This is a genomic window from Kocuria gwangalliensis (genome assembly GCF_039544365.1).
In the GTDB taxonomy this organism is placed as follows: Bacteria; Actinomycetota; Actinomycetes; order Actinomycetales; family Micrococcaceae; genus Kocuria; species Kocuria gwangalliensis.
Window position 1 is genome coordinate 114,430 of sequence record NZ_BAABLN010000034.1, and the last position, 57,671, is coordinate 172,100.

Genomic DNA, 57,671 nt, shown 5'->3' on the forward strand with positions numbered 1-57,671 from the left:
TCAACGATTTCATGGGCTCCTCGTTCTTCCTGGCCATGGACGACCGATTCGACATTGCGGCCACCTTCGAACGAACCGTGGGGTCATGGCAAACCCAATTGGCCACCAATCAGGATGTGCTGGGTGGAATGTTCGGTTCCGTGGTGAGCGTGGGTGGGGTGGTGATCAATGCGGTCACGGGCACCATCATTGTCATGGCACTCACGTTGTACTTCTTGTTCTCCCTTCCCATGGCCAAGGCCTGGGGATACCGCCTGGCTCCGGCCAGTCGACGCGCCGGGGTTCAGAAGCTCGGCGACCAAATGGTCAACGGGGTGGGTAACTACGTGGTCGGCCAGGCCTGCGTCGCACTCATTAACGCCTCCGTGGCGTTCGTCCTGATGAACATCACCGGTGTCCCGTACGCGACCCTGCTCGTCCTGTTCGTGGCGGTGCTCGCGTTCATTCCTCTGGTCGGCGGTGTCCTGGCGGGCATCCTCATGACGTTGTTCGCCATTCTCGGTGGCTGGGACTCGGTCGTGCCCTTCGCCGTGTGCTATTTCGCCTACCTCCAGGTCGAGGCGTACTTCGTGTCACCCCGCATCATGAAACGCGCGGTGGCCGTGCCCGGCGCGGTGGCCGTGATCGCCGTGGCAGCGGGCGGTGCGCTGTGGGGAATCCTCGGCGCAGTGATTGCCATTCCCACGGCCGCCGCCGGTCTCCTCCTGGTGCGGGAGGTCTTTGTGCCCCGTCAGGATGCTCGCTGACCGCCGCCGACGACGCTCGGTCCGGTCCGCGAGGTGCCGCAGCCATGCGCTGACGGCCGGGTGCGCGCCGTCGTCGACGGGGCGATAGGCTTGCCCGGTGCGATTGGTAATAGCTGACTGTTCCGTGCGTTACGAAGGCCGCCTCAATGCCTTCCTGCCCCTGGCCCGACGCCTGCTCATGCTCAAGGCGGACGGGTCCGTGCTGGTGCATTCCGACGGCGGGTCGTACAAACCCCTGAACTGGATGAGCCCTCCGGCCAAACTCCACGTGGCTGAGCCGAGTGCCGAGCAGGTCGGCGAAGGCGTACGGGAGGCCTGGGTGGTCCAGGCCGCCAAGACCGATGATCGACTGTTGATCGATATTTACGAGATCCACGACGACATCGGCCACGACCTGGGTGTTGACCCGGGTCTAGTCAAAGACGGTGTGGAAGCGGACCTGCAGCGTTTGCTGGCCGAACAAATCACGCTGCTCGGGAACGACTTCTCCCTGGTGCGCCGGGAGTACCCCACGGCCATCGGCCCGGTGGACATCCTGGCCCGTGACGGATCCGGTGCCAGTGTGGCGGTGGAACTGAAGCGCCGCGGCGACATCGACGGTGTGGAGCAGCTGACCCGCTATCTCGAACTCCTCAACCGCGATCCCCTATTGCGGCCCGTTCGAGGTGTCTTTGCGGCCCAGCAGATCAAGCCGCAAGCCCGAACCCTGGCCCACGACCGCGGCATTGAATGCGTGACCCTGGATTATGAGGAAATGCGGGGCAATGTGGACACCCAGTCACGGCTGTTCTAGAAGCGCCGGAGCCGCTCTGAGACGAACGTCACGTGAACGCACGGCGACTTTCTCATCAGTAGGCTGATAGCTGTTGACCTTGGACTTGCAATGTGTGAAGCTAGTACCGTTCTTCGCTTCATGTTTTACATGCTCGCAGGAATGGTAGCGAGCGTGAAGTTCTGACTGGCGCTGTGGCGCAACATTTAGTGAGCCGCATCCACAGCCTTCTCGCGGTACCTGTTCAGGTGTACGAAAACAAGTACACGCATTTATTTACTCCAGAAGGAGCGCCCCATTATGGCTCAGGGCACCGTTAAGTGGTTCAACGCAGAAAAAGGCTTCGGCTTCATCACCCCGGACGACGCTGAGGGTGACGTTTTCGTTCACTACAGTGAAATCCAGACCGGTGGATTCCGCACTCTCGAAGAGAACCAGCGCGTCGAGTTCGAAATCGGTCAGGGCCAGAAGGGCCCCCAGGCAACCGGCGTGACTGTCATCTGATAGTTTCACCCCACACAAAACCCCGCAGCCAGGTGGCTGCGGGGTTTTGTTCATCTCCGTAACGAATACGGAGGTGGGCAGGTCCCCGGCGTCAGTGCGAACCCGGGTGGATGCGGCCCAGCACGGCTTAGAACAAACCGCCCACAATGCGTCGTTCAACGCTGGCGCCGGCAGCGGAGAGTCGCTCCACGAAATGCTCATAGCCGCGGTCGATGTGCGCCACCCCGGATACTTCCGTCACACCGGTGGCCGCCATACCCACGATGGCCAGGGCGGCACCCGCGCGAATGTCCTTGGCCTCGACCGGCGCCCCCGACAACTGGTGCGCGGGAAGACCGTCCACGCGTGCGTGATGACCGTCCAGTCGGACGCGGGCACCCAGTCGCTCCAGTTCCGCGGTGAAACCCCAGCGAGCCTCGAACACGTTCTCCGTGACCATGCCCGACCCCTGCGCCACGGCGTTCAATGCCACCACGAACGGTTGCAGATCCGTGGGGAAACCGGGGTAGGGCAACGTCGAGACATTGATCGCGTGAGGTCGCTCCGGGCCTTCAACGATGAACCGGCCACGGGAGGTGTCAATGGTGCAGCCGGCGGCGCGGAGCTTTTCAAGGACCATGGTCAGGTGCGCGGGTTCCGCCCCCTGAATCTCCACCCGGCCGCCCGTGACGGCGGCGGCAAAGGCCCACGTGCCGGCCACAATCCGATCGGGAACGGTTCGATGGGTCACGGGGTGCAGCTTTCGAGCCCCCTCCACGGTGATCGTGCTGGTCCCCAGGCCATCGATGTGGGCGCCCATGGCCTGTATCATGCGGCCGATATCCACGATTTCGGGTTCCCGTGCGGCGTTCTCCAGCACCGTGGTCCCGTTGGCCAGTGCGGCGGCCATCATGAGGTTCTCGGTGGCACCCACGGACGGGTAGTCCAGGTGATAGGTGGTGCCACGCAAGTTCCCCGCCACGGAGGCCCTCAAGAACCCCTTCTCAATACTCAGCTCCGCACCCATTGCTTCGAGACCCGCACGATGCATGTCCAGTCCCCGGGAGCCAATCGCATCGCCACCGGGCAGGGCAACCTCCGCGCGGTGACAGCGGGCGACCAGCGGACCCAGCACGGAGATGGATGCGCGCATCGCCCGCACCAGATCGTAGTCAGCCTGGTGTCCCAGCACCTCGGGCACATCGATATCCACGGTCTGCTGCGCAGGGTCGTAGCGCACCGTGCACCCCAGCCGGCGCAACAGCTCCGCCATGATGGTGACGTCCTGAATCTCAGGGACGTTGGTGATGGTCGACTCCCCCGCCGCCAACAACGCTGCCGCCATCAACTTGAGCACACTGTTCTTGGCCCCCGACACGGGAAGCACCCCGGACACCTTGGTGGGTCCGTGAACTTCGATCTTTTCTTCCATGGGTCCTCCAGATCACGTGGCTTCGCCGCACCCGCAGACTGCACGGGCCCCCGTACCAGACGGTACGGGGGCCACGATGCGCGATTCTAGCTGCGAATTACTTACTCGGACTGTCCGTCGAAATCGACCTCGTCGGCAACGACCGTCACGCGGTTACTGTCGACCGAGATGAATCCCGAGTCAATATGACCGCTCAGACGGCCGCCGTCCACACGCTCGACGGCGAACTCGCCCGGCTTGAGCAGCCCGGCAACCGACTCGTGTCCGGGGAGGATGCCGATGTCACCCTCGGTGGTGCGAACACGAACCATTTTGGCGGTACCTGCCCAGATCTTACGGTCCAGGGCAACAACCTCAACAATGAGCTCAGCCATGATTACTTCTCGCCAGTCTGGGACTTGATTTCGTCCCAGCGCTGCATGACATCGTCCAGGCCACCCACGTTGTAGAACGCCTGTTCCGGAACGTGGTCCAGCTCGCCGTCGCAGATCTTGGCGAAGGCCTCAACGGTTTCCGTGAGCGGAACCGTGGAACCCTCGACACCGGTGAACTGCTTTGCCGTGTAGGTGTTCTGCGACAGGAACTGCTCGATGCGGCGGGCGCGGGAGACCACGACCTTCTGCTCCTCGGAGAGCTCCTCGACACCCAGAATCGCGATGATGTCCTGCAGTTCCTTGTTCTCTTGCAAGATGCCCTTGACGCGGGTTGCCACGTCGTAGTGCGCCTGACCCACGTACTGCGGGTCGAGGATGCGGGAGGTGGAGGACAGCGGATCAATGGCCGGGTACAGACCACGCGACGCGATGTCACGAGACAGCTCGGTGGTGGCGTCCAAGTGCGCGAAGGTCGTGGCCGGGGCCGGGTCGGTGTAGTCGTCCGCGGGCACGTAAATGGCCTGCATCGACGTAATCGAGTGACCGCGGGTCGAGGTGATGCGCTCCTGGAGCACACCCATCTCGTCCGACAGGGTCGGCTGATAGCCCACGGCAGAGGGGATACGACCCAGCAGGGTCGAGACCTCGGAACCGGCCTGTGTGAAGCGGAAGATGTTGTCGATGAACAACAACACGTCCTGGTTCTGAACATCGCGGAAGTACTCCGCCATGGTCAGGCCCGACAGGGCCACGCGCAAACGCGTTCCGGGCGGCTCATCCATCTGGCCGAACACCAAGGCGGTGTCCTTGAGCACGCCGGCTTCTTCCATCTCGACCCACAGGTCGTTACCTTCACGGGTACGCTCACCCACACCGGCGAACACGGAGGTACCGCCGAAGTTACGGGCCACACGGGTGATCATTTCCTGGATCAGCACGGTCTTGCCCACGCCGGCGCCGCCGAACAGACCGATCTTACCGCCCTTGATGTAGGGGGTCAGGAGGTCAATGGACTTGATGCCGGTTTCCATCATTTCGGTGGAGCCCTCGAGCTCCGCGAAGGACGGAGCCTTGCGGTGGATGGGCCAGCGTTCCCGAACGTCCAGCTCCGCAATGGGCAGGTCCAGCGAATCACCGAGCACGTTGAAAATGTGGCCCTTGACCACGTCACCCACGGGCACGGAGATCGGAGCACCGGAGTCCTTGACCTGGGTGCCGCGCACCAGACCGTCGGTCTGCTGCAGCGAGATGGCGCGCACCATGTTGTCGCCCAGGTGCTGTGCGACCTCGAAGGTGATCTTGCGCGGTTCACCGTTGAACTCGTAATCGGCGGTCAAAGCGTTGTAGACGGCGGGCACCTGGTTCTCAGGGAACTCGACGTCGACCACAGGGCCGATCACTCGGGCGACACGGCCGGTCGCGCCGCCCGAGACCGGCTGAGCGGCCTGTTCATTGATGGTGGCAGTCATTTCTCTCACTTCATTTCGGCGGTGGGTAGTGGCGGAGCCCCGGTTAGAGGGCTTCTGCGCCACTGACGATTTCGGTCAGCTCGGTGGTGATCTCGGCCTGACGGGCATTGTTCATCAAGCGGGTGTACTTCTTGATGAGCTCGTCCGCGTTGTCGCCGGCGGCCTTCATGGCGCGCTGACGCGAGGCCAGCTCGCTCGACGCGGCATGACACAGGCTCGAGTAGATACGAGACTTGATGTAACGCGGCAGCACCTCGTTGAGGAACTCCTCCGGGTTCGGTTCGAACTCGAAGTTGTTCTGCGTTTCCTCGAGATCCTGGTAGTTCTCGGCCACTTCATCGCCGAGGTTGTTGGCGTCAACCACCTCGAGGGGAAGCAGGCGCAGCACACGCGGCTCCTGGGTCACCATGGACTTGAAGGCCGTGTAGACCAGGTGGATCTCGTCCACGCCACCGTTTTCGTAGCTTTCGCTGATGTCACCGAGCAGGCGCTCGGTCAATTCCTCGGCTCGCTTGGGGTTTGCGTTGTCGGTATCGCCGGTCCAGAACTCGTCGTAATCGCGGTGACGAAAATCGAAGTACGCCTTAGCTTTACGACCCACCAGGTAGACCCGGACTTCCTTGCCCTCCGAGTCCAGCATCCCCAACAGTTCCTCGGCGCGCTTGAGCACGTTCGAGGAGTAGGAACCGGCCAGACCACGATCGGACGTGAAAATCACGACTGCGGAACGACGAACGTCGTCTGCAGTGGAGGTCAGCGGGTGGGTAATATTGTGCTGAGACGCGATCTGTGAAACCGCACGGGTCAGCGCGTTGGCGTACGGGTACGCCGCTTCGAGGCTCTGACGGGATTTGTTGATGCGCGAAGTCGCGATCATCTCCATCGCCTTGAAGATCTTCTTCATTGACGAGGTGGACGTGATCTTCTGTCGGTAGACCCGAATCTGCGCTCCCATGAAACTTCCTTTCGGCACCGTAGCGGTGTGCCGTTACCGGCACACCGCTGACTCGGTTACTTCCTGACGATCTTTTCCTGGTTGACGTCCTGGGTCTCCAGGGATCCGTGTTCCTCGTGCCCGGGCTCAATCCCGTGCTTGGAACCGCGGAAGTCGCGCTTGACCTCGGCCACAGCCGTTTTTAGCGCCTCGACGGCGTCGTCCTCGAGCTTGCCCGTGGACTCAATCGAGTCCATCACGTTGGTGGTTCGGCGGACCTGTTCGATCAGGGCCTGCTCGAAATCGATCACGTTGGCGACCTCGACGTCGTCCAGCTGGCCGGTGGTGCCCGCCCAGATGGAAACGACCTGATCCGCAACCGGGTACGGCGTGTACTGAGGCTGCTTGAGAAGCTCCATCAGACGCTCACCGCGGGTGAGCTGCTGACGGGACGCCGCATCCAGGTCGGATGCGAACATCGCGAAGGCCTGCATCGACCGGTAGGAGGCCAGATCAAGCTTCAAGGTACCGGAGACCTTCTTCATGGCCTTCACCTGAGCGGCACCACCCACGCGGGACACGGAGATACCCACGTCCACTGCGGGGCGCTGGTTCGCGTTGAACAGGTCCGACTGCAGGAAGATCTGACCGTCGGTAATCGAAATCACGTTGGTCGGGATGAACGCGGAGACGTCGTTCGCCTTGGTCTCGATGATCGGCAGTCCGGTCATCGAACCGGCACCGAGCTCGTCCGAGAGCTTGGCGCAGCGCTCCAGCAGACGGGAGTGCAGGTAGAACACGTCACCCGGGTACGCTTCACGTCCCGGCGGGCGGCGCAGCAGCAGGGACACGGCACGGTAGGCCTCGGCCTGCTTGGACAGATCGTCGAACACGATCAGAACGTGCTTGCCGTTGTACATCCAGTGCTGACCGATCGCGGAGCCCGCGTACGGAGCCAGGTACTTCAGACCGGCGGACTCGGACGCCGGGGCGGCCACGATGGTGGTGTACTCCAGAGCCCCGTTGTCCTCGAGGGTCTGACGCACGGACGCAATGGTGGATGCCTTCTGGCCGATGGCCACGTAAATGCAACGCACCTGCTTGTCGACGTCGCCGGACTCCCAGTTGGAGCGCTGGTTCAGGATGGCGTCCACCGCAATAGCGGTCTTACCGGTCTGACGGTCACCAATGATCAGCTGGCGCTGGCCACGGCCGATCGGAATCATGGCGTCGATGGCCTTCATGCCGGTCTGCAAGGGTTCGTGAACCGACTTACGCATGGTCACGCCAGGAGCTTGTAGCTCCAGCTCGCGTCGACCGTCCGTTGCCACCGGTCCCAGATCGTCCAGCGGCTCGCCCAACGGGTCCACCACGCGGCCGAGGTATCCCTCGCCGACGGGTACGGACAGAACCTCACCGGTACGGTGAACTTCCTGGCCCTCTTCGATGCCCTGGAAGTCACCCAACACCACGACACCGATGTCGCGAGTGTCCAGGTTCAAGGCCAGGCCGAGAACACCGTTCTCGAACTTCAGGAGCTCGTTGGCCATGACCGAGGGAAGACCCTCGACACGGGCGATACCGTCAGCGGCGCTGGCGACACGTCCGACTTCTACTCGTTCTGCATTGCCGGGTTCGTAGGACGCCGCGAACTCGTTCAGCGCACTACGGACTTCGTCGGCATTGATGGTCACATCGGCCATCTGCTGTCCCTGCTCTCTACGTTTCGTGATCATCGCCCGCGCAATGACCTCACTTCTTTTTGTCGCGATGCGTTGCCCCATCGCCTGCTGACCGTGTCAACGGCCGGTGGAGGCAACGCGACGAGATGCCGGCATCGACCGACTCCCCGCGATCCCCGCTCCACCAGGGGATCAGGCTCCGATTCGCTGCCGCAACTGGCCCAAACGATGGGTCACGGACCCGTCGATGACTTCCTCACCGACCTGGACTCGCAAGCCGCCGATCAATGACGGGTCCACCTCCACGGCAAGCTTGAGATCCCGCGTGTACAGAGAGTTCAAGCTCTGACGCAGTTTCTCCAGTTGCTCGTGGTTCAGGGGACGGGATGTCACGATGCGGGCGATCCAACGCTGCTGGCGATCTGCAACAACTTCTGCGAAGCGCTCGATCAACCGACCGGGCAACGCTCCACGGGGCTCGCTGACGGCGCGCTGGGTCAACAGGGCGCCCTCCTCAGATGCATTGGGCATCAATCGGGAAGCGAGCCGCGCCTTGGCGTCCGCGCTGGCACGCGAATCGGCGAAGGCACCCTGGATCTCCTCGGAATGATCCACGGTGTTCTTGAACTGAATCAGTTCGTCCACCAGGGATTCCATGGCGTCGAGTCCACCGCGGTGCTCGGCAGACGCTGCTGCCATTGTCACTGCGGCTCGTTCAATGCCGTCACCGAGTTGCCGCTCATTGGCGGAGCGCTGCTTCACAAGCTCGGACACGATCTCGATAGCGGGATCGTGTTCCTCGTTGCCCAACAGTCGGTGCACGAAACCGGACACAGCCTCAACGGTGTCGGACTTGTGGGTCCGCTCCCCGAAGAGCTTGCGTACGAGTTTCACGCGATCGTCGGCGGCGCGTGACGGATCCGTCAGCGCTCGGCGCAGAGCGCCGTTGCCGTCGATGACGTCGAGCATGCCGAACAGCTGTTTGGCCGTTTCGACGTGTGCTTCCGAAGCCCAGCGATCAATGTCCACTGTGAGGGGACGGTAGGGTTCGTTCGATGCTTCTGCCATTACCGTGCAGCTCCTGTGCGACCCTGCTCGGTCTCAAGATCTTCAAGGAAGCGATCGACAACGCGGTTTGCACGAGCGTCGTCGTTCAGGGATTCCCCGACGATCTTTGAAGCGAGCTGCGTAGCCAAGGTACCGACCTCGTCGCGCAAGGAAACCACTGCGGCTGCACGCTCGGCCTCAATGGCCTTGTGTGCGTTCTCGGTGATCCGGGCGGATTCCACGTTGGCGCGGTCCTTGAAGTCCGCGAGGATCTTCTCGCCCTCATTGCGGGCTTCCTCACGAATCTTCTGGGCTTCGAGGCGGGCGCTCTCAAGCTGCTGGTTGTACTCGTCGCGAGCTGCCTTGGCCTCTGCCTGAGCGGCCTTTGCCTTGGCAAGTCCACCTTCAATGGCCTCGGTGCGGTCACGGTAGACCTTCTCGAATGCCGGAACGATGAACTTGATCGCGATGAAAAGCAGAATCACGAACCCAATGGCGGTGATCAGCATTTCCCAGACATTGGGGAGGAGGGGGCTGGCCCCTTCTTCTGCTGCCAACAACATTGCGGTCATGTGCGCGATTCCTGTTCTCTAGTTAAGGACTAAGTGCGGACGAGCCGCTCTTAGAGGAGTGCGAGCACGAAGCCCAGGATGGCCAGAGCCTCGACCACGGCGAAGCCCATGAACAGCATGGGCTGGATCACGCGCTGGGACTCGGGCTGGCGAGCAACTGCCTGCATGTACGCAGCGAAGATCAAACCCACACCGATGCCACCACCGATGGCAGCGAGACCGTAGCCAATGACGCTAAGCGAACCTTCCATTATGGATATTTCCTTTCTGGGTGCCCGTGTCGGGCAGTGATGCCATTACTGGAATCGTAAATGGACGATGGTCACATCAGCAGCCCGGTCGGACCGCTGCTTCGTGGGGTCAGTGCCCCTCCTGCAGTGAGCCCTGTACATACACGGCAAACAGCAGGGTGAAGATGTAGGCCTGCAGGATCTGAATCAGAACCTCCAGGAAGTAAATGAAGAGGCCCAGGATCACGCCGAAGACGGATCCGCCGATCCCGAGCGCACCACCCACACCGGTGGCGAGGTACGCGGTGAAGCCCGCGGCCACCATGATGGCCATGTGGCCGGCAAACATCGTGGCGAACACACGCAGTGCGTGCGTGACGGGGCGAATGATCATGTTCGAGAGGAACTCGAGGGGGATCAACACGATGTACAGGACCTTGGGAACGTCCGGCGGCATGGTCATTTTGACGAAGAAGCCGCCGAAACCGTGGCGCTTGATGCCTACGAAAACCCACACGAAGTAGGCGATGGCCGCGAAGACGTACGCGGTGCCGGGGTGGGAGAAGGTCGGAAGTTGCAAGACCGGGATGGAACCGAACAGGTTGTTCACCAGGATGAAGAAGAAGAAGGTGAACAGCAGCGGAATGTACGGGCGGAATTCTTTCTCACCGATGATGTCGCGGCCCAAGTGGTTACGCACAAAGCCGTAACCCATTTCGCCCAGGTACTGACCCTTGGAGGGGACCAGGGCGCGGCGGCGAACGACGTACATGAAGAACCCAGCGATGAGAACCACCGACAACAGGATCAACAAAGAATGCTTGCCGACTTCAAATGTGCCCACGGTGAAGAGGGGAGGCAGGTGCGCGTCCTCAACTGACGGGGCCACGAATTCGGCCGGAATCCTCAAGGCGGGGTTCAATACGGGTCCTTTCTGCGGTATCCAGACCGGTCACACTCGGGGCGAGGGGCCCTGATCAGACGACGATGTCTTTGTCGGGTACTCCATCTGGGTCGAACTGGAGTTCAGGCCCTCCCGCATGTGGAGGTAGCCAAGATAGATCCCGGCAGCCGCACCTATGACGGCTCCCACGATCACCAACCACCCTGTTCCCAGCAGGTGATCCGCGCCCCAGCCTACCAAACTCCAGAAGCCCCCACCGACCACGATGTACAGCAACAAGGTCAGCCCTCCGGCCAGTCCCCCTCGCTGTACGAGCTCGCCCGCGGTGCTGAGCGTGTCCTCGGATTCGGCCGCACTGTGCGCAGCTTGGCCACGCCTGCGCTCATGGTGCGTCGAGTTGGCAAAATCGGGTTCATGCTCGGCCATGCTCTGCCCCATCGGTCGGTTCGGACACGTGTCCGTCCAGGATAGGTGCCGACTCTGCTTCGGCGGTGGCTTGCTCTTGCCTGGCGCGCACCACCGCTGCGTATTCCCTGGCCAAAACCGCGCTGGCTCGCATCGCCAAGGGTGCCAGGGCCAGCCAGGACAGCGTGAGACCGACGGCAACGGTGATGGCGAACCCCAAGGAGTGCAGCCATGCGGGTGCTCCCACGAAAAGCAGGTACCACCCCATGACCACGACTTTCATCAGGTAGAGCACAGCGAGCGCAGGAGCCGTGGCTGCCGGTGCAATGCGATACATGAGGGTCGAGACGAACACGGTGAGCCCCGTGCTCAGAACCACCAGTCCGGCCCCCGCCACGATGGATCGCCACAGCGGGTCGAACTCGATCGCGACAGCGCACGTGATGAGAATCACAGCCAGCAAACTGGATGTGACGCCGAGAACGAGTACCGGGCGGCCGTAAACATCACGGGTATCCCCGGCGGCCCGGTTCTGGACCGGGTGCCTCGCATGGTCCGCGGGCTGCGCCGGGGTCATGACGCCTCGCTCCGGCGTCGACGCGCGAGCGGGCGGAGGAAGCGAGGCAGGCACAGGTACAGCACCACCACGGCGACGGCGGCCAATCCGGCGAGAACCGAACCTGCGCCGTCGGCGCGTAGTCCCCACAGCGAGATGAGGCTGACCAGGACCGTGGCGAGAGTGACGACCAGCGAGGACTGGACATGTGACAACCCCGCGTCCGTGAGTCGCTGGTAGACGTGCTCCCGGTGGGGTTTGTACCAGATTTCACCGCGCTGAACGCGCTTGACGAGCGTCACGGTGGTGTCGGCCACGTAAATCAGCAGGGGCGGCAGTAGATACTCCACGTAGACACCGGACAGGAACGCCCCGATGGCGATGGCCACCAGGCTTCCGCCCAGGACGTACGAGCCGACGTCGCCCAGGAAGACCGTGCCCCGGCTCAGGTTCCAGGGCAGGAATCCCGCGAAGGCACCGGCCACCACTAGGCCGGCGCACATCATCCAGGTCATGTTGTTGGCGGCACCGGCCCAGGCGTAGAGGAGCCCCACCACGGTTCCGTGCATTCCGGAGATCCCGTTGATGCCGTCCATGAAGTTGGCGATGTTGATGTAGGCGACCGTGGCAATCACTCCCACCGGCCACCACCACACGGCGATCCCCAGCGTGAGGATCAGGGCGCCGGTGCCCAGTGCACCGATGAGCACCTGCCCTCCGAGCCGAGCTCCCACGGACGCACCACGGTAATCCTCGAACCAGCCCAGCGCGGCACCGGCCACGGTCATGGCCAGCACGATGAGCGAGACGGAGCGGTCCACCTCGACCACGCCCGCGAGCATGGCGATGGAATACATCACCGCAATGGCGATCGCCACGGCCAGTCCCATGCCGCGGACGACCGGGCGGTCGTGGGAGGACCTGTCGGAAGGGATGTCGATGACGCCCCACCGCTGCAGTAGCGGTTTAATGACGAACGGCAGGAGGACGGAAAGAAGGAGAGCTCCCCCGCCCAGCCAGAGGGCCAGGGTCGTTAGCTCTTGGAGCGTCTCGGCCTGCGGAATGGCGCCCGGGCCGGCGTCGCGGGACAACACTGTTGCCGTGGTGGTGATGATGGGCCCCGTCATGATTGCTCTCCCCCGTGGCGGTCTGCAGGGGGGGATGACTCGCGGTGTTCCCTGGCCCGGGGAACATGGAAATCGGTGATGCGGGGTTGGGTGCTGGCGGTCACCACGGGAATCGAGCCGGTGAACAACATACCCCCGCGCACCTTCCACACGTGCCGGTCCAGGTGCGCCGGATCCAATCGCTCCGCCTTGGCGTGGGAGATCTTGGGGTGCAGTGGCCGTTCGTCGCTCTCGCCCGCACCGATCAGATCCTCGTGCAGCTTTTCACCGTGACGCAGACCGGTGATCACGATCTCCACGTCCTCACGGCCCGACATGGCGCGCAATCGTTCAGCGATGTCCAGGATCCGCACCGGTTCGCCCATGTCAAGAATGAGGACCTCTCCCCCGCTGGCGATGGCACCGGCCTGAATCACCAGTTGGCAGGCCTCGGGAATGGTCATGAAGTACCGGGTGGCCTCCGTGTGGGTCACCGTGATGGGCCCGCCCTGCCGAATTTGTTCGGCGAACAACGGGAGCATGGAACCCCGTGAGCCGAACACATTGCCGAAACGGACGGACGCGTACCGGTTGTCGGTCTCACCGGCCATCCACGCCGTGAGTTTTTCCGCCACACGTTTGGAGTGCCCCAGGGCGGTGGTGGGGTTGGCGGCCTTGTCGGTGGAGACGTTGACGAACACCTCCACGCCCACGTTGGCCGCGGCATTGAGCACATTGAGGGTGCCCATCACGTTGGTCTTCCACGCCTCATCCGGGAACTGCTCGAGCAGCGAGACGTGCTTGAGCGCGGCCGCATGGAAGACAACTTCCGGTTGTCTCTGTTCGAAAATGTGCTCCAACGATTCGGTGTCCCGGATATCCGCGAGCACGGTGTCGTTGCCGTCCAGGAGTCCGCGGCCGGTGATCGAGATCTGGGTGGATTGCAGGCCGGTTTCGTCACGATCCAGCATGATCAGCTCGTCGGGTTCGAACCCGACGAGCTGACGGCACAGCTCGGAGCCGATCGATCCCCCCGCGCCCGTGACAAGCACTCTCTTTCCGGTGATGTAACCGGCGATCGCATCCACATGGATGTCCACGGGACGCCGCCCGATGAGATCTTCCATGGCAATATCGCGCAGATCCACGCTCTGCTGGTTGGCGGTCAACATGTCGGTGATCGGCGGAACCGTCATCACGCGCGTATTGGTGCCCGCCACGGCGTCGGAGACGCGGCGCATCAGGCGCGGTTCGACGTCGGAAATGGCCACAATCAGAACGGCCGAGCGTGTGGTCTCCAGGACCTGAGCGACGTCGTGCAGGGTTCCCATCACCGGGACGGATGAGATGCGCAGGTGTTTCTTGGCCGGATCGTCGTCGATGAGAGCGACCGGCAGGTACTCCGAGGAGGGGTCCTGCATCATGCGGTGCACCAGGAAGGTGCCCAGATATCCCGCCCCGAACACCACCACGTGTTGCGCTCCGGCCCCGGGTTTGGCCGTGGACTCCTGGTACATGCGCTTGAGGTAGCGGAACGCGGCCATGAACAAGCACGCGAACGGGAACGCAATGAACCCGATGGAACGCGGAATTCCCATGGCCACACCGAAGACCAGGAGCACGACCTCCACAATGGCGATGACGATCACCGTCACCACGACCAGGAGCTTGGCTTCTTCGAAACTGCCGAACGAATACCGCCCCTTGTAAAGGGCGAACGAGAAACCCACCACCATCTGACACGCGACCGCCACGGCGCACGTGATGATCAGCCCGCCCGTGGACACGAACTGCACGTTCATTTCGTAACGCAGCAGCACCGCCACGCACATGGCGACGATCCACGCGGCGGAATCCAGAATCATCTGGATCCATAACCACGCGACCGGCTTCTCCGCCGAGGGGGTGTTCGTCTGGGGGTTCCCCATGCGTGTTGATGTCCTTTCGAGCACGCGAATCAGTTACTGCGGTGGCCCACCATGAACCGGTAGGCCGTTTCCCGCACCCTGAGCGGTACAAATCTGTAGCCGCCCCGCACGATCACGTTCGTGGCCCATTGTATGAACCCGATGTACCCTAAACGGCGCAATTTCCATTGCAACGCCAATTCCGCCCGAAACACGCGGGGTCCCCCGCGCCTCTCGTACGAACCGGCGGAGACTCGGTAGCCGACCAGCGGTTCGGGAATGTTGCGCACGTCCGCCCCGGCGCGGAGCATGCGGGCCCACAGCCAGTAGTCCTCGGCCATGGGTACGTGCTGGTACCCACCCACCGCCTCCACGGCGCTGCGGCGGAAAACCACGGACGGGTGGGAGATCGGGTTCCGACGTTTACCCACCCGCGCGATCTCCGCATACCCCACGGGTGCCCGGCGCAGCGCCACCGGATCCGATTCGTCGTCGCCGATTTCATGCATGGAGGCGCCCACCAGATCCGCGCCGTCCTCGATGAGTGGCAGTTGCCGTTCGAACCGGTCCGGATAGGAAATATCGTCCGCGTCCGCGCGGGCCACGATGTCGTGATCACACCACAGCAGGCCCGTGTTCAGGGCATCGGTCAGGCCCGCGTTACGTTCCAGATCCACGCGCACCACGGGCACGGACGACGCCGCGCTGATCCGGTCGAGTTCATCGGTGATTTCCTGGGGCACCGGCCCATCGCGGACAATCACGACCTGGGCGGGAGGCCGTGTTTGCTCCGCCGTGTTCGACTCGACGGCCCGGCGCACCCGGGACGCGGAGTCCCCCCGGTACACGGGCATCAACAGCGAGAAGTCGGCGGGGAGTTCTGCGGCACCCATGGGCTCAGCGAGGGCCACCGAAACCACGTCCCCGCATTCCATTGACGTATCGGGTGGCCCATGTGCGCAGCCCCTTGAGGTCTCCGCGCTGCAGGTAGTACGCCGGATAGCCGATCGCGTCAGCAGCCAGTTGCACCACGCGTTTGTAGTGCCACGAGACGTAGCCGCGGTTACGGAAGAAGTGCTGCTGCTTGAACTGCCCCGGGGGAATCAGCACCTGGAGTTTGCCGGGAATCACCACGTGCTCCTCGTCCCACCCCGGGGGGTGGGCCACGGCGGTGGTGGTCACGGTGCCGAAGGGCAACCCGGACTTGCGCAGCCGCACCAGAAAGTCCACTTCGTCACCGCGCAGGAAGAGTTTGAGATCCGGCAGCCCCACGGTGAAGAACACCGATTCGGCCATGAGCGCACCATTGAAAAAGGCCGCGTACGAGGGAATGAACCCTAAAGGTTCAACGTCATCTCGAGAATGCGTGATGACTCCTTCGAGGCGGAACGGAAAGGACAACGAGCCGTGGTCCTGAGGTGCCACAATCAGGGGTGAGACCACCGCCAGGTCGCGTTCCGCGGCGGCGCGGCGCAAGGTCCGAAGGCAGTGCTCATCCTCCGGATGGGCGTCGTCATCCATGAGCCACACCTGGTCCGCGCCGGCGGACAGAGCTGTGAGGATGGCCAGGGAGAAACCACCCGCGCCGCCCAGATTGGCCTCCGAGCGCATGTATCGGAGTTCGAATGTCCCGTCGATCAGATCGAGGAGATGAGTGCGGTCCAGGGCAGTCCTGCCCGCGTCCACCAGGCACAGGCTGTGGATCGGATCCGACTGGCGCCTGAGCCCCGCAATCAACTCCGCAACGTCGCGGGGGCGGTCTTGCGTTACGCATGCAACGCTGACGCGCCGGCTCCGCGCCGGGTCGGAACTGGCTCGAGTCATGGTTGCTCCCGCGGAAAGTTCTGTGTGGGACCTACAAACTCGGGCCCCGCTGGACTCACGGATTCTATCAACGCGCAGCTGACAATCCCCCAGACACGGTGAGCGCGGGATTGCTGTCGTACGATGAGGAAACCAATGTCGGGAGGAGATTCACCGTGACAGCTAGTAGCTGGCGAGTACTCGGAGCCACAGGTTTTGTGGGGTCGGCCATCACCACTGCCCTGCAGACCAAGAACATTGCCGTGACCCCCGTGTCCACGCCCCGGTTGGCCTCCCCGGCCACCACCGTGCACCACGTGATCGAGCACGCTCATCGGTTGGAGTCGGTGATCGATTACCTGGCGGATTCGTTTGCCGGCGCGGACATCGTGGTCAATGCCGCGGGGTTGGCGGCCCCCGATCAAACCCATCAGCAGTCCTTGACCGGTGCGAATGCGCTGCTACCCGTCCTGGTGGCCCTGGCCGCGCACCGCACGGGTGTCCGCCGGGTCATTCACATCAGCTCGGCATCGGTGCAGGCGAACGCCCCCGTGCTGGACGAATCCATCCGCACCGCACCCTTCTCCGCCTACTCATTGTCCAAGGCTCTGGGCGAGTCCGCGCTGTACCGGTTGCGGTCGCAGTGGGAATCGGAATCAAACGCCCCGCAGCTCACGGTGCTGCGCGCCACCTCGGTCATGGGCAGTGGGCGACGCACCACGCGTTTGCTCGCCAAGTTCGCGTCCTCGGTCTTTTCCTCGGTGGCCGGGGACGGCACGGCCCCCACACCGGTCACCTCCGTCAAGGCACTCGCGCAGTTCGCGGTGGCCGTGGGTGAGTATCCCGAGCCCCTGCCCGCCGTGATCCTCCAGCCCTGGGAGGGTGCCACGAACGGTTCCGTCCTGCGCGATGCCGGGAGGCGCCATCCGCTGCAATTGCCGCCGTTACTGTGCCGCGCCGTGATCGACGCCGGTAACTGGGTGTCGGGGTTGGCCAATAATCGCTTCAACGGGGCCATCCGACGCCTTGAGGTCACGTGGTTCGGTCAACGTCAGGTACCGGGTTGGGCGCACGAGAACGGTGTGATACCCGAGCCCAACGTGCAAGAAGTTCTGCGTCAGGCGCATTTGTCCCTGGGTAAATAGCGCCTGGTCCGCACGGGGCGGGGGCCGCAACCGTCCTGGTTGCGGCCCCCGCCCCGTCTCACCCCGTTTGGCTGCCCGACATCAACCGCCGTTGACGAGCCGGCTGGCTTCGTCCATGCTCAATGCCGCGGTGCCACCCCAGCCCGGCTGGGATGCGTTCGGGCGGTGCCGATTCTGGTCCACGCGCGCGCCGGGCCCCGCAGCCGCATGCTGCACGAGTGCCCTGGCCACCTCGGCCTCGGAAGCCCCCGGCTCGACCAGCGGCTCGGCCGTTGAGCGGCGTGTCGACCGGCCGCCGACGTCGTTGTGTGGCCGCGAGCGGTCGACGGTGCGTTCCGCCGGGGCCTCCTCCGGCTCCGCGGGTGACGAGCCCGCGTCGGTCGCCCCCGCGGGACGTGTCGCTCCCGCGCTCTGCTCGTCCTCGTGTGCGTTGTGGTCGCCGGTCTGGTTGGTCGGTGCGAAGTCCCCGGCGTCCACGCCGGGTACGACGGCTCGCAGTTCGGCGAGTCCGATGGCGCCCAGGCGCAGCACAACGGGCACCTCACCGGTGCAGTCGACAATGGTCGAGGGAAGCCCGCTGGGATTGTCCGCCTCGTGCTCGGCCGTGGGCCGGGCGCCGTCGTCGAGGTAGAGCGCCACACGGTCCCGGAGCATCTCTTGGGCATCCTGGGCCGTGAGTGCCGCCGACATCCCGGTGAGGTTCGCCGAAGACACCGCCATGGGCCCCACGCGTTCGAGCAACTGGCGAGCCACGCGGTCGTCGGGCACCCGCAGCGCCACCGTGCCGTGCGTTTCGCCCAGATCCCACCCCAGGGTCGGCTGGGCCCAGCACACGAGGGTGAGCGCGCCGGGCCAGAAGGTTTCGGCGAGGGTCCGGGCGGCGCCGGAAATCTGGTCGGCGAGACCGGCCATGACACCGGGGTTCGCTATCAGTACGGGTGGTGGCATCTGACGGGTGCGGCCCTTGGCGCCCAGGAGGGTTTGGACACCGATGGGGGAAAACGCGTCACACCCAATGCCGTACACGGTGTCCGTGGGCATGACGATGCATTCACCGTCCGCCAAGACACGCGCCGCGTGATCGATCGCGGCGCTCATGCCGTCCTGGTCTGCGCACTTGTACGTTGCACTCACGAGCAGCTCCTTAGCTCAATGTCCGGTGCGGATCTGTGGGGTCATCGGCGGCCACCGCGGGGCGGCGCGCTCCCGTGGCGCGGGGCTTGCCCGCGAGATCACGATGCAAATGGATCTCCATGAAACCGCGGGCCGCAAGTTCACGCTCCATGGCCTGCACCTGGGACTCCGCGTGTTCCATGAACACTGCGCCTCCGGGCCGGAGCAGCCGAACGGCTGTGTCCATGGCCGCGCACGGCAATGCCATCCCGTGGCCCGCTCCCCCGTACAGAGCGGTGGGGGGATCGAAGTCCCGGACTTCCGGTGCGGCGGGGATCTCCTCGGGAGGGACGTAGGGCGGGTTGGTCACCACCACGCAGAACGTCCCGGCATTCTCAGGAGAGTAGTCACGGAAGTCGGCTTGCGTGAGGGTGACCTTGGAACCGCGGAGGTTCTGCTGCGCCCAGGCGAATGCTTGGTCCTCCTTCTCGACCGCGGACACGCGCGTGGTGGGATCCTCGGTGGCTATGGCCAGCGCGATGGCGCCGGTGCCCGTTCCCAGATCCACGATGCGCGGGTGGGGCACACCGGCCTCGCGCCACAACCGGGCCTCGTCCAGACTCAGCTGGACCAGTAATTCGGTTTCCGGGCGGGGAACGAAAACTCCCGGCCCCACCGACAGTTCGAGCTGCCGGAACGGGGCCTTGCCCGTCAAATGCTGCAGGGGAATGCGCGTGGCCCGCCGGGCCACCAGGTCACGGTAACCGGCAGGTTCGGCGGCCCCCAGAATGGCTTTGGCCTCGACCTCTCCCCTGCTCAGCCCCATGAGGTGTGCTGCCAGTAGCACGGCGTCCGTGTCGGGCGAGGCAACGCCCGCCTCCGCAAGCTCACCGCGCGCCCAGCGCAGTGCCTGAGCCAGGGTAGCTCCCACCGGAGGTCAGTCTCGCTTTCCGGCCGGGTCTTGACCGAGCTGTTCCAGCCGGGTCTTCTCGTCGAGCTCGATCGCGGAGTTCACGACCGGTTCGAGGGCGCCGTCCAGAACCTGGTCCAGGTTGTAGGACTTGTACCCCGTGCGGTGATCCGCAATCCGGTTCTCGGGGTAGTTGTAGGTGCGGATGCGTTCGGAACGGTCCACGGTGCGCACCTGGGACTTCCGCACGGCCGCATTATCGGCATCGATCTGCTCTTGCTGATGCGCGAGGATACGTGCCCGCAGCACGCGCATTGCCGCTTCGCGGTTCTGCAGTTGAGACTTCTCGTTCTGCATGGCCACCACGATGCCCGTGGGAAGGTGAGTGATGCGCACAGCGGAGTCCGTGGTGTTCACGGACTGGCCACCGGGACCGGAGGACCGGTAGACATCGATCTTCAGGTCGTTCTGGCTGATCTCGATCTCGTCCGGCTCGTCGACCTCCGGGAACACCAACACGCCGGCGGCGGAGGTGTGCACGCGGCCCTGGGATTCCGTGGCGGGCACGCGCTGCACGCGATGCACGCCGCCTTCATATTTCAGCCGCGCCCAGGCCCCGTGTGCGGGATCGTTGGAGCTGGATTTCACCGCGAGCTGGACATCCTTGTAACCGCCCAACTCGGTGGGCGTGGAGGAGAGCACCTCGGTCTTGAACTTGAGTGACTCCGCGTAGCGCATGTACATGCGCAGCAGATCCCCGGCGAACAATGCGGACTCGTCCCCGCCTTCGCCGGCCTTGATCTCCAGGATCACGTTGCGCCCGTCATCCGGGTCTCTGGGGATCAGTTTGCGGCGCAGCGCTTCCTGCGCGGATTCCAATGCGGCCTCGAGCGGTTCGATTTCCGCCGCGAGTTCGGGATCCATGCTGCCGAGCTCGCGGGTCGCCTCCAGATCCTCGGAAAGTTGTTCCACCCGTCGATGGGCTTCCACAATGCCGTTGAGTTCGGAGTACCGCCGGCCCAGCTTGCGGGCCTTACCCGCGTCTGCGTGCACGGCGGGATCCGCCAGTTCGCGCTGCAGCTGAGCGTGCTCATCCAGCAGCGGTTGAACGGGATCGGACATTGAAGGGTCTCCTATCGACGGGTGGAACGGGACAGCGAGGGCTTCTCGCTAGTCCTTTCCGTTGGCCAGCGTGGTCTTCTGGACCTGCAGCAGGAACTCCGTGTTGGACTGCGTGTCACGCAACTTGTTGGTGAGCAGTTCCAGGGCCTGCTGCTGTTCCAGACCGGACAGCACACGGCGCAGCTTCCACATGATCTTGATCTCGTCCGCGGACAGCAAGTTCTCCTCGCGGCGGGTGCCGGAAGAGTTGACGTCCACGGCCGGGAAGATCCGGCGGTCCGCGAGCTGGCGGGACAGGCGCAGTTCCATGTTGCCGGTGCCCTTGAACTCTTCGAAGATGACCTCGTCCATCTTGGAGCCGGTCTCCACGAGAGCGGTGGCCAGGATGGTGAGTGAGCCACCGTTCTCAATATTGCGTGCGGCACCGAAGAACTTCTTGGGCGGGTACAGCGCGGCCGAGTCCACACCACCGGACAGGATGCGTCCGGACGCGGGTGCGGACAGGTTGTAGGCACGGCCCAGGCGGGTCATGGAATCCAGCAGGACCACCACGTCCATACCCATTTCCACCAGACGCTTGGCACGCTCGATGGCCAGTTCGGCCACGGTCGTGTGATCGTCCGCGGGACGGTCGAAGGTCGAGGCAATGACCTCACCCTTGACCGTGCGCTGCATGTCCGTGACCTCTTCGGGGCGCTCGTCCACAAGCACCATCATGAGGTGGACCTCCGGGTTGTTGGTGGTGATCGCGTTGGCAATCGCCTGCAACATGAGGGTCTTACCGGCCTTGGGCGGGGACACGATCAGGCCTCGCTGGCCCTTACCGATCGGAGCCACGAGGTCGACCACTCGGGGGCCGATCTTCTTGGCCTCGGTCTCCAGTCGCAGGCGTTCCTGCGGGTACAGCGGAACCAGCTTGGAGAACTCCACGCGGTCCTTGTTCTCTTCCGGCTTACGTCCGTTGACCGAGGTCAACTGCACGAGCGCCGAGAACTTCTGACGCGAGCTGTTGTGCTGTTCGCCGTCGCGGGGTGCGCGGATGGCACCCACAATGGCGTCGCCCTTGCGCAGGTTGTTCTTCTTGACCTGGGACAAGCTCACGTACACGTCCGACGGGCCCGGGAGGTATCCCGAAGTGCGCACGAACGCGTAGTTGTCCAGCACGTCCAAGATGCCCGCGACGGGCAGCAGGACGTCGTCCTCGGTGATCTCGATGTCGTCCACGTCAGGGCCGTTGCTGCGGCTACGGCGGTTACGACGTTCGTTGCGATCATTGCGGTCATTGCGGTCGTTGCGATTGCGGTTGCGGCGGTTACGGCGCGAGTTGCCGTCACGATCGTTGCCGTCGTTGGTGCGCTCATTGCGGTTGCGGTTGCCGCGCTCGTTACGGTCGTTGCCGTCCTGGCGGTTCTGACCGTCCTGCGAGGACTCCTTGCGGGGGGAATCCTGCTTGTCCTCGCGGGAGCCGTTGTCCTGGTCGGTGGACCCGGACTTCTCGTTGCGTGAAGCGTTGCCGTCCTTGCGCTCAGCACGATCGTTGCGGTTGGCGCGCGAACGCTGGTTGCGGTTGCCGCGGTTGGCGGACTCCTTGGAATCCTCGCCCTGCTCGTTCTGAGCGTTATCGGTTTGCTCGCCCTGGTTCTCCTGGCCGGAGTCCTTGGACTGCTGATCCTGCTTGTCCTGCTGTTCCGCATCCTGGTTGCGGGACCGGTCCCCGCGTCCGGAGTCGGAGGCACGGCGAGAACGGCGGGAGCCGGACTGGCGTTCGTGCTGGCTGGGACGGCTCTCCCCCTGGGACTCGTTCTTCTGGTCCTCGCCCTGGTTCGCGGAACCCGAGGCGGCGTCGGCGGGCTTCTCGCCCTGGTCCGAGGCTGCGCTGTCCTGGGATGCGTCCTTGGACGGTGCGGAATCCGACGACGACGCGCGGCGCGTGGACGCCTTGCGTGCGGTTTCCGAGATCTTCTCCTCCACGGCCTTGTCGCGTTCGGCAACGGCACCGCCGCGCTGGTGGGCCTCAATGGCCTCAACGAGCAGTGATTTGCGCATGCGACGCGCGCCGGTGATGCCGAGCTGCGAGGCGAGCGCCTGCAGCTGAGCAAGTTTCAGCCCGGACAAACCAGTGTTCTGGGGCTTGGAATTTTCCGTTCCCTGTTCGGGGGCGGTGGTTTCTGTCACGAAGGTTCCTTCTGACTCGATGGGGGCCGTGGCGATGACATCGCGCACTGACCCGACGTTATTTTGTGGGCCACCAACTGCGGGCCACGTTGAATGCGCGCAGAGTGCGCGCCAGAAAATCAGCAATGAGGTCCTCTGATCCCTGTGATCCACCGGCCGCGGTCACATCACAGGGGTGACCTGGTCATCATGAAAAGGGATCGCACTGAGGTGACGCATTGAAACAACTGTGACGCTCGGTCACGATTGTCGATTCGAATGCGGGACTCCGCTTGAACCGCGTGGGCGAACCCAGGGCCTATTGCGTGGATACGCCCACTTTAGCACCCTCGGCCGGTACGCGTAGCGACATAACACGCCACGACACGTCCTCGCTGTTGTGGGTGTGCGCCGCGGAGTCCGGATCCGCGGTGATGCGCTCGATCGCGGCAACCGCCCGCTCGGCGGCGTCGGCGCCGTTGGCCAGGGTGAGGACCGTGGGCCCGGCGCCGGAGATCACCGCGGCGAATCCGAGGTCGCGCAACTGTGTCATGAGCTCGAAACTCGGTCCCATGGCCTGGGCCCGGAATGGCTGGTGCAGCAAATCGAACGTGGCCGGGAGCAGGTACTCGGGGCGGTTGCTCATGGCCTCGACCAGCAACGCCGCGCGCCCGGCGGTCACCGCGGCGGTGCGGTGGGCCACCGTATCGGGCAGTAGGCCGCGGGCGAGAGAGGTGGCCACCTCGAAGTCCGGGATGGCGACGACCGGGATGATGTCGCGGTGCACGCGCACGGGGACACTGACGTATGTTCCGTCCTGTTCGAAAGAGACGGTGAGACCCCCGTACAGAGTGGGTGCCACGTTGTCCGGGTGCCCTTCCAAGTGCGAGCACACCTGCAGTACGGCGTTCGGATCCAACCGCAGGTCCTTGGCGAGCAATGCGTTGGCGGCCAGTACGCCGGCCACCACGGCGGACGCCGATGAGCCCATGCCGCGCCCGTGCGGGATCCGGTTGTGGGCCTCCAACCGCAGGCCCGGCAGGGAGCCGGCGCCGGCGGCGTCGAAAACCGCTTGCATCGCGCGGACCACCAAATGATCTGCGGTGTGGGGAACGTGTTCCGATCCCTCGCCCGAGAGCTCGAATTCGAGACCGGAATCGATGCGGGTGACCGTGAGCTCGTCGTAGTAACCCAGAGCCAACCCGAGGGTGTCGAAACCGGGCCCCACGTTGCCCGTGGATCCGGGGACCCGCACCGAAACACTCGTGCCCGGCGCGGCTACGGCCTGTTCGTTCACGACGTCGGTCACTCCAACCCCAGCGCTGCGGCCACGGGGACCACGTCGAAGGGCACGCGCTTGGGTTCCACGGCGCCGGCATCCTCGGCCTCGGCACCCTTGATGGCCCATTGCGGGTCTTTCAGTCCGTGGCCGGTCACGGTGATCACAATGGTCTTGCCGCTGGGCACTTCGCCCGCGCGCTGCTTCTTGAGCACACCGGCGACCCCCGAGGCAGAGCCGGGCTCCACGAACACGCCCTCGCGTGAGGACAGCCACCGGTGGGCTTCGATGATTTGCTCGTCGGTCACGGAGTCGATCAGGCCACCGGATTCATCACGCGCGGCAATGGCGGTGTCCCAGGAGGCGGGGTTGCCGATCCGGATGGCGGTGGCAATCGTCTCGGGCTCGGTGACCGGGTGGCCCAGCACGAGCGGCGCGGCACCGGCGGCCTGGAAACCCCACATGGTGGGCGTGTGCGTGGACACGGGCGCCAACGTCTGGCCGGTGGTCGCCGGGGTCTCGGCGGCGTACTCCTTGTACCCCTTCCAGTACGCCGTGATGTTGCCCGCGTTACCCACCGGCAGAACGTGGATGTCCGGGGCGTCCCCCAGGGTGTCCACCACCTCGAACGCCGCCGTTTTCTGGCCCTCGATGCGATAGGGATTGACCGAGTTCACCAGGAACACGGGGTAGGACTCGGAGAGTTTGCGAGCCACTTCCAGGCAGTTGTCGAAGTTGCCGTCGATCTGGATGATGTCGGCTCCGTGCGCCACGGCCTGGGACATCTTGCCCAGGGAGATCTTGCCATCGGGAACGAGCACGGCGCAGCGCATGCCCGCTTGCTTGGCGTAGGCAGCGGCGGCGGCGGACGTGTTACCGGTCGAGGCGCACACCACAGCCTCCGCGCCCTCTTCCTTGGCCTTGGTGATGGCCATGGTCATGCCGCGGTCCTTGAAGGAACCGGTGGGGTTCATGCCCTCGAACTTGAGCCACACCGAGCTGCCGGTCAGTTCGGACAGGGCACGAGCCTGAATCAGCGGAGTGCCACCCTCACCCATGGTGATGACCTCGGTGGTCTCGGTGACCGGCAAGCGGTCCTTGTACTCGTTGATGACGCCCTGCCAGACGTGTGCCATACCGGTTCTCCTCGACGCTGTGTGACGGTGGGTGTGGTTTACCCACCCATGGGTGTTCTTGACCGCCCCGCGGGGCGGTGGGCTTATTCGCCGGTCTCCACGGGGATCACCGACAGCACCCCGGCCACCACGGGCAATTCGCGCAATGCGGCCACGGTGTCCATGAGATCACGGTGGCGCCCGGTGTGGGTGACCAGGTGCAGCACCGAAATGGCCTGGTCGTTGGGGTCTTCGGTCTGATGCATGGTGGAGATCGACACCCCGTGGTCCGCGAAGACCTGGGCGATCTGTGCCAGCACACCCAGGCGGTCCTTGACGGTCACGGTGATGGCCATGCGGGTGCTCACGTTGTCCATGGACACGGCGGGCAGCTTGGCGTGGTCGCTCAGCGGGATACCCTCGGCCCCGCGGGCGATCGCGCGTGCGGCCGAGACGAGGTCGCCCAGAACCGCCGACGCCGTGGGCTCGCCTCCTGCGCCCTGCCCGTAGAACATGAGCGAGCCGGCATTCTCGGCTTCGACGAACACGGCGTTGTACGCACCGCGCACTCCCCCGAGCACATGGCTGCGGGGAATCATCACGGGGTTCACCCGCAGGTTCACGCCCTCCTCGGTGCGTTCGCCCACGGACAGCAGCTTGATCACGTAGCCGGCCTCGGCGGCGGTGGCGACGTCCTCCGCGGTCACCGAGGTGATGCCCTGGCAATGGACATCATCCAGGGTGAAGGTCGAATGGAAGGCGAGGGAGGCGAGCACGGCGGCCTTGGCGGCGGCGTCGTGACCCTCCACATCGGCGGTGGGGTCGGCCTCGGCGTAGCCCAACTCCTGGGCCTCGGCCAGGGCGTCGTCGAACGCGGCACCCGTGGTGTCCATCTGGTCCAGGATGAAGTTGGTGGTGCCGTTCATGATGCCCAGGAAACGGGTGACGTGGTCCCCGGCGAGCGAATCACGCATGGGGCGAACGATAGGGATGGCCCCGGCCACGGCGGCCTCGTAGGACAGCTGCGAGCCCGACGCCGCCGCGGCGTCGTGGAGCTCACGGCCGTGGGCCGCTATCAGCGCCTTGTTGCCGGTCACCACGGTGGTGCCGGCGTTGAGCGCGCGCAGAATCCGGGTGCGCGCGGGCTCGATGCCGCCGGTCAACTCCACCACGATGTCCGCCGCGTCGATCACGGAGTCCGCATCCGTGGTGAGCAGCTCGCTCGGGATCTCCACGTCGCGCTTGGCGCTCACGTCGCGTACGGCCACGCCCACGAGGTCGAGAATCACACCCGTGCGCATGGCCAGCTCGTCCTTTTCGGCGAGAAGAACGCGGGCCACCTGGGAACCCACGGTTCCGGCTCCCAGCAGGGCAACCTTCAAGTGGGGGCTCGCTTGGTGAGTTGTCGCTGAAGTAGTCATGGCTCCTGTTATTCCTTGGGGGGCTTATTCGGCGCTCGCACCGGTGTCCCGGGCCAGCAAGTCGTTGACGGTTTCGGCTCGGATCAGCTCCTTGACCTGTCCCTGGGCGTCCACACTGATCATTCCGGGTCGGGTGAGCCAGTTGTAGTTGCTGGACAGCGCCCAGCAGTACGCGCCGGTCACGGGCACTACCAGCAGGTCACCGGCCGTGACGTCCGAGGGGAGGTAGACGTCACGCACCACGATGTCGCCGGATTCGCAGTGTTTACCGACCACGCGGCTGAGCACGGGATCCGCATCGGAGACGCGATTGGCGAGCACCGCCGTGTAATCGGCGTCGTAGAGCACGGGGCGGGCGTTGTCGCTCATGCCGCCGTCCACGGACACGTATCGCCGTTGCACACCGGGGCTGACGGTCACGGTCTTCACGGTGCCCACGGTGTAGACGGTGCAACCTGAAGGACCCGCAATGAAACGTCCGGGTTCGAAGGACAGGTGCGGGAGGGGCAACTCGGAGTTCTTCAGCAGGCCGGCCAGGTGCTCGGCGAGATCCTCGGCAATGGACCGTGCGGTGCGCGGTTCGTCCGCGCTCGTGTAGGCCACGCCGTGACCGCCGCCCAGGTCCAGCTCGGGCAGCACCGTGGACCAGCGCTCGGCCACGGTCTGGCGCAAGGCCAGCACGCGTTCGGCGGCTTGGCCGAAACCCTCGGCCGCGAAGATCTGGGAACCGATGTGGCAATGCAGACCGCGCAGGTCCAGGTGTTCGCGCAGGGCCACGCACTGGGCGATGGCCTGCAACGCGGGCGAATCCTGGCCCTCGACCGAGGGGTTCAGCGACAGCCCAAACTTCTGGTCTTCGTGGGCGGTGGCAATGAATTCGTGGGTGGAGGCATGCACACCGGGCGTCACGCGCAACATGATGGGCGCGCGCACCGCCAGCTTCTGGGCAAGATCGGCGACCAGTTGGATTTCCGGCAGGGAATCCACCACGATGCGCCCCACGCCGGTGTCCAGCGCGCGGGTGATCTCCGCGGCCGATTTGTTGTTGCCGTGCAATGCGATCTTGGCGGGGTCCACTCCGGCGCGCAGGGCCACCTCGAGTTCCCCACCGGATGCGGTGTCCACGTTGAGGCCCTCGTCCTGCGCCCACCGCGCCACGTGGGTGTTCAAAAGTGCCTTGGAGGCGTAGTAGACCTCGACATCAAGACCCATGGGTGTGAACGCGTTCTCGAAGGCCTCCCGGAAACCACGGGCCCGCGAACGGAAGGTGTCCTCGGAGACCACGTAGCTGGGTGAACCGTACTTCTGGGCAAGTTCGGCCACGGACACGCCGTCCACGGTGATGCAGCCTTGATCGTCCCGGGCGTACTGGCCGGTGAAGACCTTGGGATCCAGGGCAGCATTGTCCTCGGGCAGGGTCAACCAACCCGGGGCCAAGGGGTGCGCAGTGTCTGTTGAACTCACGAGATCACATCCGTTCCGGCGCGCCGACACCCAGCAGGGTCAGGCCGTTGGCCAGGACCTGCTGCACCGCGTCATTGAGCCATAAGCGAGAGTTGTGTACCGGTTCGACCGGGCCGTCGCCCTGCGGTGCCACGCGGCACACGTCGTACCAGCGGTGGTAGGTGCCGGCCAGTAGTTCCACGTGGCGAGCCACGCGGTGCGGCTCACGCAGCTGCGCTGCCAGGGCCACCACGGAGGGGTACTGTCCCAGCGCGGCCAGCAGGTCCGCCTCGCGTGCGTGATCCAGCAGGGCGGCGTCGAACGTGCTCGTGCCGTCGTCGCTCGAACGACGGACCCCGGCGGCCTGGGCGTTGCGTTGCACCGCGCATGTCCGGGCGTGGGCGTACTGCACGTAGAAGACCGGGTTTTCATTGGAGCGCTTGGTCAGCACGTCCAGGTCAATGTCGATGTTGGAGTCCACCGAGTAGCGGGTCAGGGAGTAGCGTGCGGCGTCCACACCCACGACCTCCACGAGGTCCTCCATGGTCACCACGGTGCCGGCGCGCTTGGACATGCGCACCGCAACGCCCTCGCGGACCAGGTTGACCATTTGACCGATCAGCACCTCAACGCGCTCCGGTGAATCCCCGAGGGCCGCCGCCACTGCCTTCAGACGCGCCACGTAGCCGTGGTGATCGGCACCCAGCATGTAAATGCACAGGTCCGCTCCGCGGCCGCGCTTGTCCTTGAAGTAGGCGATGTCACCGGCGATGTAGGCGGCGTTGCCATCGGACTTAATGACCACCCGATCCTTGTCGTCACCGTAATCGGTGGACCGCAACCACCAGGCGCCGTCCTGGAAGTACATGGCGTCCGAGTCCTTCAGCTGTTCCACCAGCTGCTCGACCTGCCCACCTTCGAACAGGGAGTTCTCGTGGAAGAAAACATCGAAGTCCACACCGAACTCATGCAGCGAGGACTTGATTTCCTGGAACATCAGCTCCACCCCGGCGGCGCGGAAGACTTCCTGCGGATCCTCGGATTCGAGCGCATCCGGATGCTGCTCGAGCACTCGCTGAGCGATGTCCGCAATGTACTGCCCGCCGTAACCGTCTTCGGGGGCGTTCTCATTGCGGGCACGGGCCAATAGGGAGCGGGCGAAACGGTCGATCTGGGCGCCGTGGTCGTTGAAGTAGTACTCGCGGGTTACCGCAGCGCCCTGCGACTGCAGGATTCGGGCCAGTGAGTCGCCCACCGCGGCCCAGCGGGTGCCACCCAGGTGGATGGGCCCGGTGGGATTGGCGGACACGAATTCCAGGTTGATGGCGGTGCCACCCAGGGTGTCGGAGGTGCCGTAGGACGCGCCCTGCTCGACAATCGACTGCGCGAGCTCGCCCGCCGCGGCAGCGTCGAGCGTGATGTTCAGGAAGCCGGGACCGGCGATGCCCACCGCGGCCACACCCGGAACGGCGCCCAGGCGCTCCACCAGGATCTCGGCGATCTCTCGGGGCTTGCGAGCGAACTTCTTGGACGCCTGCATGGCCACCGTGGTGGCCCAGTCCCCGTGCTCACGATTCTTGGGGCGTTCAACCTTCGCTTCGGGAAGCTCTGCACCGTCGACCAGGGTCAGATCACCGGCGGCTACGGCATCGTGCAGGCATGCGGATACGGCAGCGGAAAGTTCTTCAGGAGTCACCGGACCAGTGTAACGGGACGAACGGCACCCACCGATTCGAGTCGATTCGCCTGCCGTGCCGAACCTGCTAATATCGATCGAGTTGTTCGCGGTTCGACATTTGACCCGCATCAGACAGCCCCCGCCCGCGTAGCTCAGGGGATAGAGCGTCTGCCTCCGGAGCAGAAGGTCGTAGGTTCGATTCCTATCGCGGGCACTTTTTCGTTTAACGACCCCGGTTGCCGCCTCGCGCAGCTCCCCCGCCCCAAGACAGGAAGAAACCCCCGAACCGCTGGTTCGGGGGTTTCTTGGTCAGTCCCGGTCGCCGTGGCGTTGCTGCGTTCGAAGGTGCGGGTTCAGGTCCATGGGGTCGTAGTCGTGGTACATCTCCCCCTCGCCGAACTGTTCGGCCACGTAGTCGTCCTCGGGGTTGTGCACCGGGGCCGAGGTGCGCCGCCGGACCATGCCGATGATGCTCAGCACACCGCCCATCAGCAGTGTGCCGAAACCCACCACGATCGTGGTCACGGCACTGCCGGTCAATGGGACGGATGCGGATTCCGACGCCGCCCGCCCCAGATGCACCAGGGCCGGAGGGAGGGTGAAGATGCACACGAACAGGGCCAGCAGACCCGCCATCGAAATCAATGAGGTGGTGCGCTGGCGCCTGTTCGTGTTCACGGTGACTACGGTTTTCCTTCTTCGGTGACGCGGACTGTTTCTAGCAGCGTAGCGTCATCGAGTGTGGGTTCCCCGCTGACCGTTTGCAGTTTCTGGAACTCCGACAGCAAATCCGCCACGGAGGATCCAGCCTTCTGCTCCTGGTTCAGCTCGAAGAGGATCTTGCCTTCGTGCATCATGATCAACCGGTTGCCCAGGCGCAGCGCCTGTTCCATGTTGTGGGTGACCATGATCGTGGTCAGCTTTTGTTCCGCGACCATGCGTTCGGTCAGTTCCGTGACGTGCTTGGCACGCTGCGGGTCCAACGCGGCCGTGTGCTCGTCCAGAAGCAGGATCTCCGGGGACGAGAACGTGGCCATGAGCAGGGACAGTGCCTGGCGTTGGCCGCCGGACAGCAACCCCACCTTGGCACCCAACCGGTTTTCCAACCCGAGTTCCAACTTGGCCAACTCGTCCCGGAACTGCTGTTTGCGCGGGCGGGTCACACCCATGGACAGCCCCCGGGACTTGCCGCGACGAGACGCAATGGCCATGTTCTGCTCAATGGTTAGATTGGGCGAGGATCCCTTCATGGGGTCTTGGAACACGCGGGATATCCAGTGGGCCTTCTGGTGTTCCCTGAGCTTGGTGACCGGTTCTCCCGAGACCTGAATGCTGCCCGAGTCCGGAATGATGGTCCCGGACACGGTGTTCAGCATGGTGGACTTTCCCGCGCCGTTGGAACCGATCACGGTGACGAAATCCCCCGGTTCCACGGTCAGGCTCACCCCGTCCAGGGCGACACGTTCGTTGACGGTGCCGGCGAAGAACGTTTTGCGCACATCATTGATGGTCAACATGGTTTATCTCCCCTCCCCGGTTCGACCGCCCACGCTCGCGGGTGTCCCGACACCGGGTTCGACGCCGGCCTGGACCTTGCGTGCTTCGCGGTCCTTGCGGCGCGTGTTCCACCGTTTGAAGAACGTCAGCTGCGGGAGCACCAGTGCAATGACCACCAGCACGGCGGAAATCAGCTTCATGTCGGACGGGTTCAGACCCAGTTGCAGGGCCACGGTGATCACCAGTCGATACAGCACGGATCCGAAGATCACGGCCGCGGTGGCAATGATGACCGTGCGCGTCCCGAAGATGCCCTGACCCAGGATCACGGAGGCCAGGCCCACCACGATCAGGCCGATACCCATGCCGATGTCCGCGAAACCCTGGTACTGGGCCACGAGAGCACCGGACAACCCGACCATTCCGTTGGACAGACACAGACCCAGAATTTTCTGGTTGTCCGTGTTCACTCCGAAGGAACGGATCATGTCCGGGTTGTCGCCGGTGGCCTGCATGGCCAGGCCGGCATCCGTGTAGAGGAACCAGTCGAGGAGAACCTTGACCAGCAGCACACCGGCGAGCAACAACAAGACACCCACGAAGGAACCCTGCAAGCCCGCCTCACGGAGCGGGGTGAACACGGTGTCCTCGCGCAGCAACGCGAGGTTGGCTTTACTGTCCATCACCCTGAGATTGATGGAGTACAAGCCGGTCATGGTCAAAATACCCGCCAGCAAGCCGTTGATGTGGGCTTTGGTGTGCAGCAGACCCGTGATGAGGCCCGCGAGCGCGCCGGCGAAGAATCCCGCGATGGTGCCCAGCCAGGGGCTGCCACCACCCAGGATGATCATGGCCGCGGTGGCGGCCCCAGTGGTGAAGGACTGATCCACTGTGAGGTCCGGGAAGTCCAACACACGGAACGTGAGGTAGACGCCCAGGGCCATCACGGCGTAAATCAGGCCGAGCTCGATTCCAGCAATCATGAATGGTTACTCGATTATCCCGTCGGCGGAATCCCGCAGGTCCTGCGGGATCTCGATCCCCATGGCCTTGGCGGCCTTGGCGTTGATGATCAGCTGAGTCTCCTTCTGGGACTCCACGGCCATCTCGGCGGGATCGGCGTCCTCGTCGAGGATACGCAGCGCCATCTCACCGGTCTGCTTTCCGAGCTGCTCGTAGCTGATGCCCTGGGTGGCCAGGCCACCGCGCTCCACGGAATCGCCCTCACCCACGATCAACGGGATCTTCTTGGACTCAGCGGCGCCGACCACTGCTTCGAGACCGGCCACCACCTTGTTGTCGGTGGGCACATAAATGGAATCGGTGTCGAAGGACTCGGCAGCCTGGGCGACCTCCGCGGTGGTCGTCACGGTCTTCTCCTCCACCGTCAGGCCTTCGGCTTGGGCGGCCTTCTTGGCCTCTTCCACCTGAATCTGCGAGTTGGTCTCACCGGAGCTGTAAATGATGCCCACGGACTTGGCGTCCGGCGCGAACTGCTTGATGAGTTTGATCTGGTCCGCAACCGGGTTCATGTCGGTCGTTCCGGTGATATTGGCTCCGGGATTGTCCATGGAGTCCACGAGTCCGGCGTCCACGGGATCGGTGACGGCGGTGAACAGGACGGGCTTGTCGGTCACGGCTTGAGCCAAGGACTGAGCGGTGGGTGTCGCGATACCGAGGATCAAGTCGTTATCGGACGAAGCGAAGTTGGACGCAATGTTGGTCGCGGTGGCCTGGTCGCCGGAGGCGTTCTGCACGTCCAGGGTCAGGTTGTCCCCCTCGGTGTAGCCGCCCTCTTCCAGCGCGGAGACGAAACCCTCGCGGGCGGCGTCGAGTGAGGGGTGTTCCACGAACTGAGCGATCCCCACGGAGATTTTCTGGGGTTCCTCGGACTGGCTGTCCCCGCCGCCCGAACCGCAAGCGGTCAGGACCAGGGCGGAAGCGGCGACCGCGGCGGAAAGCGAAAAAGTGCGCTTCATGATGGTGGGCGTCCTTTCAAGACAAATGATGGTGCCTGGATATTACCTGCCGTTCGGTCAAAAAATGAGACGTGGCACACATTCGACACCGGATCGTGTTCTGACGGGCCCGGACGCGATGAGCCGTGTGCCGTCCGGGGCCCGTAGACTGGGGCGTTGACATGACTGAGTCCAGCACCACGCCCCGCATCGTGTACCCCCAGAACCTTCCGGTCAGCGCGCGCCGTGATGACATCAGCGCTGCCATTCGCGATCACCAGGTAGTAGTGGTCGCCGGTGAGACAGGCTCCGGCAAGACCACCCAGATACCCAAGATGTGCCTGGAACTGGGTCTGGGCGAGAACGGGCTGATCGGCCATACCCAGCCGCGCCGCATCGCCGCGCGCTCGGTGGCCGAACGTATCGCCCATGAGCTGGGTGAGCAGGTCGGGCAGACGGTCGGCTACCAGGTGCGGTTCACGTCCGAGGTGGGCAAGGACTCCCGGGTCAAACTCATGACGGACGGCATTCTGCTGGCCGAAATCAGCCACGATCCGATGCTGCGCCGCTACAACGCGATCATCATTGACGAAGCCCACGAGCGCTCCCTCAACATCGACTTCCTGCTGGGGTACCTGAAGCGGCTGCTCCCGCGCCGCCCGGACCTCAAATTGATCATCACGTCCGCGACCATCGACCCCGAACGGTTCGCGCAACACTTCGCCCGGCCGGACCCCGACGGGGATGAGCAGGAGCCTGCGCCGATCATCGAGGTCTCCGGGCGCACGTATCCGGTGGAGGTCCGCTACCGTCCACTCGCCCAGCCCCGCACCGGAGACGGCGGCGATGACGAGGCGGACACCGGTGACGGTCTCGAGGACGAGGACCGCGATCCCATTGACGCCGTGTGCGATGCCGTGGTGGAACTCGCCGCCGAACCCTCCGGCGACATCCTCATCTTCTTCGCGGGTGAACGCGAGATCCGTGATGCCCAGGACGCACTGGCCAAGGTCATCGACCGGCACCGCTCGCTGGCCGGAACCGAGCTGCTTCCGCTGTTCGGCCGGCTGTCAATGGCCGAGCAGAACCGGGTGTTCGCACCGTCATCCAAACGCCGGATCGTGCTTGCGACCAACGTGGCGGAGACGTCCCTGACCGTCCCTGGAATCAAGTACGTGATCGATCCGGGCACCGCCAGGATTTCGCGGTACTCCTCGCGCACCAAGGTGCAGCGGCTGCCGATCGAACGGATCTCCCAGGCGTCGGCACGTCAGCGCGCCGGGCGGTGCGGTCGCGTGTCGGACGGCATCTGCCTTCGGTTGTACTCCGAGGAGGACTTCGAGTCCCGCCCCGAATTCACGGACCCTGAGATCCTGCGCACCAACCTGGCTGCGGTCATACTTCAAATGATTTCGGTGGGCGTGGTGCGAGAGCCCTCGGACATCTCCGATTTCCCGTTCGTGCAGAAGCCGGATTCCCGCGCCGTCACGGACGGCGTGGTGCTGTTGCGCGAGTTGGGTGCCCTGCGCTCCGGTGGGCGGGGCGAGCAACGCGAGCGGGCGGCGTCGTCGGGGGCTCGCGAGCGGTCCCGTGGACGACGCCGCCGCGGCAAGCAGAATTCGCCGCTCACCCAGACCGGTCGTGTCCTGGCGGCCCTGCCGGTGGACCCGCGGCTGGGTCGCATGATCGTGGAGGCCAAGCGCCGCGATTGCACGCGCGAGGTCATGGTGCTCGCTGCGGCCCTGACCGTGCAGGATCCGCGCGAACGGCCCCTTGAGCACCGGCAGGCCGCGGACGAGTTCCACAAGCGGTTCAAGGACAAGACGTCCGACTTCCTGTCCTACGCCATGCTGTGGCAGTACATCCAGCAACAGCAGCACGAACTCTCGTCCTCGCAGTTCCGCAAACTATGCAAACGCGAGTTCTTGAACTTTCTGCGCATCCGGGAATGGCAGGACCTCTACGCGCAGCTGCGTCAGATCGGACGCGAAGTGGACATCGATGCCGGGAAGTCGCGCGAGCTGGACGTGGCCGGCAAGCAGGATGTCATCCACCAGAGCCTGCTGTCCGGTCTGCTGAGCCATATCGGTGTGCGCGATGAACGCACCCGCGATTACCGCGGTGCACGCGGCACCAAGTTCGCGATCTTCCCCGGCTCCGCCCTGTTCAAAACCTCCCCGGACTGGGTGGTCTCCGCCGAGCTCGTGGAAACCTCCCGACTGTGGGCGCGCACCAACGCGAGCATCAACCCGGAATGGGTCGAGGAGCTGGCCCCGGATCTGGTGAAGCGCAACTACTCGGAACCGCACTGGTCTCGTTCGCGCGGGGCCGTGATGGCCTACGAGAAGGTCACCCTCTACGGCCTGCCGCTGGTGAGCGAGCGGCCCGTGCAGTTTTCCACGGTGGACCCGCAGCTCTCCCGGGAACTGTTCATCCGCCACGCCCTGGTCGAGGGCGACTGGCAGACCCGGCACCGGTTCTACACGCGCAATCAGCAGCGGCTGGAACGCGTGGAGGAACTCGAGAATCGCATGCGCCGCAAGGACCTGCGCGTGGATGACCAGGTGCTCTTCGATTTTTACGACGCCCGCATTCCCGCGGACGTGGTCTCACAACGGCACTTCGACGCGTGGTGGAAGAAGGCCCGCGGCCGCAACGAGCACCTGTTGGACCTGGACCCGGACGCGTTGGTCTCCCCGGAGGTCGCCGAGCTGGACACGCAAGCCTATCCGCGCACCTGGAACGTGGCCTCAGCGGACGGCATCCTTTCCTTGGATCTCGACTACGAGTTCGCCCCCGGTTCGGAGACCGCGGACGGCGTGACCGTGCGTGTTCCCGTGCTGTTCCTGGACCGGCTGGCCCCCGAACCATTCGAATGGCACATCCCCGGCCTGCGCACCGAGCTGGTCACCGCGCTCATCAAATCACTGCCCAAGGCCGTGCGGCGCAATTTCGTGCCCGCCCCGGACATGGCGGCCACCGCGGTGGAGGTGCTTTCGGCGGAGTTCTCCCCCGAATCCGACTCGCTGCTGGAATCCCTGGCCACCGTGCTGCGCCGACTGCGCGGTCACCAGGTGCACGCCACCGACTTCCAGCCGGGCGTTCTCCCGGCTCATCTGCGCATGAACTTCGAGGTGCGCGACGCCCACAACGCGGTACTCGGCGCCGGTGAGGAGCTCACCGAGCTCAAGGAGCGGCTGCGGCCGCAGATCCGCCGCGCGCTGGCCGAGTCGCTGGGAAGCGCGGCCTCCCAGCTCGCGGATTTCGCGCACGCCGACGCCGCCGCGGGTACGTCCGGCGCGCAGCAATCCGGCGCGCGCGGGGCACCGCGTCCGGGGGCGAGGGGACACGATGGGCGCGGCGCGAAGGGTGGAGCGGCGTCTTCCGCGCAAAGCCTGGAACGCACGGGACTGACGTCCTGGCCCGACAAGGACCCGCCGCGCTCGGTGCAGACGCAGGTGGCCGGGCAGACCATTACCGGTTACCCCACGCTCATGGTCCGGCGCGAGGATCCCCGCGCGACCAAGGCCGGAAAGGGCTCGCCGCAGGAGCCCACCGTGGACCTGCGGGTCCTCACCCGGCAGGACGAGCAGCGGTCGGCTCAGCGTCACGGCGTTATTGCGTTGTTGGAACGCACTTTGCCCTCGGTGCACCGCTACGTGGTGGACCATCTGAGCCAGCGGGAGCGGTTGATCTTCACACAGAACCCGCACGGCTCCGTGGACGCGCTCATTCGAGACTGCACCGTGGCCGCTATTGATCGCCTGGTGCCGGAGGACCCGCCGTTCACCAGGGCGGAATTCGACGCGTTGGCCGTGCACGTGCGCGCCGAACTCATCGACACGGTGTTTGCGGTGACCGCCCTGGTCACCGAGACACTCGCGGAGGCCACCACCCTGCGCAAGCGGCTCAGGAAGCCGGGCTCACTGGCCGCGGTGCCGGCGTTCAAGGACATGTCCGAGCAGATCGACCGGTTGATGTATCCGGGGTTCGTGGCCGAGACCGGCTGGCACGCGCTGCAGCACCTGCCGCGCTACGTGAAGGCGATCAATGCGCGCCTCGACAAGCTCTCGGGGCACATCCAGCGCGACAGCGTGAACATGGTGCTGGTTCAGGACATCGAGCAGGACTACCGGGGCGCCCGGGCGGCCATTCCCTCGACCGCGCCCGTACCCGAGGCCCTCACGCGTGTGCGGTGGGACCTGGAAGAACTGCGCGTGTCATTGTTCGCGCAGGAACTCGGTACGGCGCGGACGGTATCGGAAAAGCGGGTCCGCAAGGCGCTGCGCGATGTGATGCAGCGCTGACCGGGCCCGCCCCGGGGTCCTCCGGTGTGGCTACTGCTGAGGCACGTGTGCCTCGTGACCCGCGGCAACCAGTGCGGCGCGGATCGAGCGGGCTGTCTCGTCCATGACCTCGGCGTCCGGGTCCTGGTCCACCTGAGCGAAATCAAATTCCTCGATCGTATTGGTGGGCCACACATGCAGGTGGGCGTGCGGCACCTCGAACCCCTGGATCATGAGCCCCACGCGCCTGGGTGAGAAGACCTCGTCAATGGCTTGGCCGATTGTCTTGCACACGGTCATCAAGTGGCTGGCCAGTTCGTCAGGGAGGTCCAACCAGGCGTCGATCTCCTCGCGAGGCACCACCAGGACATGGCCCTGCGAGAGCGGTGCAATGGACAGGAATCCGGCGCACTGCTCATCCGACCACACGAAGCGGCCGGGCAGTTCGCCCTCGATGATCTTGGTGAAAACGGAGCTCACGGTGATGTCCTTTCGATCGTTCTTCTCGATTGGCTGGGTCGGTCGAGCAGGCTAAACCGACACGGACTCGCGGGGGTCCAGGTGGCGGTATTCGGTGCCGTACATCGTGGCGAACCTGGCCACCTGCTTCTCGACCACGCCGAAGCCGATGTCCGAGAGCAGGGCGTCGTGGATCTGGTACGCGTGGGTGGCGCGGGTAGCGATGATGAAGTCGATGACCTCGGACATCTTGGACCAGGGTGCGTGCAGGGGAACCAACACGGTGGGCACGGTGAGCCCGTGCGGAACGGTGAAGGAATCGCCGGGGTGGAACACGGTGTCGTCGATCACGAACCCCACATTGTCCACCGTGGGAATCAGCGGGTGGATCAGAGCGTGCTGGCCGCCGAAGGTCCTGACCTCGAACGGACCCAGCGACAGCGTGGCATCCGCGGTGACGGTGTGCAGACGATCCGCGGCCTCTCCCGAGGCCTCCGTGAGTTCGTCGATGACGGAGCGCGGCGCGTAAATGGTCAGCTCGGGGTTTCCCGCGAGCGCGGCGGTCAGTCTTTTGGCATCGTAGTGGTCCGGGTGCACGTGGGTGATGAGCACCAGGTTGGTGCCTTCCAGGGCTTCTTCGACCTCGGAGAAGGATCCCGGGTCGATCACCAATGATGTGCCGTCCTTCTCCAGCCGGACGCACGAGTGTGTGAACTTGGTCAGCAACATGACGTCAGCCTAGCCCGGGAACAGCCCGCAGATGCGAACCGTTAGCATGGTTGAAGAAGCATGCACATGGAAGGGACGGGCGTGAGCACACAAACCACCGGGCAACCCGAGGTGCGCAACACCAAGCAGCGTCGGGCCGTTGCCGGGGCCCTGCGAAGCCTCGATGATTTCATTTCCACTCAAAATCTGCACCGTCGCCTCCATGACGAGGGCCAGTCCGTGTCCCTGGCCACCACCTATCGGATCCTGCAGTCCATGGCGGACACCGGCCAGGTGGACGTGCTGCGCAATGCGGAGGGCGAGGCCATTTACCGCCGCTGCGAGGCCGAACACCATCACCACCACTTGGTGTGCCGCTCGTGCGGCGCCGCGGTGGAGCTCGAGGCCCCCGCGATCGAGCGGTGGGCGGATGACACCGCCAGCGAGCACGGGTTCACGAACGTGGATCACACGGTGGAGATCACCGGCATCTGCGGCAACTGCGCGCGCGAGTCGCGCTGACGGTGGCGGCTCAACGTCCCCGCGACATCCTTCTGGTGCGCAACGGGGATTCCCCGCTGGCCCGCCAAGCCTGCGACCGTGCCCGCGGGATTTTTCACGCCGGGGGTTACAACGCCGTGTTCCTGGACGCGCCGTCGGCGACCGAGCTGTCCGAGGCCCTGACCGACACCGTGCGATCTCGAGCTGCGCACGTGGCCGCCGTGGTGGCGGTCGGCGGGGACGGCATGGCCCATCTGGTCCTTCAAGTCCTGCATGAGGTGGGGCAACAGGGCGTGGACGTGGCGTTCGGGCTCATCCCGGCGGGTTCGGGCAACGATCTGGCCAGGTTCTGCGGGATTCCCACCCGTGATACCGAACGCGCGGCCGGCCGCGTGCTGCGCGGCCTGGAAACCCCCTCGCAGCACATGGACCTGTTGGCCGTGGACTGCGCGGACGGCTCCTCGCACGTGTGCGCCACCACCGTGTGCCTCGGTCTGGACGCCCGCGTCAACGCGCGCGCCAATCGCTGGACCCAGATTCGGGTGCCCGCCAAGTACGCCGTGGCCCTCGTCTGGGAAATCATGCGGCTCACCTCACGTGACTACACGATCGACTACACGCGCCCCGACGGCGCTCGGCGCGTGGCGGATCGCAGGGCCACGTTCCTGTCGGTGGCCAACACATCGTCCTACGGCGGCGGCCTCACGATCGTGCCGCGTGCCGATCACCGGGACGGCCGGGCCGAGTTGTTCGCGGTGTCCGACGCCCGCCCGTTGCGCCTTTTGTTCCTGTTGCCGCGGCTGCTGCTGAAGACCCACGAGAACCTTGCCGAGATCGCGCTCGAACCGGTCACCTCCGTCACCGTGGTGCCCCACGGGACATCATCCGGTCCCACAGTGGCCCACGGGACGGTGACCCGATCGACGTCGGACCCCGAAACCCGGACCGAGAAGTTACCGCCGCACGTCGCTCACGGGGATGGGGAGCCCCTGGGCCCCCTGCCCGTGCGCGTGCGGATCCTGCCCGCCGCCGTGCGGGTGCTTTTCTGATCCGCCGCGGCGGTACGAGGAACCACGCTCGCGGATTCCACGGATCACGCGGGTCAGCAACCAGATCGCAAAGGAAATGGTGGTCACGTAGGGGCTGATCGGGATACTGCCACCCAGGGCCAGCAAGATACCGCCGACCATGGACAGCTCGGCGAAGACCACCGACAGCACCACGGTCCGCGCCGGGGCCACCGTCAGGTTCATGGCCGCGGCGGCGGGAGTGATCAGCAGGGCGAGCACCAGCAGGGCGCCCACGATCTGGACCGACATGGCCACGGAGACACCCAGCAGCACCATGAACACGATCGACAGGGTGCGCACGGGCAATCCGCGGGCCTCGGCGACCACGGGGTCGGTGCTGGCGAACGTGAGCGGACGCCACACGATCAGCAACCCGGCCACCACCACGATCGACAGCACAATCATCGACGTCAGCTGAACCGGGGAGACGGACACGATTTGACCGGTCAGCAGGGAGAACTTATTGGATGAGCGGCCCTCGTAGAGCGACAGGAACAGGATGCCCAGGCCCAGCCCGAACGGCATGAGCACGCCCACGAACGAGTTGCTGTCCCGGGCGCGCAGACCCATGAAACCAATGATCAGCGCGGCCAGCACCGAGCCCAGCAGGGAACCGGTCACGATGTCCGAGCCGATCAGCAGGGCCGCGGCCGCCCCCGCGAAGGAGAGCTCCGCAATGCCGTGGACGGAGAAGGCCAGGTCGCGCATCATCACGAACGTGCCCACCAGCCCACCGACCAGACCGAGCAGGGCACCGGCCCACAGGGAGTTGCTCAACAGCGCCAGCAGTTCGCCGTAATTGTCGAAGACGAACACGGAACTGACGATCGAGTCCCAGTCGACGGCTGCGGGGATCACGGAATGAGACCTTCCTGGGACGAGATGTGGTGGGTGTTGTCGGGTCGGCCGGTCACGATGATCCGGCCATTGCTGCGCAACACCTCGATGTCCGCGCCGTACAGCTCCGACAGCACCTCGGAACGCATGACCTCATTGGGCGTGCCGATCTTGAAGGAGCCCCCGGCCAAGTACAGGATGCGATCCACGTGATCGATGATGGGGTTGATGTCGTGGGTCACGAACACCACGGCGCTACCGGAATGCACGCGCTGCGCATTGACCAGCTCGCTCACGATGTACTGATGATTGAGGTCCAGGGACAGCAGGGCCTCGTCGCACAACAGAAGTTCAGGGTCGGTGGCCAGGGCCTGGGCAATGCGCAGCCGCTGTTGTTCACCGCCGGAGAGCAGACCGACCGGGGCATTGGCGTACTCGCCCGCCCCGACCTTCTCGAGCAGCTCGTCCACACGGTGGTTGACGGCGCGGCGGGGGAGTCTGATCCCCCACTTGTGCCCGTCGATCCCCTGGGCCACCAGGTCACGGGCGCGCAACGGTGTACGCGGTGCGAAACCGCGCTGCTGCGGGACGTAACCCACATGACGCGATGCCGCACCGGGGCGTTCGCCCGTCACGGAGACCGTGCCGCGCGTCAGCGGGAGCAGTCCGAGCAACACCTTGAGAAAACTGGTCTTGCCGGTCCCGTTGGAACCGAGCACGGCAAAGTACTCACCTTCGCGAATGGTCAGGTTGAGCTCGCGCCACAGCACGCGCTCGCCAAAGGCGAGTTCCGCGTTCTTGAGTTCGACCACTGCCCGGCCCGGTTCCCGTTGGGTGTCGGACCGGCTGCTCGCGGTGGTGCGTGTGGCGGGTTGGGCCGCTGGAGTGTGAATGGTGTGTGCCACCTTGGTGGGAAGGGTCATCCGGGCCGTTACTTCACAGCCTGGGAGACCTGGTCGATATTGTCCTGCATCCATTGTTGGTAATTCTTGCCCTCGGGAAGGGTCTCGGAGAATTCCACCACGCTCACCCCCGAGTTCTCGGCATCCTCGCGCAGCTTCTGGGTCTGGCCCGTTGAGGTTTGCTGGTTGAACGCCAACAGGTCGATGTGACCGCTCGTGACCAGGTCCGTGGTTTCCTTCAGGACGGCGGGGGCCACGTCCGATTCCGAGTCGATGGCGGTCGTGAATTCCGCGGGAGTGTCATCATGCAGTCCCGCGTCCTGCAAGAGATATCCGGGCATCGGCTCGGTGGCCACGTAGCCACCCGAAGCGTTCAACGATTCGAGTTCGCTCTTCATTCCGGACAGCTGGTCGTTGAGCGATGCCGCGTTGTCCGTGAACTCCTGGGAATCGTTCGTGTTGATCTCCCCCAGTTGTTCGGCAATGCGTTCGGTCAACGTCTGCATGGTGTCCAGGTCGTACCAGACGTGCTCATTGAATCCGCCGGGAGCGTGACTGTGGCCTTCGGGGCCCTCTTCATCATGCGCGTGATCGTGCTCCTCGGCCACCTGCTCCTTGCCCTCCAGATCGGACACGTCCACCGCATTGACGACCGTTTGCGAATCCGTGGCCATGTCCTCCATGAACGCGTCGTAGCCACCGCCGTTGAGGATGACCACGTCCGCCTTCTCAATGGTCAGTCGATCCTGCGGGGACGCCTCGTAGGAGTGGGGATCCTGGGCGGCGGAGTCAATGACGGGCGTGACGTCCACGTGGTCGCCGGCGACCTGTTCCACCAGGTCCGAGTACACGTTGGTCGAGGTCACCACCGTGATCGCATCCCCGTCCGACGCCGCCGCGTCGCCCTGTTGGGCATCCCCCGAGTTGGCCGAACAGCCGGTGAGCACCAGGGCACTCAAGGCGGATACGGCAACGACGGAACGCACGACGGTGCGGCTGGTGCGGGCGGGAACGTGTGCGGACACGGAATCATCTCCTCGGGGCCATTCTCAACAGTTCGCGCTTATTGAGAATGAATTGCATGTGGTCTGCGGAGAGCATACCACTAACCATTCTCAATAAGCCCAGGAGCGAAAACCGCCGCCGCAAGGGGCCGTCAGCTCCAGGATTCCGAGCGCGGGCGACCCTCGTCGTAACCGGACTGCGACTGGATTCCCACCACTGCGCGGTTGCTGAACTGCGCGAGCGAGGTGGCCCCCGCGTACGTCATGGAGCTGCGCACACCGGAGGTGATGTGATCAATCAGGTCCTCAACCCCCGGACGCTGCGGATCCAGGTACATCTTGGAGTTGGAGATACCTTCTTCGAACAATGCCTTGCGGGCGCGAGCGAACTCGTCCTCCCCGCGGGTGCGGTGACGCACGGCCCGTGCGGAAGCCATTCCGAAGCTTTCCTTGTAAGCGCGACCGTTCGCATCGATGTTGAGATCGCCGGGGCCCTCGTGGGTGCCGGCGAACCAGGACCCGACCATGACCTGACGCGCTCCGGCGGCAAGCGCGAGGGCCACGTCACGCGGGTGCTTCACGCCGCCGTCGGCCCAGACGTGTTTCCCGAGGTCGGCCGCGGCATCCGCGCATTCGACCACGGCGGAGAACTGGGGTCGGCCCACGGCGGTCATCATGCGGGTGGTGCACATGGCCCCGGGGCCCACACCGACCTTCACGATATCCGCGCCGGCGCCGATGAGGTCGCGCACGCCGTCGGCGGAGACCACGTTCCCGGCGACGACGGGGACCCGCAGGTCCAGGGCGCGCACGGCCTCCACTGCCTGCATGGCCTTGATCTGGTGGCCGTGGGCGGTGTCGACCACGAGCACGTCGATGCCGGTGTCGAGCAGCGCTGCGGCCTTCGCGGCCACGTCACCGTTGATTCCCACGGCTGCGCCCACCTGTAACCGGCCCTGTGTGCCGAGGGCGGGTTGGTAGATGGTGGAGCGCACCGCGCCCTTCTGGGTGAGGACTCCCTCGATCGCGCGCTCCCGCAGAACGGGGGCGACACTGAGCCGCGAGGCCGCCAGCTTGTCATAGGCGGAGCGCATCGCGGCATCGTGATCCTGGCCGGCGAAGTCCTCGGCCTGGAACACCGGGCCGTCCGTACGCATGACGTCCGTCAACCGGGTGAAGCGGTCCACGTCCTGGCAATCGGCGGCGAGCACCAGGCCGCGGTAGTTACCCTTCGCATCCGTGACGAGCACGGCCCCGTGAGGGCGTTTGTGCATGACCCCGAGCGCGTCATGAACCGTGTCCGTCTCGTGCAGCGTCACCGGGGTCTCGTACTGGGGTGAGCGGCTCTTGACCCAGTCGGTCACCTGGGCGATGACGTCCAGCGGGATGTCCTGCGGCAGGATGCCCAGGCCGCCGCGGCGCGCCATGGTTTCGACCATGCGCCGGCCGGTCACCGCCGTCATATTGGCCGCCACCAACGGAATGGTGGAGCCGGTGCCGTCGCCCGGGGACAGATCCACGTCAAAGCGGGACGTCACCCGGGAGCTGGAGGGCACCAGGAAAACGTCGTTGTAGGTGAGGTCGGTACTGGGAGTGGTGAGGAATCGCACGAGACCCCATACTACGGGCCTCTCAGGTGCCCCGTCAGGCAGCTCATCAGGGGTCCCTCACGGACGAACGGCGAGACTTACCGAAGGGTCAGGATGAACTGGCCAGGCGGTGTTCGCCTCATTAGACTGTTGGCTTAGTACGGCCTTATGAGAATTAAGGCCACCACGTCCGCCCGCGGAGACACATACCGCTGGCACCACCGACCGGTGGTGGTCTACCGAGCAACCACCGGAGCACACCGTCATATGGAAGAGGCGTATCTCCCGTGCCAGAGCAGCCGCACCACCTGATCCCCGAAGAATTCGCCGGTAACGAATGGCTCGTCGACGAGCTGTTCGAGAAATACCAGGACGACAAGAACTCCGTGGACAAGAAGTGGTGGCCCATTTTCGAGGAAATGAGCAAGGGCTCTGACTCCGACACTGCATCTCCCTCGACATCCAACAACGCTGCCACAAAGCCAGCCGCCCCGTCCAAGGCGCCCGCCTCTGCTTCCACCCAGGAGAACAAGCCCAAGGTGACCCAGGAAAAGCCCGCCCCGGCGGCCAAGTCCACCGCCGGCGCACCCAAGCGCGCCGCGGCGCCGTCATCGACCACCGGAGGCTCCAAGGCCAAGGGCCGACCCGAGGGCGTGGACCAGGAATCCAACGGCGGCGAGGGCTCGGCCACCAAGCGCCCCATTCGCGCCCAGCCCGAGGTCAACGCCAAAGCGAAGGCCAAGGAGCAGGAACCCAAGACCGAGGCTGAGGACAAGGTCACCAAGCTGCGCGGCCCGGCCAAGGCCGTTGCGGCGAACATGGACGCCTCCCTCACGGTTCCGACCGCCACGACCGTGCGCGCCGTGCCCGCAAAGCTTCTGATCGACAACCGCCTGGTGATCAACAGCCACTTGTCGCGCAACCGCGGTGGCAAGGTGTCCTTCACCCACCTGATCGGCTACGCCGTGATCCGCGCGCTGGCCAACTACCCGTCGCAGAACGTTGTGTACGCAGAAGTGGACGGCAAGCCCGCCGCGATCCAGCCGGCCCATGTGAACTTCGGCATCGCGATCGACATCCCCAACAAGGACGGTTCGCGCAACCTGGTGGTGCCCAACATCAAGGGCGCCGAGGACATGACCTTCATGCAGTTCTGGACCGCGTACGAAGACGTGGTCAAGCGTGGCCGGTCCGGCGAACTGACCATGGACGACTACCAGGGCACCACGGTGTCCCTGACCAACCCGGGTGGTATCGGCACCGTGCACTCCGTGCCGCGGTTGTCCAAGGGCCAGGCCTGCATCGTGGGCGTGGGCGCACTGGACTACCCCGCCGAGTACAAGGGCGCCTCCCCGCGCACCACCGCGCGCCTGGGCGTTTCCAAGATCATCACCCTGACCTCCACCTACGATCACCGTGTGATCCAGGGCGCGGGTTCCGGCGAATTCCTGAAGCTCGTGGAGCACTACCTACTGGGCGGGGACGACTTCTACGACACCATTTTCGAGGCCCTGCGCATCCCCTACGAGCCCGTTCGCTGGGCCGTGGACAACCAGGTCAACCCCGAGACCCAGATCAACAAGGTCGCTCGCATCCAGCAGCTGATCCACGCGTACCGCGTACGGGGTCACCTCATGGCCGACACCAACCCGCTCGAATACGTGATGCGCAAGCACCCGGACCTGGACATCCGCAGCTACGGACTGTCCCTGTGGGACCTGGAGCGTGAGTGGCCCACCGGCGGTTTCGGTGGCCAGGACCTGCTGACCCTGCGCGTGATCCTCGGGCGGCTGCGTGACGCGTACTGCCGCACCGTGGGCGTCGAATACATGCACCTGCAGAACCCGGAAGAACGGGAGTGGTTCCAGGACAAACTGGAGCACGATTACCAGAAGCCCGCCCGCGAGGAACAGTTCCGCATCCTGGGTCGCCTCAACGCGGCCGAGGCCTTCGAGACCTTCCTGCAGACCAAGTACGTGGGTCAGAAGCGCTTCTCGTTGGAGGGCGGCGAGTCCCTGATCCCCCTGCTCGACGCGATCATTTCCGACGCCGCTGACGAGTCCCTGGCCGGCGTGGGTATCGCCATGGCCCACCGCGGCCGCCTGAACGTGCTCACCAACATTGCCGGTAAGTCCTACGCACAGGTCTTCCGCGAGTTCGAGGGCAGCCAAGATCCCCGCTCCATCGAGGGCTCCGGCGACGTGAAGTACCACCTGGGCACGGAGGGTGTCTTCACCTCGGACAACGGCAACGAGACCCAGGTCTACCTGGCAGCCAACCCGTCCCACCTGGAAGCCGCGAATCCCGTGATCGAGGGCATCGCCCGCGCCAAGACGGACGTTCTGGGCGCCGGGCCCGAGGGGGACGGCACGTTCCCCGTGCTGGCCGTCCAGGTCCACGGCGACGCCGCCATGGCCGGGCAGGGCATCGTGTACGAGGTCATGCAGATGTCCGGTCTGGAGGGCTACCACGTGGGTGGCACCATCCACGTGGTCGTCAACAACCAGATCGGCTTCACCACCTCGCCGTCCGGTGCGCGCACCTCCACGTACTGCACGGACGTGGCCCGTACCATTCAGGCCCCGATCTTCCACGTGAACGCGGACGACCCCGAGGCCGTGACCCGCGTGGGTCAGTTGGCCTTCGAGTACCGCCAGCGCTTCCACAAGGATGTCGTGATCGACCTGGTCTGCTACCGCCGCCGCGGCCACAACGAGGGCGATGATCCCTCGATGACCCAGCCGCTGATGTACTCCCTGATCGACGGTAAGCGCTCCACCCGCAAGGTCTACACCGAGAACCTCGTGGGCCGCGGTGACATCACCCAGGAAGAAGCCGACCGCGCGCTCAAGGACTACCAGGAGCGTCTGGAACGGGTCTTCGCGGAATCCCACGAGGCTCAGACCTCCACGGTTCCGCTGGTCACCGGCGACGCCGCCGCGATCGCCAACATCGAGCGCCCCTCCGCCCAGCAGGCGGACTCGGGAGTCTCGATCCCCAAGTCCACGGCCATCACCGAAGAGGTTGCCCGCCGCATCGGTGAGGCTCACGTGGACACCCCGGAGGGTTTCACCACCCACCGCAAGCTGCAGAAGCTGTTGGAGCGCCGCAACGAAATGACCCAGAAGGGCGGCGTGGACTGGGGCATGGGCGAGCTCATGGCCTTCGGTTCACTGCTTATGGAGGGTGTGCCGATCCGGTTCTCCGGTCAGGACGTGCGCCGCGGTACCTTCACACAGCGTCACGCGGTGTTCTTCGATGCCGAGAACGGCTCCGAGTGGGAACCGTTGAACAACCTCTCCGGGGATCAGGCCAAGCTGTCCATCTACAACTCGCTGCTCTCCGAGTACGGTGTGCTGGGTTTCGAATACGGCTACTCCGTGGAACGCCCCGAGGCCTTGACCGTGTGGGAGGCGCAGTTCGGTGACTTCACCAACGGTGCCCAGACCATCGTGGACGAGTTCATTTCCTCGGCCGAGCAGAAGTGGGGTCAGCGTTCCTCGCTGGTCCTGCTCCTTCCCCACGGCTTCGAGGGCCAGGGCCCGGACCACTCCTCGGCACGTATCGAGCGGTTCCTGACCCTGTGCGCCGAGCGGAACATGACCGTGGTCAACCCGTCCACCCCGGCCAACCACTTCCACCTGTTGCGCCGGCAGGCCTACTCGCGCCCGCGGCGCCCGTTGATCGTGGCCACGCCCAAGCAGTTGCTGCGTCTCAAGGCGGCCGCCTCCCCCATTGAGGACTTCACGCAGGGCACGTTCCAGCAGGTCATCCCAAATGTCTCGAACCTGGACGATTCCAAGGTCACGGACGTGATCCTGGTCTCCGGTCGCCTCTACTACGATCTCGTCACTCAGCGGGAGGAGTCAGGGGACCACTCCACGGCGATCATTCGTGTCGAGCAGCTCTACCCGCTGCCCCTGAACGAGATCAAGAAGGAACTGGCACGCTACCCGCAGGCTCGCATCATGTGGGCCCAGGACGAGCCAGCCAACCAGGGTGCGTGGCCTTTCATGGCCGTGAACCTGGTGCCTGAAGTGGACCGCCCGATTCAGCTGGCCTCGCGCCCGGCTTCCGCTTCCCCGGCCAACGGTTCCGCCAAGCGTCACGCGAAGGAGCTGGAGACCCTGGTGCAGCAGGCCTTCGACCGCGGCGAGTAATCAGCACTGCGCTGCGGCCCCGCGGGATCGGGGCCGCAGCGGACACGTTTTCCCCTCGGTGGCCATCGTGGTTTACGGTGGCCACCGAGACACGTTATGAGCAAAGGAAGAGGAATAGTGGACCAACGCAGGATCCGCATTGTGGCCGTCGGTGACGAACTGCTAGCCGGTGTGGAAGACCCCCGTGCCCTGGGCTGGTTCGGTCGAGTGCTGGCGCGTACCCCGCGGGACATCGCGCCCGTGGACGCTTACAACCTGGCTGCGCCCGGTGAGGGCAGTGAGTCCCTCAACGAGCGCTGGTTCGACGAAGCCTCCCGCCGTTTCGATTCCACGTGCGACAACCGTTTGGTGATCGCGCCCTCGGCCATGGACGTGGAGCTGGACATCACCTCGGCCCGTTCGCGGTTGAACATGGCCAATATCGTGGATCAGGCGACCCAGAACAACATCAAGGTGCTGGTGGTGGGTCCCCCGCCCACGCTGGACCCGGAACGCAACCGCAGGATCGCCGATCTCTCCGCGGCCTTCGGTGACGTGACCACCCGCCGCCAGCACGTGTACGTGGACACGTTCAACCCGCTGCAGCACCACGAGCAGTGGCGCAAGGACCTGGCCGCCAACCACGGTCATCCCGGGCAGGCCGGCTACGGTTTGATGGCCTGGCTGGTGCTCCACCGCGGTTGGTACAATTGGCTGAACCTGCCCGAACCCCGATAGAGCGCGAGCACCGTGGGCCTTCACCGGCCGGTCAACTCGGAGTAAACGCCAGGTTGTGAGATACTGGCGGACGGTGCCCAGACGAATCAACGCAGGAGGTACACCATGAGCAAGCGTGGACGTAAGCGCAAGGACCGCCGCAAGAACTCTGCGAACCGCGGAAAGCGGCCCAACGCCTGAGTTCTGTGCAGTACGACCAACGCCCGCAACCGTAACGGTTGCGGGCGTTGTCATTTCTTCAAACCGCAATGCGGGCCGCTGTTACGGGCCTGCGGTGGTTGTTGCGCGGTGGTCGTTGCTCTGCCGTGAGAGCGGTGGCGCGGAGCGGTGAGAGCTAGGCCGCCGGGTGATCGCTGCAGTGCGCGTCAATGCGCGTGAGGATCGATTGTTTGAGCTGCGCGGGGGCAGTCTCCGTGCAGGATCGCTTGATCACGGTGCGGATCACGCACTCCAAGTTGTACTCGCGCTCGCATTCGGGGCAGTCGGTGAGGTGCGCGTGGATCTCCTCGAGATCCTCCTTGGTCAGGGCACCGTCAAGGTATTCGTAAATGCGACGGATGCGCTCATCGGTGCAGCCGTTCTGGCAGTCGTTGTCAGCCATTGGTTCAGCCTCGGTCCTTCGATGTTGTCTCGCCCTTGGACTTCTTGGTCCCCTTAGAGGTGTCGAAACCTCGCTCGGTGGCGTAGTCGGCCAGTTTCTCCCGAAGTAGCTTGCGGCCTCGGTGCAGTCGAGACATCACGGTGCCGATGGGCGTGTCCATGATCTCGGAGATCTCCTTGTAGGCAAAGCCTTCGACATCGGAGAAATACACGGCGAGTCGGAACTCTTCGGGAAGTTCTTGCAGCGCCCGCTTCACATCAGAATCCGGTAGGTGGTCCAGGGCCTCGGCCTCTGCCGATCGCAGCCCCTTGGACGTGTGGGATTCGGCCCGGTGCAGCTGCCAATCCTCCACCGTGTCCGTGTTGGCCTGGCGCGGTTCGCGCTGCCGTTTGCGGTACAGGTTGATGTAGGTGTTGGTCAGGATCCGGTACAGCCACGCCTTGAGATTGGTCCCGGGCTTGTACTGATGGAACGCGGAGAAGGCCTTGGTGTAGGCCTCCTGGACCAGGTCCTCGGCATCGGCGGGGTTACGGGCCATGCGCAACGCGGCAGCGTACAACTGGTCCACGTACTGCATGGCGTCTCGTTCAAAACGTTCGCGGCGCTGCTGTGTGGTTTCCTGGCTGACGTCCACCGGCTCGGCAGTGTCCTGTACCCGCGGCTCAAGCTCTTCATGATCTTTCATCACGGTCCAGTCTACGGTCGGGGCGGTGACGATCATGCTCTACCTGCCTTCCGTGGGCCGCGTGGTCGATCCGGGTTGAGGACCCGCTGTGTGGCGCTTGCTGTCTACTGGTGAATAACACGGCGGACCCGCCGCACTATTCCCGTGCGTTGGTCAGTGGCGCCCCGTTAGGATGAAAGACGTGCCCTCCCGGAAATGCCGGGACCAAAAGGAGGAACCATGAGCATCGTTCGTCGTCTCGCCCGTCCCCTGCTCGCCACCGGTTACATTGCCGGCGGCGTTGAAGCATTCCGTGACTCCTCGGCCGCCGCCGAGAAGCTGGACCCGGTCCTGAAGCAGGTGGAGCAGGTACTGCCGCAGGTCCGTCCCGTGACCGCAAACCGCGCCCAGGTGGCCCAGGGCATTGCGGCGGCCCAAGTATTGGCCGCTTCCGCCCTTGCGCTGAGCAAGTTCCCCCGCCTGTCCGCATCGGTGCTGCTCGGCACCACCGCAATCAACGGGTTCGTGCAGTACCAGTCCGCGGATACCTCCACCAAGGAGGGCACGTCCCAGCGCCGCAGCAACGTGTTCAAGAACCTCTCGTTGGTCGGCGCCGTGATGATTGCCTCCGTGGACACCGCCGGCAATCCCTCGCTCGTCTGGCGAGCAAGCCACCTGGCGGATGACGTTCGTAAGAACGCCGCCAAGGTGTCCAAGGACACCAAGAAGAAGTTCGCCCAGGCCGAGAAGGCCGTCCAGGGCGCGGTCAGCCACTAAGGCCCGGTCAACACAGTGAATACGCACAACGGCTTGTCGCACACCGAACCCCATTGGGCCGCACCCTTTACCGGCGATCGCCCGGTGAGCGGATCCGTGGCCATTCCCGGTTCCAAATCGCTCACCAACCGGTACCTGGTCCTGGCGGCCCTGGCCTCCGAGGCATCGGTGGTGCGCAAGCCGTTGTATTCACGTGACAGCCAACTCATGATCGCTGCCCTCCGGCAGTTGGGTGCGGTCATCGAACCGATCGGCGCGCCCGGTCCCTTCGGCGCGGATCTCAGCATTACCCCCATCCCCGAGGGCCCCGCCGCTGATGCACGCCGCCCCGAGCTGTGCCACATCGATTGTGGGTTGGCGGGCACGGTCATGCGTTTCGTGCCGCCGGTCGCGGCCCTTCTCAACGCGGACACCACGTTCGACGGCGATCCCCACGCCCGAGTGCGCCCCATGGGTCCCGTGATCCACGGCCTGCGCGATCTGGGCGTCACGGTTCATGACGAGGGCAGCGGCACCCTGCCACTCACCGTCTCGGGAACCGGTAGCGTCCGTGGCGGCACCGTGCGCATCGACGCGAGCGGCTCCTCACAGTTCGTCTCCGCCCTCATGCTGGCTGCCGTGCGCTTCGATGGCCCTTTGGTGCTCAAACACGAGTCCGACGGCGCCGGGGTCCCGTCCCTGCCCCACGTGGCCATGACCGTGGAGGTGCTGCGCGAGGCCGGTGTGAACGCCACGCGCATCAGTGACACCGAATGGCGGGTCGAACCCACTCGGATGCCCGGGCTGGACGTCACCGTGGAACCGGACCTCTCCAACGCCGGCCCGTTCCTGGCCGCGGCCATGGTCACCGGCGGCACCGTGAGCATCCCGGATTGGCCCTCCCACACCACCCAGGGCGGCGATCACTGGCGCTCGATCCTGCCGCAGTTCGGCGGCACCGTTGACCTCGCGGGCGGTGTCCTGACCGCAACCGGTCCGGCCCAGCTCAGCGGCGTGGACCTGGACCTGTCCGAGGCCGGCGAGCTCGCCCCCACCGTGGCCGCCATGTGTGCGCTGGCCACCGGCCCATCGCAACTACGAGGCATTGCTCATCTGCGCGGCCACGAAACCGACCGCCTCGCGGCCCTGCGCACCGAGATCAACCAGCTGGGTGGCAACGTGGCGGAGACGGCGGACGGGCTCATCATTGATCCCGCGCCCCTGCACGGCGGACTGTTCCACAGCTACGACGACCACCGCATGGCCACCGCGGGCGCCATCATCGGTCTTCGCGTGGCGGACGTGAGCCTGGAGAACATTGGCACCACCGCCAAGACGCTGCCCGATTTCTCCCGGATGTGGACCACCCTGGTCAACCATGGCGCGTAATTCCAGCGCCCACCGACAGTGGGACGAGTCCGATGTCCGAGTGCGAGCCAACAAGAAAGGCTCACGCCCCCGCACCAAACAGCGCCCCACCCACGAGGATGCGGTGGTGGCCCGGGTGATCGCCGTGGATCGTGGCCGCTACACGTGCGTGGTCAATGAGCACAGCCGTGATCAACGCACCGTGGTGTGCATCCGCGCCAAGGAGTTGCGCCGCAACCCCATCGTCCCCGGTGACCAAGTGGGAGTCGTGGGCGATGCCAGCGGTGCCCCGGACACGCTCGCCCGGATCGTGCGCATTGAACCCCGCGCCACCGTCCTGCGCCGCAGCGCGGACGACACCGACCCCGTGGAGCGCGTCATTGTGGCCAATGCGGACCGGCTGGTGCTGGTCCTGGCCACGGAGTCCCCCACGCCGCGCACCGGCTTTGTGGACCGTGGTCTCGCGGCGGCGTCGGACGCCGGCATCACCCCCGTGATCTGCATGACCAAAACCGACCTCAAGGACCCGGCCGGGTTCCTCAGCTACGTGGCGGCGCTGGACGTCCGGACCGTGTCGACCGAGCCCTCGGATGCCCTCGGTGGCCGCCCGGCCGCGGGCGTCCACGAGGAATCCCTGGCCATCTCGGAGGAATCCGTCGGCCGGCTCCGCACCATCTTGGACGGGCACATCAGCGTGTTCCTGGGCCCCTCCGGCGTGGGGAAATCAACGCTGGTCAACGCGCTCACGGGCTCGCAACGGGCCACCGGCGGTGTCAATGACGTGACCGGTCGCGGCCGCCACACGTCCTCCTCCGCCCGGGCCCTCCGCATGCCGGACACCTCCCCCGGAACGTGGGTCATCGACACCCCCGGTATTCGCTCGCTCGGTCTGGCCCACGTGAGCGAGGAGGAACTCATCAACTCGTTCACGGACCTCGTCCCCGCCACCGCGGACTGCCCGCGTGGCTGTCTGCACACCCAGGACTCCCCCGGTTGCGCGCTGGACGAGTGGGTGCGGCGGCCCGAGGCCTCTCCGGCCGCACCCCTGAGATTGGAGTCGCTGCGCAGGCTGCTCGCTGCCTCGCGAGGGGAAACACAGGCGGGCGCCGACGAAAAGCACCTGGGACAGGCGATAACGTAGAGATCATGCGACCACCCAGCAGTTACACGGATGATCTCCGTCTCGCGCACATTCTGGCCGATTCTGTGGACGGGCTGACCATGCGTCGGTTCAAGGCCCAGGACCTCCACGTGGAGACCAAACCCGATCTCACCCCCGTCACGGACGCGGACCGCGAGGCCGAATCGGTGATCCGTTCACAACTGGGCCGGGTGCGTAATCGCGATGCCGTGATCGGCGAAGAGTTCGGCACCAGCGGATCCGGTTCCCGGAAATGGGTGATCGACCCGATCGACGGCACCAAGAACTTTGTGCGCGGTGTGCCCGTGTGGGCCACGCTCATCGGGCTGATCGAGGACGACCAAGTGGTGGCCGGTGTGGTCTCCGCACCTGCCCTGAATCGCCGCTGGTGGGCCGCCCTGGGTTCGGGCGCCTTCACGGGTCGCTCGTTGTCGCAGGCCACGCGGTTGTCCGTGTCATCGGTCAACCAGCTCTCTGATGCTTCGCTATCCTACTCGTCCCTGACCGGCTGGCGGGATCTGGGGGTGCGTGATCAGTTCATTGAGCTGACCGACTCCGTGTGGCGCACGCGCGCCTACGGTGACTTCTGGTCCTACTGCCTGGTGGCCGAGGGTGCCGTGGACATTGCATGCGAGCCCGAGCTCAGCCTCTACGACATGGCTGCCCTGGTGCCCATCGTCACCGAGGCCGGCGGCCGCTTCACCTCACTCAAGGGCCAGGACGGCCCGTTCGGCGCCAACGCGATCGCCAGCAACGGGGTGCTTCACGACGCCGCTCTGGACATTCTGGGCACACGCGAAACGTCCTAGGGCCGGAACCCACTGGCACCTACCCTTAACCACCTCGTGCCCCGGGCGGCCGAGACGCCCGCGTGGAGCGGCGTCGTCGACCGTGCCGGGGCACGATGCCGTGGGAGGCGCGTTAGCTGTTGATACCCATGTTCTGGTTGACGGCGTCCTGAACGCACTGCTCGTACGCGGTCTGGGAACCGGAGTCGATCAGCGGCAGGCAATCGCTGACCATGTCGAAGGCCCAGAAGAACAGGACCGCCATGATGATGCCGCCGATGATTGCCAGGATCGAGAGCACGATACCGACGATCGGCAGCGCCTTGGAGGCTCCCGGGGTCTTCTTGAGCTTGGACAGTCCAACAATTCCGAGGATCAGACCGACCAGACCAATCAGGCCGCCGATGCCCAAGAACCAGAAGGTCAGGATGCCGATGATGCCCAACACGAGCGAGGCGATGCCCAGGCCGTGTCCGGCGGGCTTGCCGTTGCCGTAATAATTCTGGTTGCCGTAGGGCTGCTGGTTGTAGTCGTTCTGGTAGTACGTGGGGTTGTTGGCCCCGCCCGGGCCGTACGCCTGGTTGCCGTACTGGTCGTTACCGTAACCCTGGTTGCCGTAGCCCTGCTGGCCCTGGTTGCCGTACTGGTCATTGCCGTACTGCTGATCACCGTACTGCGGCTGGTTGCCGTAGCCCTGGTTGCCGCCGTATTGGCCGTAGTCGGGCTGCTGCGAACCGTAGTTCTGCTGCGGCCGGTCGTAGGCGTTGTGACCGAAGGTCTGGTCGTTGCCCTCCACGCGCTGACCGTACTCGGGCTGGTTGTTGCCCGAGGTGTGTCCGGACGCGGAGGAAGAACCGGACTGCGGCTCGTTGGGACGATCGCTCATGGGATGCACCTACCTGTCTGTCGAGTGGCTGTTCGTGGGTTCTGCACCCAAGTCTTCCACAGGGCGCCGACGGGTCCGGGGGTTACATACGCTCTTTTTCTCTCAGCGTGTTTCAGCTGCCGGGCATGAAAAAAGCCCCGCGTATCACACGAGGCTTTCTCCCAATACGGGAAATTTGTGGAGATGGGGGGAATTGAACCCCCGTCCGATGCAGTATTGTCAGGGCTTCTCCGGGTGCAGTGTGCTGATAGGTTTCTCAGTTCCGGCCATCCCGCACACAGGTGGCCGCCGAACTCAGTTACGTAAGAGTCCCACGAACGCCCGTAACCTGCGTTCGCAGCAGTGACCTTCTAGCTGATGGCAGGATCCAGGTCGAAGGTGAACCTGGGCTGCCAGACTGCTGTCGCTACTTACGCAGCGAGAGCGAAGTCAGTGCGCTTGGATTTGGCACTTATTGTTTTACAGAGAGCGTTTACGAGATAACTCTGCGTCCTCGACCCGCTTCCCCTGTCTCAACTCACATCGTCGAAACCGATCATCCCCGTATGCAGTTACCAATCCGCTCCCTCTCGGTCGCGGACACATCAGCATACGCCCGCGCAAGGCTGCCCGTCAACACTGATCCTGCCCGCGGTTACTTCCGCAGCTCAGTCTTCGGCAGGCTGAGCGTATCGGCCATCTCCTCGAGCGGAACCTGCTTAGTCTCGGGCATGACCTTCAGAACCCACACGAGCTGAAGCACCATGAAGATGAAGAATGCCAAGAAGGCGACCCCACCACCGAAGCTCGCGACGATCCCCGGGAAGGTCCAGGATGTCACGGCCGCGAAGAACCAGTGCACGAAACTACCCAGTGCCTGTCCTTGCGCGCGCACCTTGTTGGGAAAGATTTCGGCGATGAAGACCCAGATCACAGCGCCCTGGCCGAATGCGTGGGCCGCAATGAACACCACGAGGGAGAGCAATACGATGAGAGCGCTGCCCGCGCCAAAACCGCCCTCGCCACGCGTCAGGAAGACCAGGGAGATGCATCCCAGTGACACCAGATAGCCGATGCTGCCCACGAGCATGAGGCGGCGGCGCCCGAACTTGTCGATGACGGTGAGTGCCGCCATGGTGGCCAACAAGTTGACCAGGCCCACCACGATGGACTGCAGGAGAGCTACGTCTCCGCTGGCGCCCGCCATCCGGAAAATGTCCGGCGCGTAGTACAAAATGGCGTTGATACCCGACAGCTGATTGAACGCCGCGATCGCAATCGCAAGGAGAATGACCTTCTTGTGCGGTCCCGTAAACAGTTTGGTGGAGTCCTGTTCTCGATCGCGCCGAGCGCTCTTCTCCAGCTCAGCGAATTCGGTCTCGAGCTCGGACCGTGACGATGTCAGTCGAGCAAGAATCCCGTGCGAGGTGTCCATGTGACCCTGCGTGTAGAGCCAACGAGGGCTCTCCGGAACGGTAAACACCAGTAGGAAGAAGACGAGTGCCGGGGCCGCTTCCACCCCGAACATCCAGCGCCAGGCAACCTCTTCGCCCACGAACTTGGCGATCACCCAGTTGGACACGTAGGCGAGCAAGATTCCCAACACCACGTTGAACTGAACCAGCCCCACCAGGCGTCCGCGGTTTCGAGCCGGTGAGATCTCGGTGGTGTAGATGGGCGCCACCACGCTCGCTGCGCCTACGCCAATACCTCCGATGAATCGGAAGACCATGAAGAGATACCAGTCCGAGACCACCGCGCTGCCGATGGCCGAGATGAAGTACAGAACCCCGATGGTCAGGAGGACTTTCTTACGTCCGAACTTGTTCGAGGGATACCCAGCGCACAGCGCACCGATGATGGTGCCGATCAGCGCCGTGGCCACCGTGAACCCCAACCCGAACCCAGACAGGTCGAAAACCCTCGTGAGTGACTCGGTGGTTCCAGAGATCACGGCCGTATCGAATCCGAAGAGCAACCCGCCCAGGGCTGCCACGA

52 protein-coding genes, 1 tRNA gene and 1 other RNA gene (2 of these 54 only partly in view) are annotated in these 57,671 nt (G+C 64.8%); 15 read left to right on the forward strand and 39 right to left on the reverse strand.

Annotation, left to right across the window (positions count from 1 at the left end):
* From ABEA06_RS11685 to ABEA06_RS11695, 3 genes are all read left to right on the forward strand, one after another.
* On the forward strand, positions 1 to 746 hold the 3' portion of the coding sequence (locus tag ABEA06_RS11685) for an AI-2E family transporter (protein WP_345311593.1). It extends 445 nt beyond the left edge of the window; only the last 746 of its 1,191 coding nucleotides appear in the window; its start codon lies off the left edge, out of view; it ends in the stop codon at positions 744 to 746.
* Between the two features lie 97 nt (positions 747 to 843).
* Complete coding sequence (nucS, locus tag ABEA06_RS11690; RefSeq protein WP_303381917.1) at positions 844 to 1,539, forward strand: endonuclease NucS; 696 nt, start codon at positions 844 to 846, stop codon at positions 1,537 to 1,539.
* Between the two features lie 279 nt (positions 1,540 to 1,818).
* Positions 1,819 to 2,022 carry a cold-shock protein gene (locus ABEA06_RS11695; RefSeq protein WP_095797343.1) on the forward strand — a complete coding sequence of 68 codons (204 nt, stop codon included), beginning with the start codon at positions 1,819 to 1,821 and terminating at the stop codon, positions 2,020 to 2,022.
* Positions 2,023 to 2,149: 127 nt separating this feature from the next.
* Here the strand turns inward: ABEA06_RS11695 and murA are convergent, their stop codons facing one another.
* From murA to ABEA06_RS11770, 15 genes are all read right to left on the reverse strand, one after another.
* Positions 2,150 to 3,433 carry a UDP-N-acetylglucosamine 1-carboxyvinyltransferase gene (gene murA / locus ABEA06_RS11700; protein WP_303381918.1) on the reverse strand — a complete coding sequence of 428 codons (1,284 nt, stop codon included), beginning with the start codon at positions 3,431 to 3,433 and terminating at the stop codon, positions 2,150 to 2,152.
* A gap of 101 nt (positions 3,434 to 3,534) precedes the next feature.
* Positions 3,535 to 3,807: a F0F1 ATP synthase subunit epsilon gene (locus ABEA06_RS11705; protein ID WP_303381919.1), complete on the reverse strand. Its 273-nt coding sequence runs from the start codon at positions 3,805 to 3,807 to the stop codon at positions 3,535 to 3,537.
* A gap of 2 nt (positions 3,808 to 3,809) precedes the next feature.
* Complete coding sequence (gene atpD / locus ABEA06_RS11710; RefSeq protein ID WP_345311594.1) at positions 3,810 to 5,276, reverse strand: F0F1 ATP synthase subunit beta; 1,467 nt, start codon at positions 5,274 to 5,276, stop codon at positions 3,810 to 3,812.
* A gap of 43 nt (positions 5,277 to 5,319) precedes the next feature.
* Positions 5,320 to 6,231, reverse strand: coding sequence for a F0F1 ATP synthase subunit gamma (locus ABEA06_RS11715; protein ID WP_345311595.1), 912 nt, complete (start codon positions 6,229 to 6,231; stop codon positions 5,320 to 5,322).
* A 56-nt stretch (positions 6,232 to 6,287) separates the two neighbouring features.
* Positions 6,288 to 7,913, reverse strand: coding sequence for a F0F1 ATP synthase subunit alpha (gene atpA, locus ABEA06_RS11720; protein ID WP_303381572.1), 1,626 nt, complete (start codon positions 7,911 to 7,913; stop codon positions 6,288 to 6,290).
* Between the two features lie 171 nt (positions 7,914 to 8,084).
* The gene (gene atpH / locus ABEA06_RS11725; RefSeq protein WP_345311596.1) at positions 8,085 to 8,960 is read right to left on the reverse strand and encodes an ATP synthase F1 subunit delta; all 876 of its coding nucleotides are present in this window, start codon (positions 8,958 to 8,960) and stop codon (positions 8,085 to 8,087) included.
* Positions 8,960 to 9,511: a F0F1 ATP synthase subunit B gene (locus ABEA06_RS11730; RefSeq protein WP_303381574.1), complete on the reverse strand. Its 552-nt coding sequence runs from the start codon at positions 9,509 to 9,511 to the stop codon at positions 8,960 to 8,962. Before ABEA06_RS11730 ends, atpH begins: the two co-directional genes overlap by 1 nt.
* Positions 9,512 to 9,561: 50 nt before the next feature.
* On the reverse strand, positions 9,562 to 9,762 hold the full coding sequence (locus ABEA06_RS11735; RefSeq protein ID WP_016996283.1) for an ATP synthase F0 subunit C: 201 nt from the start codon (positions 9,760 to 9,762) through the stop codon (positions 9,562 to 9,564).
* 109 nt (positions 9,763 to 9,871) lie between these two features.
* Entirely contained in the window at positions 9,872 to 10,663 is a 792-nt protein-coding gene (atpB, locus tag ABEA06_RS11740) for a F0F1 ATP synthase subunit A (RefSeq protein WP_303381575.1), read from the reverse strand.
* Between the two features lie 30 nt (positions 10,664 to 10,693).
* Positions 10,694 to 11,071, reverse strand: coding sequence for an AtpZ/AtpI family protein (locus ABEA06_RS11745; protein WP_345311597.1), 378 nt, complete (start codon positions 11,069 to 11,071; stop codon positions 10,694 to 10,696).
* Complete coding sequence (locus tag ABEA06_RS11750; RefSeq protein WP_345311598.1) at positions 11,058 to 11,627, reverse strand: hypothetical protein; 570 nt, start codon at positions 11,625 to 11,627, stop codon at positions 11,058 to 11,060. The genes ABEA06_RS11745 and ABEA06_RS11750 overlap by 14 nt, the downstream gene beginning before the upstream one ends.
* Positions 11,624 to 12,733 carry an MraY family glycosyltransferase gene (locus ABEA06_RS11755; RefSeq protein WP_345311599.1) on the reverse strand — a complete coding sequence of 370 codons (1,110 nt, stop codon included), beginning with the start codon at positions 12,731 to 12,733 and terminating at the stop codon, positions 11,624 to 11,626. Before ABEA06_RS11755 ends, ABEA06_RS11750 begins: the two co-directional genes overlap by 4 nt.
* Complete coding sequence (locus ABEA06_RS11760; protein ID WP_345311600.1) at positions 12,730 to 14,640, reverse strand: polysaccharide biosynthesis protein; 1,911 nt, start codon at positions 14,638 to 14,640, stop codon at positions 12,730 to 12,732. Before ABEA06_RS11760 ends, ABEA06_RS11755 begins: the two co-directional genes overlap by 4 nt.
* Before the next feature lie 29 nt (positions 14,641 to 14,669).
* Positions 14,670 to 15,539: a glycosyltransferase gene (locus ABEA06_RS11765; protein ID WP_312395098.1), complete on the reverse strand. Its 870-nt coding sequence runs from the start codon at positions 15,537 to 15,539 to the stop codon at positions 14,670 to 14,672.
* Positions 15,517 to 16,443, reverse strand: coding sequence for a glycosyltransferase (locus tag ABEA06_RS11770; protein WP_312395100.1), 927 nt, complete (start codon positions 16,441 to 16,443; stop codon positions 15,517 to 15,519). The genes ABEA06_RS11765 and ABEA06_RS11770 overlap by 23 nt, the downstream gene beginning before the upstream one ends.
* 155 nt (positions 16,444 to 16,598) lie before the next feature.
* Between ABEA06_RS11770 and ABEA06_RS11775 the strand changes: the two genes are divergently transcribed.
* Entirely contained in the window at positions 16,599 to 17,567 is a 969-nt protein-coding gene (locus tag ABEA06_RS11775) for an NAD-dependent epimerase/dehydratase family protein (protein ID WP_303381581.1), read from the forward strand.
* Positions 17,568 to 17,648: 81 nt separating this feature from the next.
* Here the strand turns inward: ABEA06_RS11775 and ABEA06_RS11780 are convergent, their stop codons facing one another.
* From ABEA06_RS11780 to argS, 9 genes are all read right to left on the reverse strand, one after another.
* The gene (locus ABEA06_RS11780; RefSeq protein WP_312395102.1) at positions 17,649 to 18,701 is read right to left on the reverse strand and encodes an L-threonylcarbamoyladenylate synthase; all 1,053 of its coding nucleotides are present in this window, start codon (positions 18,699 to 18,701) and stop codon (positions 17,649 to 17,651) included.
* A gap of 10 nt (positions 18,702 to 18,711) precedes the next feature.
* Positions 18,712 to 19,611, reverse strand: a complete 900-nt coding sequence (gene prmC, locus ABEA06_RS11785; RefSeq protein ID WP_345311601.1) for a peptide chain release factor N(5)-glutamine methyltransferase — start codon at positions 19,609 to 19,611, stop codon at positions 18,712 to 18,714.
* A 6-nt stretch (positions 19,612 to 19,617) separates the two neighbouring features.
* Positions 19,618 to 20,712, reverse strand: a complete 1,095-nt coding sequence (gene prfA, locus ABEA06_RS11790; RefSeq protein ID WP_190780119.1) for a peptide chain release factor 1 — start codon at positions 20,710 to 20,712, stop codon at positions 19,618 to 19,620.
* A gap of 48 nt (positions 20,713 to 20,760) precedes the next feature.
* Positions 20,761 to 22,887 (reverse strand): transcription termination factor Rho, encoded by a 2,127-nt coding sequence (gene rho / locus ABEA06_RS11795; protein ID WP_345311602.1) that lies wholly within the window; start codon positions 22,885 to 22,887, stop codon positions 20,761 to 20,763.
* Positions 22,888 to 23,185: 298 nt separating this feature from the next.
* Positions 23,186 to 24,163, reverse strand: coding sequence for a homoserine kinase (gene thrB / locus ABEA06_RS11800; RefSeq protein WP_345311603.1), 978 nt, complete (start codon positions 24,161 to 24,163; stop codon positions 23,186 to 23,188).
* Positions 24,164 to 24,171: 8 nt separating this feature from the next.
* Positions 24,172 to 25,281, reverse strand: a complete 1,110-nt coding sequence (gene thrC, locus ABEA06_RS11805) for a threonine synthase (RefSeq protein WP_345311604.1) — start codon at positions 25,279 to 25,281, stop codon at positions 24,172 to 24,174.
* An 83-nt stretch (positions 25,282 to 25,364) separates the two neighbouring features.
* Positions 25,365 to 26,681 carry a homoserine dehydrogenase gene (locus tag ABEA06_RS11810; RefSeq protein ID WP_303381587.1) on the reverse strand — a complete coding sequence of 439 codons (1,317 nt, stop codon included), beginning with the start codon at positions 26,679 to 26,681 and terminating at the stop codon, positions 25,365 to 25,367.
* Between the two features lie 24 nt (positions 26,682 to 26,705).
* The gene (gene lysA, locus ABEA06_RS11815; RefSeq protein ID WP_303381588.1) at positions 26,706 to 28,145 is read right to left on the reverse strand and encodes a diaminopimelate decarboxylase; all 1,440 of its coding nucleotides are present in this window, start codon (positions 28,143 to 28,145) and stop codon (positions 26,706 to 26,708) included.
* A 4-nt stretch (positions 28,146 to 28,149) separates the two neighbouring features.
* A complete protein-coding gene (gene argS, locus ABEA06_RS11820) occupies positions 28,150 to 29,820 on the reverse strand; it encodes an arginine--tRNA ligase (RefSeq protein ID WP_312395114.1) in 1,671 nt (556 codons plus the stop codon).
* A 123-nt stretch (positions 29,821 to 29,943) separates the two neighbouring features.
* On the opposite strand from argS, the gene ABEA06_RS11825 reads away from it, so the two are divergent.
* Positions 29,944 to 30,016: transfer RNA gene (locus ABEA06_RS11825), tRNA-Arg, on the forward strand.
* Positions 30,017 to 30,111: 95 nt separating this feature from the next.
* Here ABEA06_RS11825 and ABEA06_RS11830 read toward each other — a convergent pair.
* The 4 genes from ABEA06_RS11830 to ABEA06_RS11845 are packed head-to-tail and all read right to left on the reverse strand — an operon-like array spanning position 30,112 to position 33,278.
* Positions 30,112 to 30,480, reverse strand: coding sequence for a hypothetical protein (locus ABEA06_RS11830; protein WP_345311605.1), 369 nt, complete (start codon positions 30,478 to 30,480; stop codon positions 30,112 to 30,114).
* A 5-nt stretch (positions 30,481 to 30,485) separates the two neighbouring features.
* Complete coding sequence (locus ABEA06_RS11835; RefSeq protein ID WP_303381591.1) at positions 30,486 to 31,319, reverse strand: ABC transporter ATP-binding protein; 834 nt, start codon at positions 31,317 to 31,319, stop codon at positions 30,486 to 30,488.
* A gap of 3 nt (positions 31,320 to 31,322) precedes the next feature.
* Complete coding sequence (locus ABEA06_RS11840; protein ID WP_303381592.1) at positions 31,323 to 32,282, reverse strand: ABC transporter permease; 960 nt, start codon at positions 32,280 to 32,282, stop codon at positions 31,323 to 31,325.
* 6 nt (positions 32,283 to 32,288) lie between these two features.
* Positions 32,289 to 33,278: an ABC transporter substrate-binding protein gene (locus ABEA06_RS11845; protein ID WP_303381593.1), complete on the reverse strand. Its 990-nt coding sequence runs from the start codon at positions 33,276 to 33,278 to the stop codon at positions 32,289 to 32,291.
* Positions 33,279 to 33,439: 161 nt separating this feature from the next.
* Here ABEA06_RS11845 and hrpA point away from each other — a divergent pair, with 161 nt between their 5' ends.
* Positions 33,440 to 37,564 carry an ATP-dependent RNA helicase HrpA gene (gene hrpA / locus ABEA06_RS11850; protein WP_345311606.1) on the forward strand — a complete coding sequence of 1,375 codons (4,125 nt, stop codon included), beginning with the start codon at positions 33,440 to 33,442 and terminating at the stop codon, positions 37,562 to 37,564.
* Positions 37,565 to 37,594: 30 nt separating this feature from the next.
* On the opposite strand, the gene ABEA06_RS11855 is transcribed toward hrpA, so the two are convergent.
* Together ABEA06_RS11855 and ABEA06_RS11860 are read right to left on the reverse strand one after the other, a co-directional pair.
* The gene (locus ABEA06_RS11855) at positions 37,595 to 38,023 is read right to left on the reverse strand and encodes an HIT family protein (protein ID WP_303381595.1); all 429 of its coding nucleotides are present in this window, start codon (positions 38,021 to 38,023) and stop codon (positions 37,595 to 37,597) included.
* 51 nt (positions 38,024 to 38,074) lie between these two features.
* The gene (locus ABEA06_RS11860) at positions 38,075 to 38,731 is read right to left on the reverse strand and encodes an MBL fold metallo-hydrolase (protein WP_345311607.1); all 657 of its coding nucleotides are present in this window, start codon (positions 38,729 to 38,731) and stop codon (positions 38,075 to 38,077) included.
* 81 nt (positions 38,732 to 38,812) lie between these two features.
* Between ABEA06_RS11860 and ABEA06_RS11865 the strand changes: the two genes are divergently transcribed.
* Together ABEA06_RS11865 and ABEA06_RS11870 are read left to right on the forward strand one after the other, a co-directional pair.
* Complete coding sequence (locus ABEA06_RS11865) at positions 38,813 to 39,232, forward strand: Fur family transcriptional regulator (protein WP_345311608.1); 420 nt, start codon at positions 38,813 to 38,815, stop codon at positions 39,230 to 39,232.
* A 2-nt stretch (positions 39,233 to 39,234) separates the two neighbouring features.
* A complete protein-coding gene (locus tag ABEA06_RS11870) occupies positions 39,235 to 40,260 on the forward strand; it encodes a diacylglycerol/lipid kinase family protein (protein WP_312397443.1) in 1,026 nt (341 codons plus the stop codon).
* Here the strand turns inward: ABEA06_RS11870 and ABEA06_RS11875 are convergent.
* The 4 genes from ABEA06_RS11875 to guaB1 all read right to left on the reverse strand — a co-directional run bounded on the left by ABEA06_RS11875 (position 40,165) and on the right by guaB1 (position 44,634).
* The gene (locus ABEA06_RS11875; RefSeq protein ID WP_303381599.1) at positions 40,165 to 41,139 is read right to left on the reverse strand and encodes a metal ABC transporter permease; all 975 of its coding nucleotides are present in this window, start codon (positions 41,137 to 41,139) and stop codon (positions 40,165 to 40,167) included. The genes ABEA06_RS11870 and ABEA06_RS11875 overlap by 96 nt on opposite strands.
* Positions 41,136 to 42,041, reverse strand: a complete 906-nt coding sequence (locus tag ABEA06_RS11880; RefSeq protein ID WP_345311609.1) for a metal ABC transporter ATP-binding protein — start codon at positions 42,039 to 42,041, stop codon at positions 41,136 to 41,138. The genes ABEA06_RS11875 and ABEA06_RS11880 overlap by 4 nt, the downstream gene beginning before the upstream one ends.
* Positions 42,042 to 42,049: 8 nt before the next feature.
* A complete protein-coding gene (locus ABEA06_RS11885) occupies positions 42,050 to 43,045 on the reverse strand; it encodes a metal ABC transporter solute-binding protein, Zn/Mn family (protein ID WP_345311610.1) in 996 nt (331 codons plus the stop codon).
* A gap of 131 nt (positions 43,046 to 43,176) precedes the next feature.
* The gene (guaB1, locus tag ABEA06_RS11890) at positions 43,177 to 44,634 is read right to left on the reverse strand and encodes a GMP reductase (protein ID WP_303381602.1); all 1,458 of its coding nucleotides are present in this window, start codon (positions 44,632 to 44,634) and stop codon (positions 43,177 to 43,179) included.
* A gap of 266 nt (positions 44,635 to 44,900) precedes the next feature.
* On the opposite strand from guaB1, the gene ABEA06_RS11895 reads away from it, so the two are divergent.
* The 3 genes from ABEA06_RS11895 (at position 44,901) to ABEA06_RS14595 (ending at position 49,670) form a co-directional block, all read left to right on the forward strand.
* Positions 44,901 to 48,773 carry a multifunctional oxoglutarate decarboxylase/oxoglutarate dehydrogenase thiamine pyrophosphate-binding subunit/dihydrolipoyllysine-residue succinyltransferase subunit gene (locus ABEA06_RS11895; protein WP_345311611.1) on the forward strand — a complete coding sequence of 1,291 codons (3,873 nt, stop codon included), beginning with the start codon at positions 44,901 to 44,903 and terminating at the stop codon, positions 48,771 to 48,773.
* Positions 48,774 to 48,890: 117 nt separating this feature from the next.
* On the forward strand, positions 48,891 to 49,490 hold the full coding sequence (locus ABEA06_RS11900) for a GDSL-type esterase/lipase family protein (protein ID WP_190780101.1): 600 nt from the start codon (positions 48,891 to 48,893) through the stop codon (positions 49,488 to 49,490).
* 105 nt (positions 49,491 to 49,595) lie between these two features.
* Complete coding sequence (locus ABEA06_RS14595; RefSeq protein WP_371514661.1) at positions 49,596 to 49,670, forward strand: 50S ribosomal protein bL37; 75 nt, start codon at positions 49,596 to 49,598, stop codon at positions 49,668 to 49,670.
* Positions 49,671 to 49,824: 154 nt separating this feature from the next.
* Here the strand turns inward: ABEA06_RS14595 and rsrA are convergent, their stop codons facing one another.
* Positions 49,825 to 50,091, reverse strand: coding sequence for a mycothiol system anti-sigma-R factor (gene rsrA / locus ABEA06_RS11905; protein WP_303381605.1), 267 nt, complete (start codon positions 50,089 to 50,091; stop codon positions 49,825 to 49,827).
* Positions 50,092 to 50,095: 4 nt separating this feature from the next.
* On the reverse strand, positions 50,096 to 50,776 hold the full coding sequence (locus ABEA06_RS11910; protein WP_303381606.1) for a sigma-70 family RNA polymerase sigma factor: 681 nt from the start codon (positions 50,774 to 50,776) through the stop codon (positions 50,096 to 50,098).
* 219 nt (positions 50,777 to 50,995) lie between these two features.
* Here ABEA06_RS11910 and ABEA06_RS11915 point away from each other — a divergent pair, with 219 nt between their 5' ends.
* Genes ABEA06_RS11915 through hisN form a run of 4 tightly spaced genes read left to right on the forward strand, consistent with a single transcriptional unit; the run spans position 50,996 to position 54,829 of the window.
* Positions 50,996 to 51,532, forward strand: a complete 537-nt coding sequence (locus ABEA06_RS11915) for a DoxX family protein (protein ID WP_345311612.1) — start codon at positions 50,996 to 50,998, stop codon at positions 51,530 to 51,532.
* 33 nt (positions 51,533 to 51,565) lie between these two features.
* Entirely contained in the window at positions 51,566 to 52,900 is a 1,335-nt protein-coding gene (aroA, locus tag ABEA06_RS11920) for a 3-phosphoshikimate 1-carboxyvinyltransferase (RefSeq protein WP_345311613.1), read from the forward strand.
* A complete protein-coding gene (rsgA, locus tag ABEA06_RS11925; RefSeq protein ID WP_303381608.1) occupies positions 52,890 to 54,020 on the forward strand; it encodes a ribosome small subunit-dependent GTPase A in 1,131 nt (376 codons plus the stop codon). The genes aroA and rsgA overlap by 11 nt, the downstream gene beginning before the upstream one ends.
* 5 nt (positions 54,021 to 54,025) lie before the next feature.
* Positions 54,026 to 54,829 (forward strand): histidinol-phosphatase, encoded by an 804-nt coding sequence (hisN, locus tag ABEA06_RS11930; RefSeq protein ID WP_345311614.1) that lies wholly within the window; start codon positions 54,026 to 54,028, stop codon positions 54,827 to 54,829.
* Positions 54,830 to 54,941: 112 nt separating this feature from the next.
* On the opposite strand, the gene ABEA06_RS11935 is transcribed toward hisN, so the two are convergent.
* The 3 genes from ABEA06_RS11935 to ABEA06_RS11945 all read right to left on the reverse strand — a co-directional run.
* Entirely contained in the window at positions 54,942 to 55,694 is a 753-nt protein-coding gene (locus tag ABEA06_RS11935; RefSeq protein WP_303381610.1) for a hypothetical protein, read from the reverse strand.
* Between the two features lie 175 nt (positions 55,695 to 55,869).
* Positions 55,870 to 56,237, reverse strand: a transfer-messenger RNA (tmRNA) gene (gene ssrA / locus ABEA06_RS11940).
* A 91-nt stretch (positions 56,238 to 56,328) separates the two neighbouring features.
* Positions 56,329 to 57,671, reverse strand: the 3' portion of a protein-coding gene (locus ABEA06_RS11945) for a sugar porter family MFS transporter (protein ID WP_303383535.1). 85 nt of this gene lie beyond the right edge of the window; only the last 1,343 of its 1,428 coding nucleotides appear in the window; its start codon lies off the right edge, out of view — the gene reads right to left on this strand; its stop codon occupies positions 56,329 to 56,331.

Coding starts and splice junctions, on each gene's coding strand:
- ABEA06_RS11695 (WP_095797343.1), top strand. CDS start 1,819: ATGGCTCAGGGCACCGTTAAGTGGTTCAACGCAGAAAAAGGCTTCGGC.
- murA (WP_303381918.1), bottom strand. CDS start 3,433: ATGGAAGAAAAGATCGAAGTTCACGGACCCACCAAGGTGTCCGGGGTG.
- ABEA06_RS11705 (WP_303381919.1), bottom strand. CDS start 3,807: ATGGCTGAGCTCATTGTTGAGGTTGTTGCCCTGGACCGTAAGATCTGG.
- atpD (WP_345311594.1), bottom strand. CDS start 5,276: ATGACTGCCACCATCAATGAACAGGCCGCTCAGCCGGTCTCGGGCGGC.
- ABEA06_RS11715 (WP_345311595.1), bottom strand. CDS start 6,231: ATGGGAGCGCAGATTCGGGTCTACCGACAGAAGATCACGTCCACCTCG.
- atpA (WP_303381572.1), bottom strand. CDS start 7,913: ATGGCCGATGTGACCATCAATGCCGACGAAGTCCGTAGTGCGCTGAAC.
- atpH (WP_345311596.1), bottom strand. CDS start 8,960: ATGGCAGAAGCATCGAACGAACCCTACCGTCCCCTCACAGTGGACATT.
- ABEA06_RS11730 (WP_303381574.1), bottom strand. CDS start 9,511: ATGACCGCAATGTTGTTGGCAGCAGAAGAAGGGGCCAGCCCCCTCCTC.
- ABEA06_RS11735 (WP_016996283.1), bottom strand. CDS start 9,762: ATGGAAGGTTCGCTTAGCGTCATTGGCTACGGTCTCGCTGCCATCGGT.
- ABEA06_RS11745 (WP_345311597.1), bottom strand. CDS start 11,071: ATGGCCGAGCATGAACCCGATTTTGCCAACTCGACGCACCATGAGCGC.
- ABEA06_RS11750 (WP_345311598.1), bottom strand. CDS start 11,627: ATGACCCCGGCGCAGCCCGCGGACCATGCGAGGCACCCGGTCCAGAAC.
- ABEA06_RS11755 (WP_345311599.1), bottom strand. CDS start 12,733: ATGACGGGGCCCATCATCACCACCACGGCAACAGTGTTGTCCCGCGAC.
- ABEA06_RS11760 (WP_345311600.1), bottom strand. CDS start 14,640: ATGGGGAACCCCCAGACGAACACCCCCTCGGCGGAGAAGCCGGTCGCG.
- ABEA06_RS11770 (WP_312395100.1), bottom strand. CDS start 16,443: ATGACTCGAGCCAGTTCCGACCCGGCGCGGAGCCGGCGCGTCAGCGTT.
- prfA (WP_190780119.1), bottom strand. CDS start 20,712: ATGTCCGATCCCGTTCAACCGCTGCTGGATGAGCACGCTCAGCTGCAG.
- thrC (WP_345311604.1), bottom strand. CDS start 25,281: ATGGCACACGTCTGGCAGGGCGTCATCAACGAGTACAAGGACCGCTTG.
- ABEA06_RS11810 (WP_303381587.1), bottom strand. CDS start 26,681: ATGACTACTTCAGCGACAACTCACCAAGCGAGCCCCCACTTGAAGGTT.
- ABEA06_RS11835 (WP_303381591.1), bottom strand. CDS start 31,319: ATGTTGACCATCAATGATGTGCGCAAAACGTTCTTCGCCGGCACCGTC.
- ABEA06_RS11840 (WP_303381592.1), bottom strand. CDS start 32,282: ATGATTGCTGGAATCGAGCTCGGCCTGATTTACGCCGTGATGGCCCTG.
- ABEA06_RS11845 (WP_303381593.1), bottom strand. CDS start 33,278: ATGAAGCGCACTTTTTCGCTTTCCGCCGCGGTCGCCGCTTCCGCCCTG.
- hrpA (WP_345311606.1), top strand. CDS start 33,440: ATGACTGAGTCCAGCACCACGCCCCGCATCGTGTACCCCCAGAACCTT.
- ABEA06_RS11860 (WP_345311607.1), bottom strand. CDS start 38,731: ATGTTGCTGACCAAGTTCACACACTCGTGCGTCCGGCTGGAGAAGGAC.
- ABEA06_RS11880 (WP_345311609.1), bottom strand. CDS start 42,041: ATGACCCTTCCCACCAAGGTGGCACACACCATTCACACTCCAGCGGCC.
- rsrA (WP_303381605.1), bottom strand. CDS start 50,091: ATGGCTGACAACGACTGCCAGAACGGCTGCACCGATGAGCGCATCCGT.
- ABEA06_RS11910 (WP_303381606.1), bottom strand. CDS start 50,776: ATGAAAGATCATGAAGAGCTTGAGCCGCGGGTACAGGACACTGCCGAG.
- ABEA06_RS11915 (WP_345311612.1), top strand. CDS start 50,996: ATGAGCATCGTTCGTCGTCTCGCCCGTCCCCTGCTCGCCACCGGTTAC.
- rsgA (WP_303381608.1), top strand. CDS start 52,890: ATGGCGCGTAATTCCAGCGCCCACCGACAGTGGGACGAGTCCGATGTC.
- hisN (WP_345311614.1), top strand. CDS start 54,026: ATGCGACCACCCAGCAGTTACACGGATGATCTCCGTCTCGCGCACATT.
- ABEA06_RS11935 (WP_303381610.1), bottom strand. CDS start 55,694: ATGAGCGATCGTCCCAACGAGCCGCAGTCCGGTTCTTCCTCCGCGTCC.